This is a genomic window from Candidatus Symbiopectobacterium sp. NZEC127, from assembly GCF_025962675.1.
GTDB lineage: Bacteria > Pseudomonadota > Gammaproteobacteria > Enterobacterales > Enterobacteriaceae > Symbiopectobacterium.
Window position 1 is genome coordinate 57,672 of the sequence record NZ_JAGFPG010000008.1, and the last position, 57,671, is coordinate 115,342.

Genomic DNA, 57,671 nt, shown 5'->3' on the forward strand with positions numbered 1-57,671 from the left:
CACAGCGCCATGGCGACGGCGACCGCGTTGCGTTTGTGCCCTCAGCTTAAGCTTCTGCCGGGGCGTATGGAGGTGTACAAAGCTACCTCGCGCCTGATTCGCGATATCTTTTCCCGCTACACCACGCTGATAGAACCCCTTTCGCTGGATGAAGCCTATCTGGATGTGACAGACAGCCCACTGTGCAACGGCTCAGCGACGCTGATTGCTCAGGACATTCGCCAGACGATCGCCAATGAGTTACAGCTCACGGCATCCGCGGGCGTGGCTCCCATCAAGTTTCTTGCCAAGGTGGCATCGGAACAGAATAAACCTAACGGCCAGTTCGTGATTACCCCCAACAACATGGAAGCCTTTCTGCTGGCGTTGCCGCTGGAAAAAATCCCCGGCGTGGGTAAGGTGACGGCAAAGCGGCTGGAAGAGAAGGGGTTGCACACGTGCGCGGATGTGCGGCAGTACGATTTGGCCGAATTACTGCGCCAGTTTGGCAAATTTGGCCGTGTGTTATGGGAGCGCTGCCATGGCATTGATGAGCGCGCGGTTTCTCCCGATCGTTTACGTAAATCCGTGGGGGTGGAAAAGACGCTGGCCGCCGATATCCACCACTGGCATGAATGTGAGGGGCTGGTAGAACAACTCTATCAGGAGCTGGAATTGCGCCTGCGGCGGGTGAAGCCGGATCTGCATATCGCCCGTCAGGGCGTAAAGCTGAAGTTTGATGATTTTTGCCAGACCACGCAGGAACACGTGTGGCCCGAACTGAATAAGCAGGATTTGCTGCGTCTGGCACGGCAAACCTGGGAAGAACGGCGTCAGACGCGAGGCGTCAGGCTGGTTGGGTTGCACGTTACGTTGCTTGATCCGCAAATGGAACGCCAACTGCTGCTGAATTTGGAGTAACGGGGCGTGAAGTCAACAACGCGCCGGTAGCCGTAAATGCCCCGGCGCGCCGTGCTTAGGCTTTTTCTGGGATGGCTGCCAGCAGTGCTGTCAGCAGTTGCCAGTAGCGGCCTACGCTTGCGATATGTACCTGCTCATCGGGTGAATGCGGTCCGGTGATGGTGGGCCCAATAGAAACCATGTCCATGTTCGGGTAGGGTTTTTTAAACAACCCGCACTCCAGCCCGGCGTGAATAACCATGACGTTCGGCGTGGTGTCGAACAGCTTCTGGTAAGTTTCACGCACCAACTGCATCACCGGTGAATGGGCATCCGGCTTCCAGCCCGGGTAGCCGCCTTTCGGCGCGGTGTGAGCGCCCGCTAACTGACCTAACGCCGTCAACGTTCCGACCACGGCATCTTTACCGCTGTCAATCAGCGAACGGATCAAGCAGACGATTTCTGCCTGTTCAGCGTTCATGGTGACTACGCCCAGATTGAGCGAAGTTTCTACCACACCTTTGACTTCATCACTCATACGGATGACGCCATTCGGGGTGGAATTCAGCAATGCCAGCAGGCGATCGCGGGATTCGGCGGTGAGCGGCAGGGCATCGCTGGTGGTTTCTTCCAGCACCAGCGTCAGGTTTTTCTCCACGGCGGCCAGTTCGTGTTGCAGCGTTGCCAGGTATTGCTCTGCCAGCGTTTTCAGCGCGGTGACGTTGCCCGCCGGAACGGCAAGCGTGGCAAACGCTTCACGCGGAATGGCGTTACGCAGGGTGCCGCCGTTTAAATCCAGCACGCGAATATCCGTTTTCGCGGCATGCTGGAACAGAAAACGCGCCAGCAGCTTATTGGCGTTACCCAGCCCCAAATGAATATCGCAGCCGGAGTGGCCGCCTTTTAACCCTTTCAGCGTCAGTTTGAACGTGGAAAGGCCTGCGGGCAGCGCTTCACGCGTCAGCGGCAGACGGGTGATAAAATCGATCCCGCCGGCACAGCCCATGTACACTTCACCTTCTTCTTCTGAATCGGTGTTGATCAGAATGTCGCCCTGCAACCAGTTGGGCTGCAAGCCAAAAGCGCCATCCATACCGGATTCTTCCGTCATGGTCAGCAGCACTTCCAGCGGACCATGTTTCACGCGATCGTCAGCCAGCACCGCCAGTGCCGAGGCCATGCCAATACCGTTATCGGCGCCCAGCGTGGTGCCGCGCGCTTTGATCCAGTCACCATCCACATAAGGTTGGATAGGGTCAGTGGTAAAATCGTGTACGGTGTCGTTGTTTTTCTGCGGCACCATATCCAAGTGCGCCTGCAATACCACCGCTTTGCGGTTTTCCAGCCCCGGCGTCGCGGCTTTACGCAGCAGGATATTGCCCACGGCGTCGCGCTCGGCGTGAATATTACGCCCTTCTACCCAGGCTAAAATGTGCTGTGCCAACGCCTCTTCATGGTACGAAGGATGGGGAATGGAACAGATGGTGGCAAAAATATCCCACAAAGGCTGGGGAGCAAGTTGAGACAGTTCAGACACGATTAGCGTCTCCTCGTTAGCAGACCCGTCTGCGCATCAGGTGCGTAAGGACTGCAAGTTAAACGTTTCGGGGTGTGCCGCCGCAATCGGCACGTCAGCGACAGAATATCACTTTCCTTCTCTATTGATGCATCTTCAATTTGTATTATCGATGGCCCCGGTATTTTGTGCTTTAAAAAATGAAAAAATCAGAATATCTCATTGATGCTTTGCGCTAAGTAACCGGTATGGCCGTTATTTTCCGCTTTGTGCTAGGGTGTCTTTACCCGGCACTTCGAGGGCAAAAGCAAGAGGTATACAGCGATTACGTGGATAAATACTGGTTTTTATGCTGGCGGCTATCTATAATCTCGCGCAACCTTTTTCCCCCCTCAGACTCGAATTAAGCCAATTTAACGTTGGTCAGGATAGATTTTTATGAGCGAAAAGTACGTCGTCACCTGGGATATGTTGCAAATTCATGCCCGTAAACTGGCGCAGCGTTTGCTGCCAGCCGAACAATGGAAAGGCATTATTGCCGTTAGCCGTGGCGGGTTGGTTCCCGGTGCACTGCTGGCGCGTGAATTAGGCATCCGTCATGTGGATACCGTGTGTATCTCCAGCTATGACCACGACAACCAGCGTGCGCTGACTGTCCTGAAACGTGCCGAGGGAGACGGTGAAGGCTTTATCGTGATCGACGATCTGGTGGATACCGGGGGAACGGCGAAAGCGATTCGCGATATGTATCCGAAGGCGCATTTTATCACCATCTTCGCCAAGCCAGCCGGACGTCCGCTGGTTGATGACTACGTGGTTGATATCCCGCAGGACACCTGGATTGAGCAACCGTGGGACATGGGCGTGGTGTTCATACCGCCCTTGGTCGGACAGTAACAGGCGGGACGGCAATCGCCTTCCGGCATAGCGTTCAGACGCTAACTAATGTTATGTTAATTGCCCGGCTTCGCGCCGGGCAATTTTTTTAAAGGCTCCAAGAAGCCTGTGCAGCACTTTCATTCCGATGCGCACCTGCCGTGCGTTTTCGTGTTATCAATCATGCCGTATCTAGGAGACTGCCGTGGTTCAAGCCAATCTCTCTGAGACACTGTTTAAACCCTCGTTCAAACATCAAGAGACATCAACGTTGGTCAGGCGCGCTCGCCACCATGAAGACGTTGAACGCCATTCCGCGCTGGAAGGGCACTATTCAAAACACTGGTATCGCACGCTGAACCGCCTGATGTGGATCTGGCGCGGTGTCGATCCGCGTGAAATCGAAGAAGTGCTGGCGCGAATTACGGTCAGCACGGCGAAACGCAGCAATGAACATTTTCTGGACACCGTGGTGGGCTACCGCAGCGGCAACTGGATTTATGAGTGGGCCAAGCAGGGTGCCGCCTGGCAAGCTAAAGCGATGGAAAGCGAAGAGACCCAGCACGATGGTCATTATTGGCTGAATGCGGCCAATCTCTACAGCATTGCGGCTTATCCCTATATCAAAGGGGACGAACTGGCCGAGCAGGCACAAACGCTGGCTAACCGCGCCTATGAAGAAGCGGCGAACTACCTGCCGTATCAGTTGAAAGCGCTGGATTTTCCCATTGAAGGCGGTGGCAACCTGCGCGGCTTTTTGCACTTGCCTGAGCAGGGCTCGGCACCGTTCCCGACCGTGCTGATGTGTGGCACGCTGGATATGCTGCAAAGCGACTATTATCGCCTGTTCCGCGACTATCTGGCTCCGGCGGGCATGGCCATGCTGACCATTGATGTGCCGTCGGTAGGTTTTTCGTCGCGCTGGAAGCTCAGTGAAGACAGCAGTTTCCTGCACCGACAAGTACTGCGTGCGCTGCCAGATATTCCCTGGGTCGATCACTGCCGCGTGGGTGCCTTTGGTTTTCGTTTCGGTGCCAATATCGCGGTGCGGCTGGCCTATCTGGAGCCGGGCCGGTTGTGCGGTGTCGCAACCCTTGGCCCCATCGTGCACCATTTGCTGTGTGATACGCAGCGCCAACATCAGGTGCCGGATATGTATATGGACGTGTTGGCCAGCCGCCTTGGCATGGCGAATGCCAGCGATGCGGCGCTGAAAACGGAACTGGGACGCTACTCGCTCAAAACGCAAGGGCTGCTGGGCCACCGTTGCCCGACGCCGATGCTGGCGGGCTATTGGGATAACGACCTGCTGTGCCCGAAAGAAGAGGCGAGCCTGATCGTCAATTCGTCCACCAACGGTAAATTGTTGCCCATCAAGGCGGCACCGATATACCGCAATTTTCATCAGGCATTGGGTCATATCAGCGATTGGTTAAAGGGCGCGCTGAACGCCTAAGCATCGGACTCACAAAGAAAGAACAACCTGAAGCGTAGCGGTTTAATTTATTGTTGCCATCTGTTAAAAGATAAGCTTCAACCTGAGGAGTAAACCGATGACATTACCGAGTGGACACCCGAAAGCCCGGCTCATGAAAAGTTTTGCCTCATTGGGGCCCTATCTACGCGAGAATCAGTGCGGCAACGAGCGTTTTTTCTTTGATTGCCTGGCGGTATGCGTTAGTGTGAAACCTGTGCCGGAAAAACGGGAATTCTGGGGATGGTGGCTCCAGTTGGAAGCCCAGGAACAGACGCTCGTTTATTCCTACCATACTGGCTTGTACGATAAAACAGGCCGTTGGCAAGAAGAGAACATTAAGGATACCGAAGTGCTGACGAAAGTGCAGGAGACGCAACGGCAGTTTCATACGCGTCTGGAAAAGTTATTACACTCTTTGGAACCCGCCTTGACGCTCACCGAGCGACCGTGAAGCCTCTCTTTTGAGTCTGCGCCGCGTTACCGTTTGCGGGAGCGGGGCAGATTCGCGTAATCTCTGTTGCCATTATGAACGTGCTCTGTGGCAACGTTTTCACTACTTCGTGTTTTGACCAACATTAACGGCAGATTAATCATGAGTGGCAGCCAGACTTTGGTTGTGAAATTGGGTACCAGCGTGTTGACCGGCGGATCGCGCCGCTTGAACCGTGCCCATATTGTTGAATTGGTTCGCCAGTGTGCGCAGCAGCACGCGGCCGGACACCGTATTGTGATTGTCACGTCTGGGGCGATTGCCGCTGGGCGCGAGCATTTGGGCTATCCGGAATTGCCTGCCACCATCGCCACCAAGCAACTGTTGGCAGCGGTCGGGCAGAGCCGTTTGATTCAGTTGTGGGAACAACTGTTTTCTATTTACGGCATCCATATTGGTCAAATGTTGCTGACGCGCGCGGATCTGGAAGACAGAGAACGTTTCCTCAACGCCCGCGACACGCTGCGTGCTTTGCTCGATAACCGTATTGTTCCGGTGATTAATGAGAACGATGCGGTAGCCACCGCAGAAATCAAGGTTGGCGACAACGACAACCTGTCGGCGCTCGCGGCGATATTGGCAGATGCGGACAAGCTGCTGCTGCTGACCGATCAGGCTGGCCTGTTTACTGCCGATCCGCGTTCCAACCCGGAGGCCGAACTGATCCGGGAAGTGGAAGGCATTACCGACGAACTGCGCCTGATTGCCGGTGGCAGCGTATCCGGCCTTGGCACGGGCGGTATGTCGACCAAATTGCAGGCCGCCGACGTGGCCTGTCGTGCCGGGATTGATGTGATCATTGCCGCAGGCAACCGCGCCGATGTAATTGGCGACGTGATTGGCAATGTGTCGGTCGGCACCCGTTTCCACGCCGTGGAAGCACCGCTGGAAAGCCGTAAACACTGGATTTTTGGCGCACCGCCGGCGGGTGAAATCACCATTGATGACGGTGCGCTTTCCGCGATCGTTGAGCGTGGCAGCTCTCTGCTGCCAAAAGGCATTCGCGAGGTGAAGGGCAACTTTTCTCGCGGTGAGGTCATCCGCGTTTGTACGCTTTCCGGACGCGATGTGGCGCACGCGGTAACCCGTTATAACAGTGATGCGCTGCGCATGATCGCTGGGCATCACTCGCAGCAGATTGCCGATATCCTCGGGTATGAATATGGCCCGGTGGCCGTTCATCGCGACGACATGATTATCACTTAAGGAGCACGCCATGCTGGAAAAAATGGGCAAAGCGGCTAAACAAGCCTCCTATCACCTGTCGGTGCTAAGTACAGTGCAGAAGAACCAGGCGCTGAACGTGATTGCTGACCTGCTGGAAGCGGAAAGCGCAGAGATTCTGGCCGCTAACGCACTGGATCTGGCGGATGCACGGCAAAACGGCATGAGTGCCGCATTACAAGACCGGTTGCTGCTCACGCCGCAACGTTTGAGCGCTATTGCTGACGATGTGCGCCAGGTCTGCCGCCTGAATGACCCGGTGGGTGAAGTGATCGATGGTCGCATGCTGGATAATGGGTTGAAACTGGAACGCCGTCGTGTGCCGTTGGGCGTGGTGGGCGTTATCTATGAAGCGCGCCCGAATGTCACGGTGGATGTCGCTAGCCTGTGCCTGAAAACCGGTAATGCGGTGATTCTGCGCGGCGGTAAAGAGACTTATCGCACCAATGCGGCCACGGTGAGCGTGATTCAACGCGCACTGGCACAGAGCGGGCTGCCTGCTGCTGCGGTTCAGGCGATTGAAAGCCCGGACAGAGAGTTGGTCAATCAACTGCTTAAACTGAATCGCTACGTGGATATGCTAATCCCGCGCGGTGGTGCCGGGTTGCATAAACTGTGTCGCGAACAATCGACCATTCCGGTTATCACGGGTGGGATTGGCGTGTGCCATATTTTTGCCGATGAGAGCATTGATTTCGCCAAAGCGCTGACCGTGATTGAAAGCGCCAAGGTACAGCGCCCGAGCGCGTGCAACAGCCTGGAAACGCTATTGATTCACCGCGCCATTGCCGCGCAGTTCCTGCCTGCACTGAGCGAGAAAATGGCACTGGCGGGGGTGACGCTGCACGCCAGCCCGGAAGCCCTGAGCACGCTGCAAAGCGGGCCTGCCAACGTGGTTGCGGTGGAAGCCAAGGACTACGATGACGAATGGCTTTCTAACGACCTCAACGTGGCGCTGGTGGACGATATGGATGCGGCTATTGCCCATATTCGTGAACACGGCACGCAGCACTCCGATGCCATTTTGACGCGTTCCATCAGCAATGCGGAACGCTTTGTACGCGAAGTAGATTCCTCGGCGGTGTACGTCAATGCCAGCACCCGATTTACCGACGGCGGACAGTTTGGTTTGGGCGCTGAAGTGGCGGTGAGCACGCAGAAACTGCACGCACGCGGCCCGATGGGGCTGGAAGCCTTGACCACCTACAAATGGATTGGTTACGGCGAAGATTTAATCCGCGCCTGACCGTCCCCTTAAGCCTGAAAGTTATAGGATTCTCCGTTATTAGCAGTGAAGATAATGAGAGAATCCTGTTATTCATCCGGTCGTTTACAAAACCAGCAAACGAACGGCAAAACTATTGACTTGCTGCGGTGATTTCACTACTTTGTCACCCCGTAGTCCACCGTCAGTGCTCACTGACGTGTCTCAGGGCCGATATAGCTCAGTTGGTAGAGCAGCGCATTCGTAATGCGAAGGTCGTAGGTTCGACTCCTATTATCGGCACCATTTTTATATCTTATTGATTTTAATGAAATAATCTGTATCACTGTGGCAGTGGTATTCATCTTGTCTATCTTGTCGTTCCCGCACGAAGCCGTCTCAACATGAGACCGCGTCAGATTCACGCTTCAACAGAAACAAATCACACCGGAAAAGCGTGAGCGATTGCCACTGGTCTAGTGGGTGTTTGGCCGCGATGCCTGAGTGGGTATCAAGAGTGCCAAAACGTTGGATAGAGCAATAAGGTCAAATGATAAAATAAAACGCTGTATTGAAGCTCTCTTTGGTAATATATTTCTTCATATCATGTTGATACATTGGTCGATAGATTTTTTATGAAAATGTCAGCCTCTCTCCAGAATAGGCATTCATCCAGCAACAAACTCCATCTCATCCCTTTCACCGAACAACATTTTTCCATATTGATGGGGTGGTTTTTTAGTGAAAAAGACATTGTTCAATGGGGAGGGCCAGATTTATCTTACCCTCTCGATGATGCACAAGTTAATTTGATGTTGATTAAAACCAATGCCACTCCGCCAGACTATTTTTGTTGGATGGTTGAAGATGATGCCGGCGAATTATGCGGTCATTGCCAACTGGTGTGTGACTGGCGGAATGGAATAGCAAAAATTTGTAGAGTTGTCATTTCGCCTCAACATCGGGGGCGTGGTTTTTCACTTCCAATGGTTAGCATGGTTTTAGAAAAAGCATTCTCATATGCTGAAATAGAGCGCGTAGAGCTCAATGTTTATGCCTGGAATGACATAGCCATCAAAACCTATTCCCGCATTGGATTTATTGGTGAGGGTGTTCGCCGATCCTCTGTGAAAGTGGGCGATGAACGCTGGGATACCGCCATCATGAGTATGTTACGTGATGAGTGGGTAGCGCCTTCAGTTAGCGCTATTAAGTAGGGTAGATTGTATTATTTTTAATAAATGGTTAATGTGTGAAATAGTGCGATAACTAATATCTAATGTTGTAAATGTGGAGTATTGATGCGCCAACCTAAACAAGTGTTAGTCGTTCCTTATGCAATTTATGAGGGTGAATTGTATTTGTATCTTCTGAAAAGAAAAGATATGGATTATTGGCAATGGGTAGCTGGAGGGGTAGAGGAAAATGAAACCCTATTAAGTGCAGCGATACGAGAATCATCTGAAGAGTTGGGGATCATACTTAAAACATCAGATCTTATACCGCTTGAATCTCTGTGTTCTATCCCAAGATGTTATTTCAACAGTGATAAGGAATGGGGGGATGATTTCTATACCGTTACAGAATATTCCTTTGCTGTTCGGTTATCTATGAATTCTCAATTGAATTTGAGTGATGAACATAGCGAGGCGAGTATAATAAAGTATTCGCAGTTGAGTAAATATCACACATGGGATAGTAATAGAACGGCAGCATGGGAGCTAAATGAACGGTTTTTGAAGGGCACTCTTTGAATGATGGTGCGTTTTTCATACGCGGTAGAAATATCCTGATGCCATGTTTTGGTTCTGAATCAAGTTGGATTTTGTGGTAGGTTCAACTGAGAGTAGTGCTATTTCTCTTCGACAATGATGCATGGGGTTACACATGGAAAATAAAGGAAAAATTTTTCGTCAACTACATGAGCTTGATGATGTTTTCGTTATTCCTAACCCCTGGGATATCGGCACTGCCCGGATACTCGAAACCATGGGATTTAAAGCGCTTGCGACAACCAGCGCGGGGCTTGCTTTTTCGTTAGGGGTTCAGGAAGGGACGGTTCCGTGGGAGCAGACTCTTTTGCACTGTCAGTCTCTGGTTAATGCCACCGCTTTGCCGGTATCCGCAGATCTTGAAAAGGGGATGGGGGATGACCCGGAAAGTGCCGCACAGACTGTCGAAATTGCCGCGGGAATCGGTTTGGCGGGGTGTTCTCTGGAAGATCATACCGGCTTAGCCAGCAAGCCTATTTATAATTTTAGTCTGGCAGTGGAAAGAATTGAAGCAGCGGCTAAAGCACGAGATGCGCTGGCGACTGATTTTGTCATAACGGCCCGTGCCGAAAATTTCATGTGGGGAATTACCGATCTGGATGAAACGATCCTGAGGTTGCAGGCATTTGAAAAAGCCGGGGCTGATGTTCTTTATGCTCCGGGTCTCAGAGATATCACAATGATCAAAACGGTATGTCAGGCGCTGACAAAGCCGGTCAATATTGTGATGGGGCTGCCCGGAGAAGTATTTAGCATTGCTGAATTGGCCGATGCAGGTGTAAAGCGAATTAGTGTTGGTGCATCCATGGCGCGGTTTGCCTATGGCATGTTTGTACACGCGGCTCAAGAAATCATGTCAAAGGGCACGTTTACTTATTCAAAAGATGCTATGGGATTTTCGGAGCTGGCATCGTATTTCGAAAGGAAATAATCCAGGCGAAGTGCCTGCAAGGCACTATGACGATATAGTCTGCGCGTTATCGCAACATTGGCAGCCGGGCGTAGGCACCCGAGTTATTTCAAGGCGATGTCAGACGCACCATACGTCTTTTTTACATCTAGGCCTTCGCGCATTCGAGGATACTAGCCCCACTGCTACTACCCCGATATCATCACCTCCGCTCTTCACTGTCCTGCTTCTATCCATGTACTGCGCAGATTACTGTGCATTATCGCCGCGAGGTGTGGGCTATGTTTGATACCACGCCTCTTACCCTGGAAGAAAGGGTCGATCACTGCCGCACGCCATGTTTAGAACATATCGTACATAAAATGTAGATATTGTTTCTCTTTCGCTATAAACAGCAAACAATAGCAATGAATTGCTCATGTTTTAACCCGCCAGCTGCGGCGGTGATAATTATAACTCTATGGTTTTATGGCGGTTTTAATTAAAAACAAGATGTCAGAGACATGTTGTTAATAACAGTGTTGACACTGCTGAAAAAGCATGTAAATTGTATTTTAACAGCAGACGAAATTAAGTTGCTGTTTATTTGAGAAGTGTTTTTACGTTCTTTAATAATTATGCGATAAAGGCCATGAAGTGTATTTTTTATGGGTTTACCACATCGAGAATGGGTAATATTCTCGTTTGGTAATGCATTAAGGCCACGTAGTCAGTATCTACAATCGCAGGGTGTGAACGAAAGCGCGATGATGTAAGGCCATGTTTTTGTTATTTTTAGTTGCGAGTGTGTCTGGTTGGTTAGGTGTTGAATATCGCAACCGCAGTAAGGCCACGCATCAAATACTTTATATCGCGATGGGAGATGTACTTATTTAGCCTGCCATGGCTTCGTAGGTTGATGGAGCAGGCAGAACGTTCAACCGGTAACTATATGGGAGGAATTTGCTATCTTTTCAGTACCCAATATTATCGTCGTAACGTGTACATCAAGGTTGTACAAATAGCAGTACTAAGCATCTAAGTGTATTAATGTTAAACCTTAAGTTAAGTGTAACCTAAAAGCCCTGGCGAATGTCGCTAGGGCTTTTTTATTTATGCTCAGCCCGGTCAGAGGAGTCATAAGCTGATCACCATCCGCTAGCGTCCTACACCATTAATCTGCTATCACGCCAGTCAAGGTGCTATAAATCTATCGTTTCCGCGTTGTTGCAAAACTGACAGCCGAGCGTAGGAACTCAGGTTACTTCAGGGGATACTTGACGCACCATGCCTATTTTCTATGCTGTGGTTTGTTATCCATTCCCTTCGGTATTATTTTTTTGGGCCAGGCTTTAATGATGTCTTCCAGTTGTTTGCTATGATTTTTTGCTTTATTGATAATTTCTGGTTCGGTATACCCCAGTACTGTTGATATACCGTATAAAATGACGGGAGCAAGGTAATGCATTTGCGTATATTCGACGGATTTTTTTATAGGCGTCAACAAATTTTCAATTAATGCAGTGTTTTCATCGTGTTTGAAGTTTTGCTCAGGTTGACCTACGGTAAGGCTTGGTAATAGACTCTTCCCTTTGAGTTTATCTCCTTTTGAGCCATAGGCGAATTGATAAGTAAAAACCTGATCGAACCAACTCTTTAAAATGGCCGGTGTGTTATACCAATACATAGGGTACTGTAAAATGATCAAGTCATGACGCAGCAAAGCGGCTTGTTCTTCTTGTATATTAATCTTGTGATCCGGGTTTAATTGGAAAATGTCCCGTACTTCCAAATCTGGAAGCTTATGCTGTAATTCTCTCGTGATGGTTTTGTTCGCTATCGAATGCTCTATGTCAGGATGAGCCAATATGACTAATGCCATGAGATTCCCTTAATGGTTATGAGTAACTATCAAAATGATAGCTTGCGTGGTAAGTTTACTGAGTACTCGCATATTGACAATAACTATCAGGAACGATAGTAGGGGGGCTCGGCAATGAGAATCACGAAAAATGCAGCTTGTCAGGTCTTATTGAACGGTAAGGAATATCCTTGCCCGGTCAGTATGGTGATGGATTTGATAGGGGGAAAATGGAAAGGTGTTATTCTTTATTATTTGAAGGACAGAAGTAAAAGATTCAGCGAACTCCGCAAGAATATCCCTCATATCACTGAAATGACATTAAGTTTACAGTTAAAAAAGCTTGAAAAAGATGGGCTTGTGGTAAGACAGGTTTTTGGTGAGAAACCACCACTCAAAGTAGTTTATGAACTCTCTGAATTTGGGCAGTCATTTAAACCTGTGCTTGAGGCTATTTCTCAGTGGTCGGACAATGAAATCACAGTAGTTGATTGAGCTATCGCGCCAAAATTTGCGCTGTATGCTCTGCATTTTTGGAATAGAGACCCAATTTCCGGCTAAATGTAGCGGAATCAGGGGGTAACGGTGGCACTTTCTCGCACGCTCTCATCTCACGCCTCCCGAACAGGCAGTGTTCAGTACAATAGCATGGATGAGATCGGTGCTAAATTGCTCTCAATCTCGTCACCCGTTGTTGCAAAGCGACTCGCTTAGCGATTCTCTTCAATGTAACGCGCCAAATCCGCCGGGGTTTTCAGCACGGTTGCGACTTCGGTGGGGGGAATCATGCAGCCGTAAACGTCCTGCACTTCCAGTACCAGATCTACCGCCAGAATCGAGTCAAGAATATCAGACTCAATCAGCTCATCATTAAAGCCCACTTTGCGGGATAAGACCTTTTCAAACAACGCGAGAATTTCTTGTTCCATCATTTTTTCCTGGTGTAATTAGTTGGTGCGAGCGTGAGAGTCCAGCAACTTACGATCAATTTTGCCGTTAGGATTCAGCGGCAGTGCGTCTTTAATGATAATTTGAGAAGGCACCATGTAATGTGGGATCACCTTCGACAGCGAGGTTTTAATCGCTTCCGGGGCCAAGTGCGTTACGCAGAATGCGGCAATACGCAAAACGCCACCGCCTGATTTCATCAGCGGCAGAACCACTGCTTCGCTGATATCGGACATCGCCAGCAGTCGATTTTCGATTTCGTTGATTTCGATGCGATAGCCATTGAGTTTGATCTGGCTGTCATTGCGGCCCTGGCAGTAAAGCAGTCCATCCACGTTTTCGTAGCCCAGGTCGCCGGTTCTGTAACCACGGAACATTTCGCTTTCCCGGCGCAGCAATTTCTCGGCATTCTCTTTCGCCAGCCCGAGGTAGCCACGCATCACGTTTTTGCCCCAAATAATCAGCTCACCGTCAGAGGTAATTTCCATTCTGGAGTCCGGCATCATCACGCCAATCGGCAGCAGATCGTTTTCGCTGTGCAGGATGTCATCGGTGATGTCGATAACCGTGGTCGCGATGGTGGCTTCCGTTGGACCGTAAGAGTTGAGGATTTTGGCGTGCGGGAAGCGGCGACGCAGTTGTTTTACCAGCGCTTTGTTTAACACTTCGCCGATGAACACAAACACGCTCAGATCGGGCAAATAGTCACTGCTAAACTGGGGCGAAAGCAGTCGTTGATAGGCAAAAGAGGGGGTGGAAACCCACACGGAAACGCCGTTGCTTTTCAGGCGATCCAGCCAGTTTTCTGCGGCAATATCCTCTTTCGCATTCAGCACGATATGCCCGCCGGTGGCCAGGTTTGCCAGCAGTGGAATCAGCGAGAGATCGAAGCTGAACACCGCATGGTTCATCAGCACTGGCACTTGCGGCAGCGCAAAATCCTGACGCACCCACTTCATAAAATGCCACAGGCTTTCACGCCCAATTTGCACACCTTTTGGCTTGCCGGTACTGCCAGAGGTGAACATGATATAGGCGAGATCCTGCTCAACCAGTGCCTGTTCGGTGACGCCCGTGGCAATAAATTGCCGGGTCGCTACGTCATAATAGTAAGGCGCGCTTGCCAGTTGGCAAATCTCTTTGAGCCGTTCCTGCGGGTAGATGCAGTCCACCGGGATATACGGAATGTTGTGCAGCAGGCAACTGTAGATAGCAGCGGCGAACTCAGCCTGTTGATGTCCGTAGAGTACAATCGGCGGGCCAGCAGACTGCTGGCAGTGGTGGTAGCGTTTCGCCCAGTCGGTGACAGCAACAGAGAGTTGTTGCCAGGTCAGGGCTTCATCACTGCCGCTGATCGCCGGTTGCTGTGGGTTCGCGGGGTCGAGTAATGCCGCACGCAGAAAATCTTGCAGTTCTAGAAGCTCGCTGTGTTGGTTCATAGGGGTGACATTCCGCTAAAGATATAGAGGGAGGCCGCGGCGCTTGCTAGCGTCAAAATTCGACCCGTAAACTCACTAACCGGATGGTCTAACCAATTGCTCAGCACCGGGCTGCGTTTCGCCGACCATTGCAGCATATTGTGAGCAACAGAAATGGCGCCAAACAATGCGCCGCTGATGACATAGTGTCGTTCCAGCCCGTTCCACGCCCCCATACAAAACAGGGTGCAGAAAATACCGATATTCTGCGCCAGCGTTTTGTTCTGACGGAAAAAGTCGAGCTTCATCAGATTCATATAAATCGGCATAAAGACCACATCCCTCAGCCATTCAGACAGGCTGATGTGGAAACGTCGCCAAAAATCCTGCGGATTCTTTGCCAGAAAAGGCATATTGAAGTTTGCCGGGATATTCAGGCCAAATAAGCGTCCGGCCCCGATAGCCATATTGCTGTAGCCGGCAAAGTCAAAGTAGAGATAGGCACTGTAGGACAGAGACATGACTACGCCCACGCTTAGCGTAAACGGTTGATGGCTCCACGGCTGAACCACCAGATTATCAATTAGCGTGGCTAATAGGTATTTCTGGATAATGCCGGTAAAAATTTGCTCCATGGCCAGTAAAAGCTGTTCACGGGTCAATGAGAACACCGGTTTATTAATGTCATTAATCCATGTGCGCCAGCGGTACATCGGGCCCGCCAGGATAATAAACGGCATAAACAGGTAGCAGAAATAATGCAGAAAACGTTGACCATCTTTTTTGCTGCGATAAAGCAGCACGTCAACGGCGCGGAAAGTCATGAATGACAAACCAATCATGTTCCAGTGGTTGTTGAGATCTAATTTCACTAAAAACATGGGAAGTAGTGTCAGACTGACGGCCTGCCAGGTTTTTAACCAGCCTTTTTCTTTTAATGTGACAAGGAGATAAAACCCAAGAAAAACCGCCACGGGAACGAGGTAATCCCCCTGGAAAATATACGCCCAGCCAAATGCCGCCAGCACGGAAAAAGCGGACAAATAGGTCAGCCGATAATGCAATACGCGGTTAACCAGCGCAAACAGTAGAGCTGATGAAAACAGAAGGAAAAAGAACGTTCCGGAGCTGTACATCATTTACCCTTCAGAATTTTTGGTATTCGAAATGCACTTTCAAATCCATGCTGTCATCAACAGAGGTCCACGCAACAACGGTGACCGCCAGAAAGAAATAAAGGAAAAAAAGGCGAATGGCAGTTTTCATCGTTTAAAACTCTCAGCAATAAAGCGGTCTATGGCAACCCACGCCAGTTCAGTGGGATGCAGACGATCCCAGTTCCAGCCGTTCTGATAGGGCTGGGCATACATATCAAAATAGGGAACCCGATGTTGCTCCAGCATGGTTCGGATCTGTTGATCGACGACCTGGAATTTCTCGGAGTTTTTAATCGCCCACGGATTGATGGGGTCAACCACCACCACAAACTGGGCGTTGCGCGCTTTCAGCAGTTTGACGGTTGCCCGCAAAGCTTCCAGCTGCGAGGGGATTGCTGGCGCGTTGTCCCACTCATCCGGCGTGTTATCGTCGGCAAAAATCGACTTATCCATCCACATCGTGTCTGCGCTTTGCTGGCGTGATTTGTTAAGCTCGCGCGCGTGGGCCAGCGCCATGTCCCAATCCGGATTGACGAGGTTGACGGGTTGTTCCGGCCAGGGTTTTGCAGGTTGTGGAATAATGTTCAGCATTGCCAGCCACTCGTTTTTTACCATCTCGCAGAAATTAGCAAAGAGATAACTCACTTCCTGCCAGATAATTTCCGGATACCAGCCGTAGATTTCCATCTGGCTGAAGGTTAAGTGGCTGATATCTTCTTTATCAATATTGCGTAAGTATTTGACCAGCAAAGGGCGCGCCAACATATCTTTCATCAGGGGATTAAACACCACTGAGGGGAAGTTGTTGGCAAAAATGGCTGGAGGAATACCTTCAGAATAAAAAGTATCGGGTGCTAACATCAGAACAATCTTGCTGTTTGCGTTAATGTCATTTTTAAAACGCGAGAGCAGTAAAAAATGCGTGATGCTATCAACGTAACTATCACCATAAGCCACTAAAGGACGATGCAACTGGTTGTTGAAGTAATTATAAACGGCGTAATGTTCATCTTCGGAAGTAGAAACTTCAGAGGCGCCGAGAAAGAAAATCGCATTTCCCTGTAAAGCATGGGAAATAGTCGCCATGTTTTGCTTGCGTTCCTTTGGCGTTCCTTCCATTGATTTAATCAGCGGTTGGAATGTCAGTTCCGGATCAAAGGTCCTCACCAGCGGGGGAACGCTAAGGAACAGGACAGCCAGGATCGCCATCAGGATATGTAGGCAGAGAGTATTTTTGATTTTCATTATAGAATTTATAATTACATGATATTCATTTGTTTAAAGTTTGTTGATTTATAGCTTTACAGGGCATCAGTTCCTGCGTTTTTTGCATTATATACCAGGCTTATCGGCGATGATGAGCGTTGCTGTGTAACGGTATGTACAGTGTTTGTCCTGCTCACATAATTGGATTAAATGGCACGAATAATGGGCCTTCATCACTGTTGTTTGTTGGACAACATGCCGTGCGCCGTTGTGATGTTTGAAAATCCTTCTCAGGTATTCCCCCCTCCGAAGAGGGGGGATTGTTTTATTTACGGATAACCCCCGTCATTTTAGTTAAGTTAAACCAGTGCCCCGCTTCGGCGGCCATCATGTCGCGATCGCGAATGGCGTAGGGGTGTGAGCAAGCCAGCCATGCTTGCCAGGCCTGCTCGCAACGGGCGCTCTCGGTGCACTCCGCTATCTGCAAATAGGCGCTTTGCTGCCAGAGTTGCCGCCACCAGTCGACGGTAAAGAAGTTCATGCCGGACTGCCAAAAGGGGGCCAGTTCAGGAGGAACTCCGCGATCGAAAGGCCTTTTTAAACCTGGAATAACGATAGCGACGCGGCCACCCGGTTTGATCCACGGTGCAAGATGGCTGTCGAAAAAGGTCGAGCTGGCACCAAAGTAGTGGTAGGCATCAATATTAAGTAGCGCGTCGAAGTGGTTTTCGGGAAATGGCTTTACAGCGGGAAGGTCGGCAACATCCATATGTAATGGGGTTATCAGGTTGGACAATCCGTGTTCACTGAAACGGCGTGCGTTATCTTCGGCAGTAATCCATAAATCCATTGCGACCACCTCAACACCGTATTGGCTTGCCAGATAGAGGGATGTCAGGCCGGTGCCGCAGGCTAAATCGAGCACTCGCATTCCGGGTTTTAAGGCCAGAGCAGCGCTGACCTCATCTGCCAGCAGTAGCGCGCTGGGTCCCATCAAGTTGGCATTGATAAACTCAGGCGAAAACAGCGGGTTCATGATCTTCTCCTTAGCGGTTGTCTGATTGGGCGCGGACGTTTCTCAGCCCGCTGGTATTAATGCGATACGGCTGGCCCTGCACAGACTTGATCAGCTTTTTGGTTTTGAGTTTTTTGAAGACGGCGAGCGTGCAGTCACTCAGCAGCAAGCCTTCGCGGCTGTAACATTCGACGGCGGTGATGCGACCGGACGTGTCGCGGACGTGCGCAATGCGTCCTCCTTTGGCGAGAACGTGCAGCGTCCGTTGTTCCTGACGGGATAAATTCATGCTGGAAACCTGTTAATCATCATAGGCAAAACGTGCAAACACCTTGTGGTGCCCGCATTCGATTTCAGCGCAGTGATAATCAGCCCGGCCTAGATAGGGTCGGCAAACTGATTATCGGATGATTACATTCTCCAGCATCAAAGCCTCGGTGAGAGTTGATAGGATATTACAGGGTAAAGGATAGCACGCACATTTTGTGAGGGAATAAGCAACCCTGAAAAGTGTGATTTGAAAAAGCATTATCGCTACTTTTCCCGGTTGTCAGCGAAAAGAGGCCCGGCGCATCGCCATCATATTTTTGACTGCTTACCGGGCATTTCTGCATCCCGATGCGCTTTTACGTAGTCCAGAAAAGCCCGTAGCGGGCTCGGCATATATTGTCGATTCGGGTAGTAAAGTTGCAGGCTGGGGAATTCGGGTAGCCATTCCTCCAGCACTGGCACCAACGTGCCGTTTGCCAGATGTGCTTTCACCTGATCGTAATAGAGATAACCCAATCCTGCGCCGCACAATACGGCTTCGAGCGTTGAGTCCATGTCATCCAGTATGATGCTACCGACAGGCGCAATCTCCAGCTTGCCCTCCGGGCCTTCAAATTCCCAGTTATAGATACGACCGCTTTGTAAACGAAAAATAATGCTGTGGTGATTTACCAGATCGTGTGGATGTGCCGGGGCAGGGTGGCGCTCAAAGTAGCCGGGCGTGGCGACCACAACCCGTTTGATTTTTGGGCCGATAGGGACGGTGATCATGTCCTTTTCAACGGTAGTATTCAGACGGATACCGGCATCAAACGATTGCTGAACGATATCGACGAGTTTGTCGTCAGTGGTAATCTCCACCATGATATCGGGATATTGTCGGCTAAACCCGGCGATCATCGGGATCAGCACCAGACGTGAGGCCAGTCGCGAGGTGTTGATTCTCAGCGTGCCCATCGGCGTGTCGCGAAAGCAATTGATCTCATCGAGCAGGGTATCGAACTCGTCAAAGACCGGACGCAGACGCTCAAAGAGATTAACCCCCGCCTCGGTTAATGCCACGCTGCGCGTGGTGCGGTTAAACAGCCGAACTTTTAACCGCTGCTCCAGTTGCTTAACGGCATGACTAATGGCTGAGGGGGAAAGCCCTAACTCGTTGCCCGCTCCCCGAAAACTTTTGTGACGCGCGACACTAATGAATGCCGTGAAGTCGGAAAAGTTAAGCTGCATTAGTGAAAATCCTTCATTAACCCATCTCAAATACTATGTTTTACAGAATTATCCCCCCTGCGTAAAGTAGTGGCCACTCCTTCATGAGATAGGGTTAATAGCATGAAAAAAAACAATATGTATATTATCTGGTCCCATCCGCGCCGTGATTCTTTAACCGCGCAGGTGGTACAAGAGATACAGGGTGAAGCGGTGAGTCAGGGATTTAACGTTTCCACGCTCGATCTCTACCGCAGCGGGTTTGATCCGGTGCTCAGGGAGGAAGATGAGCCGGATTGGAGCAATCCGCAGAAAGCCTATTCGCCAGAAGTACATCGCCTGTTTGGTGAACTGGAAGATAAAGACACGTTGGTATTGGTGTTTCCGGTGTGGTGGTACGGTTTTCCCGCCATGCTTAAAGGTTATCTGGAACGCGTATGGAATTACGGTTTGGCCTACGGAGAAGACAGTGCGCTGAAGCACAAAAAAATTCGTTGGCTGGCGCTGGTTGGCGGTTCTCAAGCTGGGTTTATCAAATTTGGCTGGGAAAAGAACATGACCGACTACATCAAGGGCGGTATGGGGTATTTGGGCGTTGAGGACGCAAAAATCGATTTTCTCTATAACACCATTGGCCTGGAAGAGGGGATTGACGATCGCGAAGGCCATTATCAGCAACTGTTCACTCAGGCGCGTGGCCTTGTTGGTTCTGTGCTGGAGTAATCGTGTTCAGGCACGAAAGTGCCTGACGTTCTTCCGTCGTCACCCAAGGTTATCCCTTGAGGTCGGGTGGGCGCTTTATCCGCCCCTTCACGCCAACCATTGCCATTTTCGCGCCTGATTCACTGCCTGAATGCGGCCATTTACCTGAAGTTTTTCATAGAGCTGTTTCAGGTGCCATTTTACCGTTTCCGCCGAAATGCCCAGTGCGCGGGCGATCTCTTTGTTTGAAAAGCCATCTGCGATCAGTTGTAACGTCTGGTGCTCCCGTTCGGTTAATCGTGGGGCCACCGGCGAGGTGTTTCCCGGCTGAGAGGGGGCCAGCGTGGTCCATAATGCGGCTATTGCGTGGGTGAACGGCTCATCGGACGTCTGCTGTTGCTGCGCATGGCGCAATAGCGATAGCAGTTCCGGCCCTGCATCCAACAGGCTGCGATGCAGATGTTGTTTTACCGCGCGCAGAATCGCCGGTTTACACACCGCTATTGCTTGTTCTGTTTCTCCGGTACGCCACAGCACGCCCGACAACCACAGTCTTAAACGTGTGGCGGCAAGCCATTCACCACAGTGCTCTTGCTCGAGCATGACGGCGTGAAGCACCTCTGCTGCCATCCTCAGATCGCCCGTGGCAATCAGTAAGCGAGCCCGACTCTGTTCACGAAACCAACGCAGGGCATCATTTTGTTCTCCGGCCATTTCATCGGTCAGACGCTGTAACTGATCAAGCAACTGTACCGCTTCTGCGTTATCTCCAGACTGGAGCTGGAAAGTGATGCGCTGTGCTAACAGGGAAACCCGTGCGTGCCGCCATCCTCGCTGGATCGTCAGGTTTTCAGCGTGCAACAACAGTGCGTTAGCCTCTTCCTCCCGGGCAGTTAATTGAGCCTGTTGTGCCAACACGAGGTAGCAGCGGCTGAAACCATCGGGGGGGCAAACGTCGTCAATCATTTGCAGGCGCGGCGTCAGCAGCGCATTGATACGTGCTATATCCCCTTGTTCCCAGGCGATCTCTGCCAGCAGTGGGGCCAGTGTGGCACTGCTGCTGGAGTGGGGACCGGTTAACGGTTCTGCGAGCTGCAATGCTTGTGACGCGTGGCGCTCTGCTTCCCGTAGATTGCCCTGCCGCAGCAGCCCTTGCGCGATGACATACGCGCGATACACCTCAACGAAAAGATTGCGGCTCGCCGTTTTGGTGTCGGGTATTAGCGCTTGTACCTCCAGCGCCTGCTGCGGGCGGGCATTTGCCAAATGGCAATAGCTCAGAATATTGCACACCAGACCATCCACCCAGATATCCCCGCAGGGAACCTCGCGCAGTAGCGGTTCAACCAGCGTCATGCTGTAGGCAATGTTTTCTGCGAAGGCTTCGCAGATGGCCCGCACCACGCGTAATCTTACCCAGGTGGTGTGGTCCAACGCGTCTGGATGGTTAGCCACAAATGTTTCGATGGCATCAAGCAGATGGCGGGCATCGTTAAACTGAAAATGATGTGATAACGCCCATGCCAGATTGATTTGCAGCGCGATACGTGAAGGTTCGACATTGGCCGGTAAGTAGCGAATCCAGCGCACCAGCGTATCAATGTCCCCCTCCTCTGCCAGCGATTGCGCACCGGCTTCGGCATGGGGCGTTCCCGGTTTCCCCGCCGCCAGCGCGTGGCGTATCGCTTCCGCCCAGAGTTGTTGCGCTGCAAACCAGTTACCGGCTCGCTCATGTAATCGGTGGATAGCATTACCCATGCGATGTTGCAGGCGGCTTTGTAGCGCATCGCGCATCAGCGGATGGTAACGAAACCAGAATCCGGCTTCATCCAGAGTGGAAAGAAACAGGTTATGTTGCGCTATCCAGGTGAGCATTGCCTCGCCATTGTGGTATCCGGTGACCGCATCGCACAGATCGGGATGGAGACGATTAAGCATCGAGGTTTGCAGTAGAAAATCCAACACATCAGGCGGGAGCGGGGCAAAAATCACTTCCTCCATATAGCGGCTCATCGACCGTGAATTGGCATTCAGATATCTCAACCCGTGGTGAGCGGGCGTAGTGTCACCCAGAGACAAGGCAGCCATCTTTATGCCAGCAATCCAGCCTTCGGTCAGGGCGATCGCCTGCTGTATCTCCTGCGGTTTCAACGGTGTAGTGGTTGACTGCGCAAAGTAGCTGCTGGCTTCGTCGAGGCTGAAACGCAGTTCATCGTGGTAAATCTCAACCAGTTGGTCTTGCACCTGAAGTCGGCCAAGCGCCACGGGCAGTTGGCTGCGGCTGCCAATAATTACGTGAAGGGACGCCGGTGCATGGTTAACAAGATAATTCAGCCCGGCGTGAATATCCGGGTGACTGATGCTCTGGTAATCGTCAAGGATGAGGTAGAGCGGATGTGGGCAACCGTGTAATTGATTGACTAACTCCGCCACCAACAGTGAAAAATCGACGGGGAAATCGCCCTGGAAATAGCGTTGAAACGCCGTACTCCAGCCGTGATACCGCGGCCGCAGCGCCTCCAGCAGATAGCGGGAAAACATCAGCGGGGTATTGTCATCGTCTTCAAGGCTGAGCCACGCCAGCGCATCCCCCTGCCGCTGGCGATGCTGATACCACTGGGTTAACAGCGTTGTTTTGCCAAACCCCGCAGCGGCACAGACTAACGTCAGGCTGCTGGAGGCTGCACTATCAAGGCGTTGCAGCAAACGATCGCGCTGTAATAACGTTCCCGGCGATCGCGGTGGTGTGAACTTGGTGAGAATAAGCGGCAGCTTGCGTGTGAAGCGAAAAGGTTCTTGGTTAACCAATGTTGCAGAGGATGTCTGCATCGGGGGCAAAAACGCCATACTGCCGCTACCTCATTATATCGTCAGTGACCTGAGTGTACCGAAGGACAACCCGTAGAACCACGTTTACTGATTGATAATCGGGGCTCTCTTCTCTTTTTCTCCCTCATTGCCCCCCCAACAGGGGGGGTAGGCCATGCTTATGCGTGCCTATAAAGTAAATCATCTAGTGCATTGTTAATCACGACGAGGTGAATACAGAGTATGGCTATCGAAAATAAAGTCGCGTTAGTAACCGGTGCTGGACAGGGTATCGGACGAGGTATTGCCCTGCGTCTGGCTAAAGATGGCGCATCCGTAATGCTGGTGGATGTCAGTGCTACGGGGATTGAGGCCGTAGCCGCCGAGATAGCGGCATTAGGGCGTAAGGCGGCGACCTTTGTCGCTGATATTTCCGATCGCGCTCAGGTGTATGCGGCTATCGATCAGGCTGAACGCCAACTGGGTGGCTTCGATATTATCGTCAACAATGCAGGCATTGCTCAGGTGCAGCCATTGTCCGATGTGACGCCGGAAGAGGTCGATCGCATTATGCGCATCAACGTTCAGGGCACGCTGTGGGGCATTCAGGCTGCGGCGAAAAAATTCATTGAGCGCCAGCAGAAAGGTAAAATCATCAATGCATGTTCCATTGCAGGGCACGATGGTTTTGCGATGTTAGGTATCTATTCTGCGACAAAATTTGCCGTGCGTGCGCTGACTCAGGCCGCTGCAAAGGAATATGCCAGCCGCGGCATTACGGTAAACGCGTATTGCCCGGGGATTGTCGGCACGGGAATGTGGACAGAAATCGATAAGCGTTTCTCAGAAATCACCGGTGCCCCTATTGGTGAAACCTACAAAAAATATGTTGATGGTATTGCGCTGGGTCGCGCTGAGACGCCGGATGATGTCGCCAGTCTGGTCTCCTATCTGGCAGGGCCAGATTCAGACTATGTCACCGGTCAGGCCATTCTGATTGATGGTGGCATTGTTTACCGTTAAGTCAGGTTTACCGCTACGTTATGTCACCCGAGTCGCCGTGTGTTCAATGCGGCTCGGGAAATTCCCTTCTTTGTTGGCATTTTCTAAATCCACAAACCTCGATTCCATAAACATTCGCTTTTTACTGATTGGCACTTATGATGATGCCTTTGCGGTTTAGGCAAACGGCCAGCGATACGCGTTGTCTTTGGCGTAGGGTCGTCAGTGAAAGGGAAGGTATATGGAGACAACGCATCAGTCTCTGGTGGAATGGTTGCCGGGTTTTTTTCAACAATGGTCAGAAAACGCATTAACGTTCAATGAGCCAACAACGACTGAAAAGATAGACATCGATGTGGGTCAGCTCATGACCTTCTTTAGTCGCTTATCAACGCCGCTTCAGGCGGTGCAGCCTCGCGTATTGTCTTTTGATCCCTGGGATGTTGCGGGGTTAAAGCGCAAAGAAGTGCGCAATTCAGCGGTGCTTGCCTGGTTGCTGAATCCGCAAGGCTCACACGGTTTTGGTACTGTTCCTTTATATGCCTTGCTGGCCTCAATACGCACAGCAGAGAATCAGACTTTTCCTGCTGCGTTTACACGCTTTTGCCGCGTGCGGGTTGAATCCAATCCTAACGGTGACAGTAAAAATCGGGTTGATATTGAGATCGATGCCGATAATTTCTTCGTTTTGATTGAAGTGAAGATCGATGCTTTCGAGCAGAAAGAACAAATCGAGCGTTACTGTCTGGAGGCTGAAAAGCGTGCGACGAAAAAACGTCGTTGGGGCGTGGTGTTTTTAACGCCGCAGGGCAGACAACCCAAGAGCATGCGTGCGAATAATCCACACGTTATTTCTTGCCTGTCGTGGAACGACCTTGCGACACGTTTTGAAGAACCGATGCGGGCGGATTACCGCAAAACAGGTGCTGTGCACGATAGCGCATCCATGAGGCAGATGGCCGCGCATTCTGCTTTTTGTTTTCTTGAACGTATGCGTAAATTTTAATCAAAGGGAAGCTCAATGACATCAACGACTAAGGAAGAACGGTTGGCCGGAACCCTCATTTTATCGCAGTTCAAAATGTTTAATGAGGCCGTTGTGGTTTTCGAAACGCAAATAGAACCTGCTTTTTGGCAAGGATTTGACCAATGTATTCAGCGTTTCATCAAGGATAATGGCTGGGAAGGCGAAGTCGGTATCGTGCAAAAAGGATTCAGTTGGTTGGCACCTACAGCATGGAAATCAGAAGACGACGATTGGAAATATTGGTTTGAAACGCATATCGCCGGGGGCGATGGCGCTGATTATCGTTTGGCGACTATCGCTGGGTTGGGGACAGAAGGGGCCGAGTTCGGTTTTTGTTTCGAAATAAGACCGCGCCGTTTTGGTGGTGCCAAAAAACTGGGTGCCTATTTAAATGCCCGTGATCCTCAATGCCGCGAGCAACTGATTGGTATGGATTTTGAAGATTTAACCAAAGGAAATTACTATTTGCCCGTTACCGTGGATATCAATCTGGTGACCGAGTGTTGGCAAGAATACGGTGAGTTTCCCGACGATCATGAGGTGTTTAATAATCTCAGTGCCGCTTTGGACACATTGAGAGAAGCCATTTTTATTTTTGATGAGATGTTTTCCGCTTTTGCTGAATCTGATGAGTAATGCCTGGTGTCGGGTAATGGTTCATCTTGGCGCTTCCCGATACGCTCCGGCCTGCATATAACCGATACGATCGCTCATCATCACCGCTTCTTGCTCGCTGTGCGTGACCATCAGGGCCGTTTGTCCTGATGATTTGAGAATGTCGCGCACATCTTGCCCCAGTCGTTGGCGTGTCTCGGCATCCAGGCTGGAAAACGGCTCATCCAGCAGCAGAATGCTGGGCTCTGGCGCCAGCGCGCGTGCCAGTGCGATACGCTGCTGCTGGCCGCCGGACAACTCATGAGGATAACGTTCTGACAACGCGCTTAACCCGATGAGTTCCAGCAGTTCACGCAGACGGGACTGTATGACGGCGCTTGGCTGCTTGCGTAACCCAAAAGCGATATTCTTCGCCGCCGTCAGATGAGGAAACAGGGCATATTCCTGAAACACCATGCCGACGTGGCGTTTTTCCGGCGGCAGGTGAATACCCGGCCCGGCAACGCAGGTGCCAGAAACCTGAATACGGCCTGCGCTCAGCGGTTCAAATCCGGCAATCGCTCGCAATACGGTGGTTTTTCCGCTGCCGGACGCGCCCAACAGGCAAGTGAGTTCACCCGCCTGAACCGTTAGCGAAAAGCCGTTAAGGACATGATGTTGCTGGTTTCCATGTCCGTAGGCAACATGGATGGCTTCCAAAAACAGTGTGGCGTCAGACATGGCGCGACGATTCTCCTTGATAAGAGGCGTTGTTTTGTTGCGGTTGGTTGGGCTTGCGCGCCGTGCTGAACTGGCTGTGCGCCAGCAGAATCACCGGCAGCGTGCCTGCCAACACAATCAGCAACGCGGCAATCGCCCCTTCTTCGTAAGTGCCGCGTGCCGCTTCGGCGTACAGTACGGTTGCCAACGTTTCGAAATTGACCGGTCGCAGCAGTAACGTTGCCGGTAACTCTTTCATCGCATCCGCAAACACCAGCAACGCGCTGGTGACCAACGCCGGACGTAATAACGGCAGATGCACTCGAAAAAATGTTCCGGTGGTGTTCTCACCTAACAGGCGTGACGCTTGTTCAAGCGCGGGAGACAGGCGCGTCAGGCCCGCATCTGTGGCACCGATGGCGATAGTCTGGAAACGAATCGCGCAGCAGATAACCAACAGAATGCCACTCGAGAGCAACGGTAACCCCTGATAATCCAGCAGGCTTGCCAGCCATTTATCTACCGCCAGCCCGGGTGTCAGTAATCCTATTGCCAGTACGGTGCCCGGCACCGCATACCCGAGAGAGGCAACACGCAGCAATGCGCGGCGAAAGCCACCGTGTTGTGAGCGGATGGCGGAATGGCGAGCAAACCAGGCGACAATCATGCCAGTGATCAACACCGTGAGCGTGACGCCGAGCGCCAGCAGCAGTGAGTTTTGCAGGGACAGCCACAGTCCGTGGGAAAGGGGCGTCTCCTGATGCAGGCGCTTGGCACTCTCCCAGGCGAGAAACAGTGCCGGGGCGATAAAGCCGAGTACCACGGGTAAGGCCGTTAAGGTTAAGACCAGCATCCCCTTTACGCCCGATAAGCGGATTGGCGTTACCGTGCGCTGTGAGCGGCTGCTGCCGTAGCGCTGGCGACGTCGACCATAATATTCCAGCGTCAGCAGTAGCATCACGCCCATCAACATTAACACGGCAATTTGTGCCGCAGCCGGTAAATCAGAGCGCGTTACCCAAGTGGTATAAATGGCGACCGTTAGCGTGTTGACGCCAAGAAATTCGGATGCACCGATATCATTGAGCGTTTCCAACAGGGCCAAACTGACACCCACGGCGAGTGCCGGTCGCGCCATCGGCAGCGCGACGTGCAAGAAGGCGCCGGTCGCACTCCTGCCCAATGTGCGTGCCGCTTCCAGCAAATGGGCGGGCTGGCTGATAAACATGGCGCGCATGGTGAGGTAAACATAGGGGTAGAGCACGATGCCCAACAGGATAATGGCACCGGTCATGGAACGAATATCTGGCAAGCGAAACTGGCGTGGGCTGTCGTAGCCGAGCAGGGCACGCAGCGCCGTCTGAACCGGGCCGATAGGGTGCAGCAGATCCAGCCAGGCGAAGGCCACGATATAGGTTGGCATGGCCAGTGGCAAAAGCAGTGCCCAACTGAGGATGCGCCGCCCCGGGAACTCATACAGGGTCACCAGCCAGGCACAGCCTGCGCCGATGACGGTCACCAGCAACGCAACACCCACCAGCAGGATCGCCGTGTTGCGCGTCGCGACAGGCAGCACGTAGTGAAACAGGTGCGCCCAGTGACTGAAATCAGCATCGGCCGCCAGCCAGAGCAGAGAAATGATTGGCATCAGCACGCCGAGTGCAATGGCACAGGTGGTGATGCCGAGTGGAGAGAACGGCGCGCGCAGCGTATCGAACACGCTGCGCGTCACCCGTGTATCTCGATGCTTATTGATCAAAGCCAACTTTATCGACCAACTGGCTGGCTTGTTTACGGTATTTCACGATATCGGTTAACGGCAGGGGATCGACGTTCAGTTCACCAATGGTGTCACGAATAATCGGGTCCAGCTCAACGCCCTTGCGAACCGGATATTCATAGTTGGCCTTGGCATACAGTTGCTGGGCCGGTGCCGACACCAAATATTCCAGCAATTTCACTGCCTGCGCCTTATTCGGTGCATAACGGCTGACCGCCGCGCCGCTGATATTGACATGAGTGCCGCCCTGCTCGAAGGTCGGTTTCACCACTTTGATGGCATCGCCCCATTGGCGCGCATCTGTACCCTCTTTGGCGTTCTTCATGTGGCCGACATAATAGGTGTTGGCCAGACCGATATCACAGATGCCGCCAAGAATATCGCGAGCCACATCACGGTCACCGCCGGTGGCTTTGCGTGCCAGATTGGCTTTAACGCCGCGCAACCATTGTTCCGTTTTGGCTTCACCGTGGTGCGCGATCATGGCCGCAATTAACGCCGTGTTGTACGGGTGCTGCCCGGCACGGATACACACTTTGCCTTTCCATTGCGGATCGGCCAGCGATTCATAGGTGAAGCTGTTGAGCGGCAGCGATTTTTCCGCATACAGCACGCGACCGCGCATGGATAAGCTGAACCATTGATCGTCGGTACCGCGCAGATTGGCAGGAATGGCGGCTTCCAGCGCTGCCGATTTCACCGGCTGTGTCACGCCGGCTTCGACCAGATCCACCAGATTACCAATATCGACGGTCATCAGCAGGTCCGCCGGGGAGTTTTGCCCCTCGGCTTTTACTCTCTCGAGCATGCCATCTTTGATGAAAACCGTATTCACCTTCACGCCACTGTCTTTGGTAAAGGTGTCCAGCAACGGCTGGATAAGGCCCGGCTCGCGCGTGGTATACAACGTTAATGACTCTTCGGCCAGGGCGGGGGCGGCGTAAGCGGCCAGCAGCGCTGAAGCCAGCACCAGACGACGTATACCGCGACGGGCAGAGGAAAGCAGGATAGCCATATCGTTATCTTCTCCAGAGTAAAAACCTTAGTATTGATAGGGAATTATCACGTGGTGAAACATTTTCTAATGGGAATCAAAATATAGATGATAATCAGTCTCGTTTTCAACTCATTAATGCGCAATGCGCGGCAGGATGCGTAGAGTCTTGATGCATGACAAGGCGCAACCGGTATCACTCTTTTTATAATCTCGCCCGTTTCTCTTCTCACTGGTGCGAATTATGTCTTTCCAACTCAATCTGAACTGGCCCGAATTTTTAGCCAATTACTGGCAAAAAAAGCCGGTTGTATTAAAACGCGCGTTCCCTGATTTCGTCGATCCGATCACCCCCGACGAACTGGCTGGTCTGGCGATGGAACCTGAGGTGGATAGCCGACTGGTGAGCCATAAAAATGGCCAGTGGCAAGCCAGCAATGGGCCGTTTGAGCATTTTGATGACCTGGGGGAAACCGATTGGTCGTTGCTGGCTCAGGCGGTCAACCATTGGCATGCGCCGTCAGCGGAGCTTGTTCGCCCGTTTCGCGTTCTGCCGGACTGGCGTCTGGACGATCTGATGATCTCTTTCTCCGTGCCGGGTGGCGGCGTTGGGCCGCATATCGATCAGTACGACGTCTTTATCATTCAGGGAATGGGCCGTCGCCGCTGGCGCGTGGGCGATAAACTCCCGTTGAAACAGCATTGCCCGCATCCGGCGCTGCTGCACTGTGAGCCGTTTACGCCGATCATTGATGTCGAAATGGAGATTGGCGACATCCTGTATATTCCGCCTGGCTTCCCTCATGACGGTTTTACCTTTGAGACCACACTCAATTATTCCGTTGGTTTCCGTGGACCGAATAGCCGGGATTTGATCAGCAGTTTTGCCGACTATGCGCTGGAAAACGATCTTGGCAGTGAGCACTACAGCGATCCGGATTTAACGCTGCGTGAACATCCTGAGCGCGTTGAAGCGCACGAGCTTGAACGTTTACGCACCATGATGATCGAGATGATCAACCAACCGGAAGATTTTAATAACTGGTTTGGCCGTTTTATCTCCACGCCGCGCCACGAGTTGGATGTTGCACCGGTGGAACCGCCTTTCGAACAAAGCGAAGTGGTCAACGCTCTGCTCGACGGTGAAGTGTTAACACGTCTCAACGGTTTGCGGGTGTTGCGCGTGGGCGATAGCGTGTTTATCAACAGCGAAAAACTGGAAATGCCCGATGCTCAGGCGGACGCGTTGTGTCATTACACTGAAATCACCCGTGAAACCCTGGGCGATGGGCTGCAGAATCCAGCGGTAGTCGCTGAACTGACGGCGCTGATTAATCAGGGATACTGGTACTTCGAAGAGTAGTCACCACGTTTGAACCCTTGCACTGCGCTGTCAGGCAAGGGTTCTATCAATCAATAACCGCTGCAAAAAGCGGACCCGGCGTGCCCTGGACAGGAAGAACAGGCCAGTATTTTGCATGACAGATAACGGCTGTTTTTCATTCGCGACAAAGGAGCTTTCGATGAAAACTGTGGTTGTTTTTCGACATGTGCCTTTTGAAGATCTGGGCACACTGGGCGATACCCTTCATGAATGTGGTTTTCAATTTCACTATATTGATACCCTTGTAACCTCTTTGGCGACGTTCGATCCTCTGCACGCCGATGTGTTGATTGTGTTGGGTGGCCCGATCAGCGCCAATGATGAAACGAGTTACCCCTTTTTGTGCCAGGAGTTGGCGATTATTCGGCAACGGCTGGCGCAGCAGCGCCCCGTGCTGGGTATCTGCCTGGGGGCACAGTTGATGGCGCGCGCACTCGGCGCGCGTGTGGCACCGATGGGGGTGAAAGAGATTGGTTATGGGCCGATTCAATTGGCGTCAGTAGCGCAAGCCTCTGTGTTGGCTCCGCTATCGGGTGTTCCTGTTTTGCACTGGCACGGCGATCGCTTTGAGATTCCTGATTCAGCGATACGACTGGCGGGCAGCGCTGTATGCGATAATCAAGCCTTCAGTGTGGGTAAACATGCACTTGGCCTTCAGTTCCATCCAGAGGTGAGCCAAACCGGACTGGAAGGGTGGTTGGTTGGGCATGCCTGTGAGTTGGAATTAGCCGGGCTCTCATTGGGCGAACTGCGCCAGCAGGCGGCGCACGCTTCCGCGTCGTTGGCGCTGGCGGCACAACAGGTGATGACGCGCTGGCTGGATCAGCTGTATACCTAAAATTTCCATTGCCGAACATCTCGCTGGTGAAAAGTTCATTAATGAACAGCCAGCGGGAATATCATCTTTTTCAACCTCTCATTTTTATCGCATTATCCCTTCTGCCAATAAAAAAATAACTGTAATAAATTCAGCCGATAGACTTAGAACGGTCGCCACTTTTAGTGCTTTTTCTCCTTTATTTCTCTGAGTGGCCCCGGTTTTGCAATTTCTTCCTGGCATACCCAGTGACACTTACTCAATGCTTTTATTTATGGGAGAGAAATAATGACGCGTAAATTGGCTATTTATGGTAAAGGGGGGATCGGTAAATCGACCACCACACAAAATACGGCTGCCGCTTTGGCTTATTTCCATGGGAAAAAGGTCTTTATTCACGGTTGCGATCCTAAAGCGGATTCGACCCGCCTTATATTAGGGGGCAAACCGCAAGAAACATTAATGGATATGCTGCGCGATCAAGGTGCCGAGAAAATTACCAATGAGATGGTGGTGAAAACCGGCGTGTTTGATATTCGCTGCGTGGAATCAGGTGGTCCAGAGCCTGGCGTTGGCTGTGCAGGACGCGGTGTTATCACCGCTATCGATCTGATGGAAGATAACAAGGCGTATAGCGACGATCTGGATTTTATCTTCTTTGATGTTCTGGGGGATGTGGTGTGCGGTGGGTTTGCCATGCCGATTCGCGATGGCAAGGCACAAGAAGTGTATATCGTCGCTTCCGGTGAAATGATGGCCATTTATGCCGCCAATAATATTTGCAAAGGGTTGGTGAAGTACGCCAAACAGAGCGGTGTTCGGCTGGGTGGCATTATTTGTAATAGCCGGAATGTGGACGGTGAAAAGGAGTTTATCGAGGAGTTCACCGCGGCCATTGGTACCAAAATGATTCATTTTGTTCCGCGTGACAATATTGTTCAGAAGGCCGAGTTTAATAAGAAAACGGTTACGGAATTTGATTCAGCAGCGAATCAGGCACAGGAATACCGAGAGTTGGGGCGCAAAATTATCGAGAATGATGACTTTGTCATACCGACACCGTTGTCCATGGATCAATTGGAAAAAATGGTGGTGAAATACGGGATGATGGATTAATTCCGCGCACTGCCCTATTTCCTTGTTCGCCGCCGTTATTCTGCCTTGCCCTTATGGGAGAGAAATTATGCCGTACCATGAGTTTGAATGCAGTAAATGCATTCCTGAACGTAAACAACATGCCGTGTTGAAAGGCGAGGGTGAAGATATCACTTCTGCATTGCCACAGGGATATCTCAATACCATTCCGGGCACCATTTCAGAACGCGGTTGTGCCTACTGTGGCGCCAAGCATGTGATTGGCACTCCGATGAAAGATGTTATTCACATCAGTCACGGCCCGGTAGGGTGCACCTATGATACCTGGCAGACCAAGCGCTATATCAGTGATAACGATAACTTCCAACTGAAGTATACCTTCGCGACCGACATGAAAGAAAAACACATCGTGTTTGGCGCAGAGAAGGTGCTGAAAAAGAACATCATTGAAGCCTTTGATGCGCATCCCACGATCAAACGCATGACTATCTATCAAACCTGCGCTTCTGCGCTGATCGGCGATGATATTTCGGCAATCGCGCAGGAGGTGATGGATGAGCGCCCCGATGTCGATATTTTTGTCTGCAACTCACCTGGGTTTGCCGGGCCAAGTCAGTCTGGCGGTCATCACAAGATTAATATCGCCTGGATCAACCAAAAAGTGGGCACGGTTGAGCCCACCATTACCAGTGATTATGTCATCAACTATGTGGGTGAATATAACATTCAGGGCGATCAAGAGGTGATGGCGGATTATTTCAAACGCATGGGGATTCAGGTGCTTTCTACCTTTACCGGTAATGGTTCCTATGATGACCTGCGGGCGATGCACAAAGCGCACCTGAATGTGCTGGAGTGCGCCCGTTCAGCGGAATACATCTGTAATGAGTTACGGGTGCGTTACGGCATACCTCGTTTGGATATTGATGGTTTTGGTTTTGGCCCACTCTCTGATTCGCTGCGCAAGATTGGTTTGTTTTTTGGCATTGAAGACAGAGCACAAGCCATTATCGACGAAGAGGTAGCCCGCTGGAAACCCGAACTGGAGTGGTATAAGGCGCGCTTGCAAGGGAAGAAAGTCTGCCTGTGGCCTGGAGGTTCCAAGCTGTGGCACTGGGCGCACGTTATCCATGAAGAGATGGGCGTGGAAGTGGTCTCGGTATACACCAAATTTGGTCATCAGGGCGATATGGAAAAAGGGATTGCCCGCTGTGAAGCCGGGGCGTTGGCGATTGATGATCCCAATGAACTGGAGTCACTGGAAGCCATGTATACCCTGAAGCCGGATGTGATCTTTACCGGAAAACGGCCCGGTGAAGTGGCGAAGAAAATCCGGGTGCCCTACCTCAATGCTCATGCTTATCACAACGGTCCTTACAAAGGGTTTGAAGGCTGGGTGCGCTTTGCGCGGGATATCTACAACGCCATTTATTCGCCAATTCATCAGCTCTCGATGCTGGATATCAGCGAACATACGATCCCTGCCGATCGCGGTTTTGCTACGGCACGCATTATCTCGGATAGCGCGTTGAGTGAAGACATCCGCCAGGATCCCAACTTGCGGGAGTATACCGGCGGCTTTGACAGCGTGACTAAATTACGTCAGCGCGAATATCCCGATTTTTCCCAAGACAGGCCGCAGCGACAGGAGGCGGTATGACCCAGGAACAACAGGTTGAAGCGCTGGTGGATTACATCATGAAGCACTGTCTGTGGCAGTTTCATTCCCGCAACTGGGATCGGGAAAAGCAGAACGCCGGTGTGTTAGGTAAAACCCGGCAATTGCTGTGCGGTGAAGCGGTGGATCTGTCAACGCCCGCCGATCGCTGCTACTGGGTGGATGCGGTGGTACTGGCCGATACCTGGCGCAAGCGCTTTGATTGGCTGGCGGAAATGCCCGCTGACGCTACTGCCACGCTGATGCACGCGTTACATCAGCGGCTTGATTATTTAACCATTACCGGTTCGTTGAATGCCGAACTGACCGACCAGCGCTATTAATGAGGTTAGCCATGTCCTGTGAACTGAAAGCGAAAGATCGCACCGGGGTTATCAACCCCATTTTTACCTGCCAACCGGCAGGAGCACAGTATGTGAGTATCGGCATCAAGGATTGTATCGGTATTGTGCATGGCGGCCAGGGATGCGTGATGTTTGTCCGTTTGCTGATTTCTCAGCATCTGAAAGAGAGCTTCGAAATAGCGTCATCATCGGTACATGAAGACGGAGCGGTGTTTGGTGCACTGGATCGCGTAGAGCAAGCGGTCGACGTTTTACTGATGCGTTATCCCCATGTCAAGGTCATCCCGATTATCACCACCTGTTCCACTGAGGTGATTGGTGATGATGTGGACGGCGTGGTACGCAAGCTCAACGATGGGTTGCTCAAAGAGAAATTCGCCGGTCGCGAAGTGCATCTGATTCCTATCCATACGCCAAGTTTTGTCGGCAGCATGATCAGCGGGTACGACCTGGCGGTACGCGATATCGTTAAGTATTTTGCCCGAAAAGGGCAGCCTAACGGCAAGCTCAATCTGATTACCGGTTGGGCGAACCCCGGTGATGTGACGGCGTTGAAGCATCTGCTCTCAGAGATGAAGATTGATGCCACCGTGCTGTTCGAGATTGAAGATTTCGACTCGCCCTTGATGCCGTCCGGCAATACTGTTTCTCACGGCAATACCACCATCGCCGATTTGACCGACACGGCCAATGCCAGCGCGACGCTGGCACTCAACCGCTATGAAGGGGGCAAAGCGGCGAATTATCTGGAAGATAAGTTCCAGATCCCGACCATTATCGGTCCGACGCCGATTGGCATTCGCAACACGGACACGCTGTTGCATAACCTGAAAACCCTGACGGGGAAACCCATTCCGCCTTCACTGGTGCGGGAGCGTGGGATCGCCCTGGATGCCCTGACAGACCTGGTGCATATGTTTCTTGCCGACAAACGGGTGGCGATTTACGGCAACCCCGATTTGGTGATCGGGTTGGCGGAGTTCTGTCTCGATCTGGAAATGAAGCCAGTGCTGCTGCTGCTGGGCGATGACAATGCCGGGTATGTCAACGATCCCCGCATTCACGCGCTGCGCGATGGGGTATCCCATGATATGGAGATCATTACCAATGCGGATCTGTGGGAGATGGAGCAGCGTATTACCCAAAACGATCTGCAACTGGACCTGATCCTCGGGCATTCCAAAGGCCGTTTCACCGCGATTGATAACCAGATACCCATGGTCAGAGTCGGCTTCCCTACCTATGACCGGGCGGGCCACTACCGCCATCCGGTTGTTGGGTACGCCGGTGCCATCTGGTTGGCGGAGCAAATGGCAAACAGCCTGTTTACCGACATGGAATACAAAAAGAACAAGGAGTGGTTGCTCAACGTCTGGTAAGTCGGCGGTTTCCATTCTTGCGACATGTCATCAGGCACCGGGAATCGGTGCCCTGTTCGGGAGGAAATGATGTCAGAATTGCTGTTTGAAAGCGATGAACAACGGTTTATTCGCTGTTATGAGCATGCGCGTGGCTATCACCGCCGCGCCCTGTTGCTGGCACCACAATCATCGTCTGTCAGTCTGGTGTTTAATGTGGCATCGCTGGCGGTGGAGTGCTACCTGATTGCCCTGTGTGCGCTGCATAACATCATGCCGATGAATCACAACTACCGTAGCCTGCTGACCAGTGCCTCGGAGAAAGTGACGTTTACCTCGGCGTTAAGGGAGGATATTGCCGCGCTCGATGCCCTTTTCGGTATTTGTTCTATTGATGATTACTACCATGGCATGCCGGACGAACAGGATAAAGCACGGATGCTTTCCGTGTGTGAGGCATTGGATGCGCTGATTGTCGCGGAACAAAAACGCTTACCGGCACTTGGTCACTTGCGGGAGAACAGAGGATGAATACGCCTGTTAATCCGGCTCTGGCCGATTTCCCCCATCACGACATGCGGCGAGATGAACGTGAGATCACCGATCCCACCATAATGGATGCCATTTTGCGCGAAGAGCGCGTGATGTACATCGCGCTGGCTAATAATGATGTGCCCTTTCTGGTGCCGGTTTTCTACGTCTGGGATGGCACCGCCCTCTACTTTCACTCTGCGCGCAGTGGCAGCAAGATTGAATTGATTAAACGTAACAATACCCTGTGTTTCGCTATTTCTCATTATGGTGGCGTGGTAGAGGATGCGCTGGCCTGTAACTTTGAGGCGCGGCATCGCACGGTGATTGGGATGGGGAAAGCGCAATTCATCAACGATAACCAGGAAAAAATTCCTATCTTGCAGCGATTAATGGCGGGTTTCACCGATCGGCACTGTGCGTTCCCTGACGCCAATCTGCAAGCCACGCTGGTGATACGCATCGACATCGACTCCATGAAGGGGAAGCAGCATGGTTTTTGATACCGACATGACGCACCCCCTCTACATTGCCGCATATCTCGACCATCAAGGAATGATAACGGCGTTCGGGCACCCCGGCGTGGCGACACTGTTTGTCCAGTCAGGTTCTGGCTGGCAATGCTGTCGTGAAGTTCCTTGCCCGTCAACCGCATCAATGTCATTGGCGGCTTTGCGCCAGCAAACCGTGACGCTGCTGGAGGCGTTACCCGAGTGTCGTCACATTGTGGCGCGGGAGATTCAGGGTGTGTTGCTGGCCTGGCTTGATGGCAGAGGGATTACCCTGTGGCGAGGCAGCGGCAAACCGGCCCCGCTTCTCGATCGTATCGCGGAGCGTATCCACGCCTCCTCGCCAGTGACGCCACTCCACCCTGAGATGTATTTTCAGCCGGGCAAACAGAGCGGCGATTTTCATTTCAATCTGATTGAGGCACTGGCAAACAGCGGCGAGGGGCACACCTCACGGCGGTTGTTACTGCCTTTCCTGCAACAAAAGCAATTTCGACGTCTGGATGTCATTTGCGACCATTTACCGAAATGGTTTGCCACGCTTGATGCGCGTGAATTCAGCATTGTGAGTGAGCCACGTGCAGATGGAACGTTTTGTGTCGTGGTGATGCCACTGCATGTCTGAAAACGTTCGTTGACGTACCAAATCGAACAGGAATGTTCTCAATGGAACATCTCGCCTATTTTCTGGCATTGAGGTGATTTTTTTCTACTTTATTATCAATGAATTATAAAAAATATCGTTTTGCCTGTATTGGCGCTGATTTTGCAGGTTTTTACCGGGACTGTGCGTAAGGGCCTGCGACATAGGATACCAATGCTTCTGACCTGCTGTGGTTCACTCTGTTACGTAAGAATGGGGACTTGTCGGGAGAGATATGATGCGCCTGCAAAGAAAACGTGGTGTAACGGACATGCAGTCACCCTTGAAGACACCGCTGTCTTTCAGCTGTAAATTGGGTGAATGCCGTTCAGAACTGATGCCGCTGTTGTCTGAAGTCAGCAAAGTGGTGAGCACCGAGGGCGATCTTTCCAAAACCCTCAAACTGGTTCTGCAATTGATGCAAAAACACATGCAGGTGATTCGCGCGATGATCACGCTGTACGACACCAGCAGCGATCGCATTTATATCCATGAAAGTTACGGACTCTCTCCACAAGAAGTGGAGAAGGGCGTCTACATGCCGGGGGAAGGGATCACCGGACAAGTGATTGAAACGCGTCAACCAGTCATTGTGCCGCATGTGGCAGACGATCCTTTATTTCTCAATAAAACCGGCAGTTTTGACAAGACCCGCGACGGGGCGTTTTCATTTATTTGTGTGCCGATCATTCGCAGTTCCAAAGTGATGGGAACCATCGGCATCGAACGGATCTATAACAATCAGCAACTGCGCTACCTGGATTTGGAAGTGCTGAAAGTGATTGCGGCAATTATCGCGCAGGCCGTTGAATTGCATCTGCTTGAACAAGCGCATCAGAAAGTACTGTTAGCGGCATCTTTGCACCACCACACCACAGATACACTGCGGCCTGCCAATATTATTGGCAATTCGCGGGCCATGCAGTCGGTGTACCGGTTGATTCGCAAGGTCAGCCCGGCGCGTACTACGGTGCTGATTCTGGGTGAGAGCGGCGTTGGCAAAGAGCGGGTATCGGCTGCGATTCACCATAGTAGCCTGTGTGCAACCGGCCCTTTTATCACCTTCAATTGTGCATCATTGCCGGAAAGTGTGCTGGAAAGTGAACTGTTTGGGCATGAAAAAGGCGCATTCACCGGTGCGATATCGCGCCGTGCTGGGCGTTTTGAAGAAGCCAATGGCGGAACCATTTTTCTAGATGAAGTCGGGGAGTTGTCGTTATCGGCGCAGGCCAAACTGCTACGTGTGATTCAGGAGCGTAGTTTTGAGCGCGTGGGCAGTAATGACACGCTTCATGTCAATGTGCGTATTCTGGCTGCCACACACCGTGATTTGAGTGAAATGGTGAATAAAGGGTTGTTTCGTGAGGACCTTTACTACCGTCTTAACGTGTTTCCCATCACTATTCCGCCGTTGCGTGAACGCGGTAATGACATTCTGATTCTGGCGGATTACTTCAATGCCCGTTTTGCCCGAGATCAGGGCGTGGAAGTGCCTACCATCGCCACGCCTGCACTGAATATGCTGCTTAACTACGACTGGCCGGGAAACGTCCGGGAGTTGGAGAATGTGATGGAGCGGGCGGTATTGTTATCCGATGAGGGGGTTATTCATAGCTACCATCTTCCGTTGTCATTGCAGCCGATTCTGGAACACCTTGTGGCGGAAGAGGGGTTGGAGGCACGGGTCTCCCAGATTGAGTACGATTTGATTGTTGAAGCGCTCTCAATGTTTCAGGGAAACATCTCCCGAGCGGCGGAACACCTTAATATCACACGTCGTGCATTAGGGCTGCGGCTGGATAAATATCGCCTCAACTATAAGCATTATCGTAACAGGGCGTGAGTGCCGCGTGCCGCAGTAGTGGCAGAACAATCCCTGGTTGCGCCCTGCTAGGCTCTGCCGTTCCACTGCGGCACGATACTGATTGCACCCAGTATTAAGGCGCATTGGGGTAACACATTCCCGACCCCCAAAAACCAGTGCTTGCGCGCCGTTTTTACTTGCCATCAACTAATTTTTTTTTACTCTCTATTTTCTATAGAGGGCTTTTTTTTCTTCCAAGCTATGTCATTCAAAACTCTATCGAAATCTGATATGCCTTTCGCATTCATTTTCTGCTTTCCACTGACATCAGCATTGAAGTATTTTTCTTTTACGTTACTAATATCTATAGGAAAAAATGACTCTGATGCCGCGTCCCACAGAATATTTAGAGAATGGAGGTCTTGATGTATGATGCCGAGGCTGTTCAACCTCTCGATCATATCGACAAATTTCACATCGGCATCATGCGGTAATGTTCCTCGCGGTACAGAATGCAGTGTTTGGCCGGGAATTCTATACATTCTGACACAGGAGTTCCCTTTATCATTGACAAAGTGCATGGCAGCCTCTTCACCATAATATCGCTGAAACATCTCGGTCTCATGTTTGGATATTTTTTCTGCCACGAGATGACTCGGTGATTTATATAATTTGATAAGATATCTACTGTCATCCGCATCAACAAAAACCTCTCCAAACACACCCTCGCCTATTTTATCTCCTAAATTAAAACCAGTTTTATTGTTGGGTAAACCTAACTTCGTCTCACCCGCAAGCCGAGACGATGAAGAAACATTATCCAATGGTGTGTTTTTCTTGAACATTTTTGACCACAAAGGCGGTTTCCCAGTGTTTTTAATCTCCAATGCAAATGAATAATCACTGAAGAGCCCACTTTTAGTAAAGTTATACTCAGAAAGTAATTTTTGTGCAGACGATTCGGTGTAACCATCAACGTCCTTGAGTACATTGAGTGCTGTTTTTCTTTCTTTACCGCTCAATCCAACTTTTAATATATTATCCAACCTCTCGTTAATATTTTCTTTGTAAAACTTATTTTTCTTAAATCGAAGTGTCATCGTCGGGATATCCACTGCATCAAGCAGAAGAAAACGGTTACTATCCACCTTTTTTACATGAATGAAATGGTTGTTGATATTCAAATAACTATTATTATTTTCGTCCCATCGCAACCCATTCTTATCCGGAGAAGAAAGATTCGTTACATCGATATTATGAATAAACATATCTGAAGTAATCTGCTTTTCCAGCGAACTTGACACATGAACAGACGTTGGGCGCTCAAATACCCAGCGACCGCCGTCCCATGACACTAAATAGTGTTCTTTATCAGGGTGATTCATATTATGAACCTCATAATGAACGCCTCGTCCGGGAGAAACAACTTCTCTCACTGGCACAATTTCTCCATTCATTTCAATATACCGTCCCCAAGTATAATGTGAGGTGTCGTCAATTTTCTCTGCGCGATAAATCTTTCCCGAACCATAATACTGTGCGTTATTATTGGTGTAGGGAATGTAGTTGAAGTCCCTGTCTGGCTCAATGCGGAGCGTGTTAATGATATTTTCCTGTTCGCGGGTAAACACCGGGTGCTGATTATGCGTACTCATGTGCCAGGTTTTGGATAATGGTTCAAGGTATACCGGGACATACTCGTGAGAGCCTGAGGCTTTTCGCAGTACGATCTCAAACTTTCCCTCTCCATTTTTTTTCAGGTCGTAGTATTCTCCGTACAGCGGTATCTGCTTTTTCCCTTCCCTCACTTCAACATTAAGATGGGTGGCATCGAAGGTGTCCGCATATCGCCACGCGAGCGTGTCCTCATCGACAATCACCTTTCTCTGCAATAACTCAGGTTTTGCGGCATAAGGATGGTATGTCATAAATTCATTGGGTTTATCCGTCGGTTTCAGAAAAATCGTTTGGCCTTCGGTATGGATAGCGGTATTACCCGGTTGAAGCTCAAGTAAAATTTCTTTCTTTATCCCATTTTTCGGATTTCGGACATAATAAGCCGCCCTGTTCTGGCCCGGCGTCGTATGCCGCAATTCAGTCGGTCTCATTTTACGGGCAACACCACGGGATTTGAACGCGATACTATCAACATCGAGAGATGTCGCGATCTCAGCAATATTTAGTCGAAGAAAGCGTTCAGCACAAATCTCATCACCTTGATTTTTATAGTACTCACGGCGTTTTGCATTCGCAATGAGCTTACCAATTAACGGTTTTATCCCCAGCGTCAGCAGATCCGCCACAATATTTAATCCATCGGCTGCACCCCGCGCTTCGGGCGACGGGCCACCTTCTGTATCATCATAAATCATTCGAAAGGGGTTCTCTGCTCTCTGGGCTTGAAATAAAAGCAGTTTTCCTTCGTTCTCGCCTTTAGCGTTAAGTATTTCTTCCTCAAAGGCGCAGTGTTCTTTTATATGTTCTGCGGTTCGAGGATCGAACTCAGGCATCAATGCTCGCTTCATTCGCGCTGTGCTATCAATCAGTGGAGTAATAAAGAGAGGACCGATTTTTGCCCACTGTTTCAATGACAGCTCAAAATCCTGACCTTCTTCGGTGGTTAATTGTCCATCAGACACCAGATAGTGCTTAATGGCCGCAATCAGCGCATTCTTCTTTTGATCATCAGAGAGAATGTGGCTGTTTTCAATAAAATAATTAGGTTTGTCAAGCGATGTGTCATTATCTATCATGGAAAATGGATTCTCTTTATAAGCAACAGAGGCAGAATCAGAACGGTGTAAAAAATTAAATAACAGCATGAGTTGAAGGGTTGTTGCCATTTCGCCTCTTCGTCCGAAAAACGACGTTGAGGACGGGTTCAGTATTCTCGGTGAATTTTCAATATGGCTAATTTCGGAAATGAAACCATGAACATTTACAGAGGGATTTGAATTAATTGATTCTAAAGATTTCTCATGCTTATTCTGGCACGTTTGATCGTGATAGCATGCTGTGGATAAATGATGCTGTATGACTGAAATAGACATTCTTTGACTCCATTCAAAAAGAATGGACTATAGGCATCGTATTTACGCCATCGTTATTAAAAAATAATCTCAATTAAGGATTATCGCAATTTTCGCTCTTCCTTTGAGGGAGTGTTTATTATTCAAACACATTGTAGATATGAACAATTCTATTATGTTCACCGATAAAAAAGCCAGCGCGCTCGCGCAGGCTTGTTCTTGGTAAGCGTAGATTAATCTTTACTTTGCGCGTGTATTTCCTGCACCGAAGTTACCTTCTTGGTCGTATCTGCATTGAGCGCCACACAACATACCGTCTGCGTTTTCAGTCAACAATAAACAGTTTTGCCCCTTTGGGGGATGTAGAGCGATGCGCTTCTGCCTGGTCCGCCACTTGATAGCTGACACCCGGCGTTAGGGTAAAGGTTCTGCCGTCATCCAGTTCGGTAATCAGCTCGCCTTCGAGGCAAAGAAGAACGTGCCCTTTTTTACACCAGTGATCCGCAATATATCCCGCAGAGTACTCCACCATTCTTACACGAATATCGCCGAAATGCTGTGTCCGCCATAATGCATGGCCGACGTCGCCGCTGTGGGTTGTTGGTTCAATCAGTGACCAATCGGTGATACCAAACGGAATATTTGCCATGTGCATCTGGAGGTTACCTCGTTACGATTTGCGTGCAAGACCCTCATTGTTAGCAGATGTCATTACCCTGCTTCAAGTGAAGTCTCCATTACCTTTTCTTATCGCATGCGTATCACTGTGTAAGTGGGTGACCGGGGGCGTCCCGTTGATCGTCATCCAGGGCGGCCACCACCCGGTTTCGCCCTTGGTTTTTGGCGGCGTAAAGGGCGGTATCCGCATGGTGAATCAGTCCGCTGGCAATCATATGCAGCGGCCTGTCTTCCGGACTGGTCTGATCGTTGTTCAGCGTCGCCACGCCGATGCTGATTGTGAGATAGCCCGTGGCGCTGGCGCTGTGCGGTAACCGCAACGCATGAATGTTTTCTCGTAGGCGCTCGGCAACGGTTAACGCTCCCGCTTTGTCGGTATGCGGTAAAATCACCAGAAACTCTTCGCCACCGTAGCGGCTAACGTTATCGTCGCTGCGCAATCGGGAAGAGAGCAGCGTTTTTGCTACCGTGCGCAGGCAGTCATCTCCTGCCTGATGGCCAAACGTATCATTATAGTGTTTAAAAAAGTCGATATCGGCGAGACACACCGAGAGCGGAATGCGTTTCTGGAGGGTGTGGGTAATTTCTTCAATTAGGTATTCGTCCATCTTGCGGCGGTTGAACAGCCCGGTAAGGTGGTCGTGTTGCGCATATTGTTGCAGCACTTTATTGGCATCGGCGAGCTTTTGCTCTGCCTGACTGCGGCGGGTGATATCAACCCAGGTGACGGAAAGCCCCACCACGTTCTCGCTGGCATCCCGCACCGGTACTGGCTGGGTGTAATAGCAGCGATCGAGCCAGGTGACCTCACGGCTAGGGATGTCCCACCCTTTATCGGCCAGCGTGAAATCGGTTTCAAATTGGGACCAACAATCGGGCATCACTGTGGATACCTGGAGTTCCGATGCAGGTTCGTCGGCGTGATTCAGCAAACGCATCATGGCCTTGTTGGACATCACAAGACAACCCGCGCGATTGATCATGCAGAGGGCAACCGGCGTGGTGTCATAGATGGTTTCCAACTGCAAAACCCGTTCTCCCAGCGTTGAGATATTGCGGTCAACGCCGCGATAACCGCGTAGCTCACCGTCGGGACCAAACAGCGGAATGCCGCTGGTTTCCAACACCACAATACGGCCATCAGCCCGACGATTGCGATTGACCAACCCCGAGAACGGTCTTTTGGCCGCAACAATTTCACCGAACGTTTGCCCAACGCGTTCGGCTTCACCCGGCGGCATAAAATCAAACGGTGTTTTGCCTATAACCTGTTGCGGTGTAAATCCCAGTAGTTCGGTGACCACTTCAGAGACCCAGGTATAACGGCCCTGTGCGTCAACTTCCCATACCCAATCAGAGTTGTGATTGAGCAATTCAAAGAGATGGTTTACATCGACCTCATTGAAGCCCAATGGTTTTTCTTCATCATTTTTCATTATTATCGGTACGTCCAAAATGTATGCAGGCAATTGGCGCAATAGAATAAGAATACACGTTACGGAGAGCAGAAAGTATCTGGTATTGATGAAATGGATTTAGAAATATTACCGAGCCAACCGGCACTGAGACCCAGTGGACTGCATTGAGGCAAGGTCGGCTCGCTCCTCGACAATATTGATAATGACAATATTACTGCGTTACGGTAAACCTACTGCGATGCTCCTGCCGTCGGGGACAGAGCAGACAATTGTTAACAGGACAGGAGAAGTATGGACAGTCTTTTTGTATACGGCACGCTGATGCCCGGGTGTGAAAATGCACATTTACTCGAGTCGATAGGTGGTTCCTGGGTGCAGGGTTCCGTGTGCGGTTCGCTGCTTGATGCAGGATGGGGGGCCGGTATGGGGTATCCTGGGATTGTTCTGGATGACACTGGAAACCGCGTTGAGGGGTATCTGTTTTACTCGGCGCGCCTGGCGGAGCATTGGGATGCACTCGATGAATTTGAAGGTGAGGAGTATGCCAGAGTGCCGGTAGACGTCACGACAAAAGACGGAGAGATTGTCACCGCTTTCATCTACACGGTGGTACCCGAAGCACGCTAGTGCGGCGGCGTTATGACTGTCTTTCCACCTATGGCGGTGGGCTTGCTATAAAAAAAGCGTTTTTTACGTACCTCGAGCCCACTGTCATTATCTTTAATTCTGTCAATATTGATTCGAACTATGTCCATTTATCTTTAATTATCTTTATGAAATAAAATATAAAAAAAGCTATTTCCCCCTATAATTTGATGGCGGTGCAGGAAGCGATAAGGCCAGTCATTATTATCTCATCAGGAATGCCATTGGCGAGACTTTATACTGCATCGAACGTTTGGATGCAAAAGAGTTTATCAATGGAAGATATGGGGCAATACCGTCAGCTCAATGCTGGCGAGGAATATCAGTTCTCTCAGTACACTTTATTACTGATACAGAACAATGGGCAAGAATGTCACCTTCGCTTTCGCGACAAAGCCAATACGGCGGTATGCGCGATCCCGGGTGACCAGCGACGTTTGCTTGCCATCGCACCGGCCTTGGTGACCGTGGAGCGCGGTGAATTACAGTGTTTATTTCTTGATTTTACGTTGCTGGCAAAACTGCAAGTGTTTATCGATAAATCAATGAATAAAGAAAGTATTCACTGTCCACGAACGCTGATGGCAAGCATGCCAACGACACTTGGCAACGAGCCTGAGCAGAAGGAGATCGAATATTGGCTACTTCATCAGACGTTGTTGGGGAATGAGGGCCTGACGTGTTTTTCCAATGTATTGAGACAATCTGAATGGTATGCCCTGGTTGAGTTTCTTTTTGATTCTTATCGAAGTAATTCCACCCAGCGTTTGCAGACGCTCTGTGCACGTTACGGGCTCTCCGTTTCTCATTTTCGACGTTTATCGCGGCGCGCATTGGGCAATACGGCAAAATCTGCACTACGTGATTGGCGTCTGGGGCAGGCACTGTTTGAATTGATTAACGGCGATAATAATTTAACGACTATCGCCATGAATCATGGATATGCATCACTTTCACATTTCTCCAATGAGGTGAAAGAAGTGATGGGTGTTTCGCCAAGGAATTTGAAGAAACTATTGCAAGCGAGTTAACGTAATATGAGTACAGCTTTTTCGACAAAAATACGGGCCTCAATAGCCATATTACTGGTTGTGTTAATGCCAATACAGGCATTCGCAGAAACAGTAAATGAGAATAATGACGCCTCTCGCCAGGGAAGCGGATATATGGCCCGGCAGGAGAGTGTGAATGGCATTTTTGATGCCATCTCTGCGGCGATGAGAAAACCCGTCATTTTAAGTAAGCTGGCGGCACGTAAGAAAGTCACCGGTGAGTTTGATCTGAGTCGTCCGCAGGATGTGCTGGTATCGGTATCCGAGCAGCTTGGGCTGATTTGGTACAGTGATGGCCAGGCTATTTATGTCTATGACGCAACGGAAATGCGTAATGCGGTTATCGTTTTACGTAATACTTCATTCAGCGTGGTTGAAAGCTTTTTGAAGAATTCAGGTTTGCACGATCCCCGTTTCCCTCTGCGTTCAGATAATCGCAATGCCACTTTTTATGTATCTGGTCCGCCAATCTATGTCGACCTGATCACCAGTACGGCGAAATATCTCGATCAAAAAAGTGATACGTTTGACGGGCGGGAGAGTATTGCCGTCATTCAGTTACACAACACCTTTGTAGAGGACCGTTCATTTAAATACCGGGATGAAAAAATCGTCATTCCAGGTATTTCGACGGTAATTAATAAAATTATCAGCACCGGTCCGACAGCAGGGAGAAGCATGCAGGTGGTGCCGCGTAAACCGGTGAAAGCCGAGTTGGATACCTCCGATCTGCCGCAGGATTTGCTCGACAGCTATGCTCATGAAGATGCGATGGCCACGTCGAATATTTCACATAATGCCAGTGAAGTGAATGTTATTGCCGAGCCGGGAACCAATAGCCTTTTAGTACGGGGAAGCCCTGAGCAGGTTGAATATATCCGTAACCTGGCGAAAACCCTGGATATCGCCAAGAGGCATATTGAACTTTCCGTTTGGATTGTGGATTTACAAAAAGAAGCATTCGACAACCTTGGCGTTCAGTGGAGCGGTAATCTGAATGTCGGAGGCAATCTGGGTATTTCGCTGAACGGCGGCACCAGTACCATTGACGGCGCCAGTTTTATGGTTACGGCATTGGCGTTGAGTGAGAAGAAAAAAGCCAACATTGTTTCCCGCCCCATGCTGCTGACCCAGGAAAATATTCCGGCCATTTTTGACAACAGCCGAACCTTCTATGCCAGCCTGGTGGGTGAACGTACAGCCCAGTTAGAAAACGTTACCTACGGTACTTTGGTCAGTGTGCTTCCTCGCTTTACCGCGAACGGGGAAATAGAAATGATGCTGAACGTGGAAGATGGTAGCCAGTTTGATACAACCAAAACCAACGATTCCACGTTACCTGAAGTGGGCAGAACCAATATCAGCACCATCGCTCGCGTGCCGAAGGGGAAAAGCTTGCTGATTGGCGGATATACCCATGAGGAAAGAAGCACCGTGGAAGGGAAAATACCGTTGTTAGGTGACATTCCTCTGCTTGGCAAAATGTTCCAATACTCTCGCGACCGAGAATCAAGCATGGTTCGGGTATTCCTGATTCAGCCACGAGAGATTGATGCACCGTTATCACCGGATGCACACACGATGATTAACGATATACGCAACGATCTTGGTAACGATCAGTTGCAAAACTGGATGACCAATTATTTGGACAGCCAAAAATGGCGATAAGCGTTGGGCACGGTAGCTCTACTCTCCAGCTTCAGATGGCTCGGAGAGAGAAGCAGCAGGCAGAAAAAAACAGTTCTGCTGAACAGAACAATGTTTCATCCGGCGATGAAATGCAGGATATGGAAGATCTTTCTCCCGCTGCCAGAGCGCAAAAGTTGCATAACGCGGCGGATGAAATGTCGGCTGTTGCGGGGCGTTTCCGCCAGCGCAGAGAATATGAAAAGAAATCCAGCGCGATGGAGGAAAGCAGCTTCGATCGCGTATTAGATGATGATGCTCAGCCGAAGGTGGGCAAGCTGATTCAAGCCCTGAATGGGAAAGAAGGGGCCGCTGTTATGCGTTTTTTACAACAGGCGCGCGCATTGTTTCCTGATGAGAGCGATCTGGTGATGGTTTTACGCGAGCTTCTATACCGACGAAACCTGGATGAAATACGCCGGAAACGTCTCAAAGCGTTGCTGTCCCAGGTTGAAAAAGAAGCGGATCCCAAGCGTCTAAAAGCCGGAATTAATGTTGCGTTAAAGGCGCGGTTATTAGGCACGACGCTCAAGATGACTCCTGCATTACTGCGCGAGAGCTATCGACGCTTTTTAGCCAATGATGATACGGATCTGATGCAGTACCAAACGTGGATATCGACCTACGGCGTTGAAAAACGCGGGATCCTGACCACGTTTATGGAAGATGCGCTGTTGGCGGATATTGACGCGGCCGATCCCAGTTGTAGTCATTCGGAGTTTTTCTTTCTTCAGGAAAGAATAAAGCAAATCAAGCGTATCCGCTCGAGTGATATTTTGTTTGTGCAGGGGCTACTCACCAATACCGTTATTCGCGATGTGGATGAGAAAGAGGAGACCTGGCTGCTATTGCTCTTTGGCATGATCGAACACACCGATGATGTGGATATGCTGCTTTCGCAAACTGTTGGTCGTCATTTACGTTTTGCTGAGCATAAGAATCGAGCGATAGTTTTACAAATGATCTACTACTATTGCAAAAAATTACCTCATGAAGTTTTTTTTTCAGAGGAAGAAAGAATAAAATTACTGATGTGTTTCGAAGAAAGACTCAATACCGCGTTATATCACGAACGAATTGAACAGCGGAAAGCCGCACCGTGATTTCTATGAATAAGTTGATTAAAATAGGTTGATAGGATGATTGGTTTTTTAAATCGGGTAAGGAACCATCCGGAACTCTTTATTCTTATATTGATTGTTGTGATCATTTCTATGTTGGTGATTCCTCTGCCAACCTACTTGGTCGATTTCCTGATTGGGTTAAACATTGTTTTGTCCATTCTGGTTTTTTTAGCGTCGTTTTATATTGATAAAATACTGAGCTTTTCAACATTCCCCGCCGTATTGTTGATTACGACGCTGTTTCGATTAGCGTTATCCGTGAGTACCAGCCGCCTGATATTAAACGATGCGGATGCGGGTGACATTATTTCCACCTTTGGTGAATTCGTTATCGGGGAAAGCCTGGTCGTTGGATTTGTGATTTTTGCAATCGTCACCATCGTGCAGTTTATGGTGATTACCAAAGGTGCCGAGCGTGTCGCCGAAGTGGCGGCACGTTTCTCTCTGGATGGCATGCCAGGCAAGCAAATGAGCATTGATGCGGATTTGCGTGCGGGCTCCATCGACGCGGAAGATGCCATGTCCCGGCGCAGTGTGGTCGAGCGTGAAAGCCAGCTCTACGGCTCTTTTGATGGCGCAATGAAGTTTATCAAGGGCGATGCGATTGCCGGAATCATTGTCATCTTCATCAACTTCATTGGTGGCATCAGCGTCGGGGTATCCATTAATGGCATGGATATGTCAACCGCGCTCTCTACCTACACGATGTTGACCATCGGTGATGGTCTGGTTGCTCAAATCCCGGCGCTGTTGATCGCCATTGGCGCCGGTTTCATTGTCACCCGTGTTAATGGCGATGGCGACAACATGGGGCGCACCATTGTTGATCAGCTGTTCACCAACCCTTCAGTACTGTTGATAGCCGCGATTATTGCCTTGGGCATCGGCAGCCTGCCGGGATTCCCTTTTTCTGTCTTTATGATTTTGGCATTGCTGCTCGCCGGGCTTTACGGTTATCAACGTTGGAAAAACAACAAGGCACAGGTCGATCTGGAGGCAGCAGCGTCACATCAACGTTATGAAGGGGATGTGTTAGCCGAAGGGGAAAGTTCACTCGGCATCATTAACAATCTGAATAATGTTTCAGCAGAAACGGTGCCCCTGATTCTGGTCGTTAACAAAAGCGATGAACAGATACTGGTAAAGGCGAACATTACTGAACGCTTTCGCAGTCAATTCTTCATTGACTATGGGATAAACCTGCCAGAAATAACGGTGAGAGCGTCCGAACACATAGAGTCTGAAACCGTATCTGTGTTGATCAATGAAATCAGCGCAGAGCGTTTTCAAATAAAATTCAATCAATACCGCGTGGTTAACGGTTCTGAAGAGCTGCTGCAACTTGGGATACCGGTATCTACCATTGAAAACATGCAATGGATTGCCGAAGAACAGCGGGACTCTGTTGCGGCATTAGGGTATCAGCTGCGTAGCGGTATTGATGAAATGTATTACACCTTGGCCGCAGTGTTGATTCGTCACGTTAATGAGTATTTCGGTGTTCAGGAAACAAAGCATATTCTCGATAAAATGGAAGAGAAATACCCTGACCTGATGAAAGAAGTGATGCGTCATGCCACTATTCAGCGAATTTCTGAAGTATTACAGCGCCTTTTGAGTGAACGTATTTCGGTGCGTAATATGCGGTTAATTATGGAAGCCCTTGCCCAATGGGCACCGCGTGAAAAAGAGGTTATTTCCTTAGTAGAGCATGTACGTGGTGCACTCTCACGTTATATTTGCCATAAATTCTCTGTGGGAAATTCGCTGCGCGTGATTATGTTATCTGCGGAGTTTGAAGACCAGATTCGTCAGAGTATTAGAAATACCTCAACGGGAGTGTTCCTGCATCTGGAGCCTGCTGTGGCAGATGAATTGATTGATCGGTTTGCTCTGGCCATGGAGAGTGTCGCGATGTCTTGTAAAGATTTAGTTGTGCTCTCTTCGGTGGATATACGCCGTTTTCTAAAGCGTTTTCTGGAGTCACGCTTTAAAGATCTTGAAGTGATGTCGTTCGGTGAAATAACCGATACGGTGTCAATCAATGTTGTGAAAACCATTTAATAAAGGAATAACTGAAATGTATATTGATATTGTAACGTTGGTTCGCGATGCGCTACTGCACAGTGGAGTGGATGAATCCATTCTGAGTGATTTTGATGGTCATTCAACCATTGCGCTCGATTTTGAAAATTATCCCAGTTTGTTAATCAGTAATGTTGATGGGCAAATATGGATCTGGTCTCAGCTCAGCGAGAACACCCCCGGATTATTGCAGCAAAAATCAGCGCAAATTCAGGAAAAAATTATGGAAGGGTGCCATTTTGCGATGACTGGGCAATTACAGATTTCCATTAACAATGACACCATTGAATTAAAAGGATTGGTACATCCTGACTATCTGGCTGACGGCGTGCGCTTTGCTGATGCAATGGACGAATTCTTCCAACTGCAAGACGCCTTTTTGGGGGTGATTCGCTAATGGCGAACCGGCAGCTCTTACGTCAACAAGCACATCCTTTGCGCCTGTCTGGCTCCATCATTGAAGCGCGGTTGCCCGGCGTGACTGTCGGGGAAGTCTGCGAGGTTCGCCAAGGCTGGAGCCAGCCAGAGATTTTGGCTCGTGCTCAGGTTTTGGGGTTTCATGGTGATACCACACTGCTGAGCTTGATAGGCAATGCGCAAGGTTTGTCGCGAGAGGCGGTAATTTGTCCTACTGGGACAGGGCTGTCGGTAGGACTTAGTCACGACCTGCTGGGTTGTGTGTTGAACCCCTTCGGTGAGGTTGTGGAGCGATTAGCGGGAGAGGAGCGAGGCTTTGCCTGGCAGCGTCGCACCATTGATGCGCCGCCCCCATTGTACCAGGACCGAGTAGGCATTCAGCAGCCGTTTTTAACCGGAATCCGGGCCATTGATGGGCTGATCACCTGTGGTGTGGGCCAGCGCATGGGCATTTTTGCATCGGCTGGGTGCGGGAAAACGACTTTGATGCACATGCTTATCGAGCAATCACAAGCCGATGTTTTTGTGATAGCGCTGGTGGGTGAACGTGGGCGTGAAGTGACGGAATTCATTGAAGCATTGCGCCAGTCCGATCGTCAGAGCCAGTGTGTTTTGGTGTACGCGACTTCAGATTATTCATCGTTGAATCGTTGCAATGCCGCGCAGGTTGCAACCACGGTTGCTGAATATTTTCGCGACGCAGGCATGAATGTTGTGCTGTTCCTGGATTCGATTACGCGTTATGCCAGGGCACTACGCGATGTGGCGCTGGCAACGGGCGAATCACCGGCGCGGCGCGGTTATCCGGCTTCGGTATTTGATGCCTTGCCCAAGCTATTGGAACGCCCGGGAGTCACCCAAACGGGAAGTATCACGGCCTATTACACCATTCTTTTGGAAAGTGATGATGAGCCCGATCCCATTGCGGAAGAGATTCGCTCAATCCTCGATGGGCATATCTACCTGAGTCGCAAATTGGCGGCCAAAAATCACTATCCGGCGATTGATGTGCTGAATAGCGTTAGTCGCGTCGCGAATCGGGTTTGTGACAGTGAACATCTTCACTATGCGGGCGAACTGCGTCGCGTTTTAGCAAAAATTGATGAGCTGCAACTCTTTGTCGATCTGGGCGAATACCAACCGGGTGAGAATGAAGAGAACGATCGCGCGATGAATAAACGCGATCGCTTGTTTGCCTGGCTAAAACAACGTGTCGATGAACACGCTGATTTCAATACGATAACTGATGAGATGAAACGTCATGCTTCGTGAGATGAAAACGCTGGTTGGGCACGTTGCATTAAAAATTCAACGTAATGATGTTTTGCTCAATAGAAAAAAAAGTGAGCACAACACATTAATCACCCAGATAGATAGCTACGAAAAAGAGATCTCTGCCATTGAGATGCTCAGCCGAAGTTTGTATCCCGGAGGCGAAACCAATAAAGCAAAAATCTTCGCGATACAACGGCGACAGGGTGCACTCAAGAGAAAATTGGCGGACATCAAAGTTCAAAAATCTCAAAAAATTCTTGAACAGGAACAATGTGAACAGGAGCGTCTGGCGATATTCGAAAAAAGAAAACAGCTGGACAGAAAGATAAAGAAATATGAATCGCTACAACATCAGGTTCGCAAAAATAAGCGCATCAGAGATGCCAAAATTGAAGATAACGAGATAGAGGAAAGAATATCATGGCGACGTTAACTGGAGTAAAAGCCATTTTTTCTGGGAGCAATCCCGGTATGGAAGAAAATGCGACGCAAAGTTTAGAACACATTGTTTTAAATGCCATAAAGCAAAAAGCAAAACAGGGGAAGAAAGGTCACGAGGAAAGTGCCTTACCCCCTGTGGCGCTTTCTCACGCCTCGCTATGCGCAACACTGCCGGAACTGCATGCCAGCCTGGGCAAATGGAGCGAAACCGGACGAAGAAAAGTCAATCTGCCGATGCAGCCAGAAACGCGCACGGCGGTGAGCAAGGCAACCAATAGCAACGTTACTGAGGCGCAGCTCGCTAAGGGTATACCAACGAGTAAAACAGCAGTACACCATGATTTATCCGCTTTTTCTGCCGGTGTGGGAGAAAAAATGGCGCTAGTCGGTGGGTTGCAGGGGCAGTCTGGCGCCATGGCACTTCAGGAGCGTCGTGATATGCCACTTTCCCACGCGATAGTGAGTCAGGTTCAGGTAGCCGATGCGACTGTTTTGCCCTCTACCGGTGCGCCTTCAGACGCGCCTGGCCCCAGAGCTGAAAGAGAGCATGCACCCTCTGGTATTCCGCTAACCAGCGATGCGCAACACCGCGCCTTCACGGGGGATACTGCGGCACGTGGTGCTGATAACGCGTTCGCAGGGACGGGCCGGCAGACGCTCCCCTCTGAGGCAATGCTCAGAAACCTCGGTAACGCTGCGTTAAATGAGGCCGCGTCAGAGAGCCAATTATTGTACCGCTTTTCGGATTGGGGAGATGGCCATCAGGTCAATGTGCTGTTAGGCGGGCACGCCAAAGCACCGCATGTTTTGCACGTGTCTGATCCGTTGGTTCACCAGCGATTAGCGGATTATGAGGGCCAGGGGCAAGGCGATCCGGAATGGGTGTTTTCTGAGGAAGATGAGCAGCCAAAGAAAGAGCAAAACACCTTTGCCGATGAGGAAAATGCGTGATTGGTCAACATCTACGCGGCTATTCACAGCGCGAGCTAGCCGAGCGTCTCAGCGTGAAAGCTTGGCAAGACCAAGGCTTTGACGTGTGTCAGCGCCTGGTGCCCGGCAATCACCTGCTGCATTTTATCGCAGATAGCGGGTGGGAGGGCATTATCGATCTGGAGAGATGGTTTTGCCACCGAGTGCCTCAAAGCGCGGCACTGTCGAGTGCATCGTGGTCGCCAGCGCAGTTGGAGACCCTGTTCATTAATTGCGTAAAGCCTATTGATGGGTTGCCGCAAGACCTCGCCTACCAACGTCTGGAAAGCAAAGGTCGGGTGGAGACATCATTTGTTCCACCGCAGGCTTACGCCTGCATGACATCGCAAGGGCGCGTATGGCTGCATCGCTTTCCTTCCCATCCACCGGTGGATAAGGGTATCCGCCATTTAAATGCGGACGCCTTGCCTTTATCCATCCAGTTTCAAATTGGCTACAGCCATATTTCAACGGCTCTGCTGAAACGGGTTCAGCGTGGTGATGTGATATTGGTGAATCATGAAGAATGCACAGTTGCCTCATCAAACCATGTTTTGGGGCGCTTTATCAAAATTGAGGAGGGATTTATGTTTGATGAAACGGACGGTACTGCAATGTCAGAAAGTGAAGGCGAATTGTCGTTGTCAGAGCAGATAAACGAGGTCGCGGTTACTCCGGTACGATCGCGTGACGAGATTAAAGTAAAGCTCAATGTGGTATTGCAACAAAGCACCCTCACCGTTGCGGAATTAGAATCCTTTTATCACGGTCAGGTTATTCCCTGTCACCCTGATGCAGAACAGAATATAGCCATTATTGCTAATGGTGTGCCTGTTGCCAAAGGTGAGCTGGTGTGGATTGAGGATCGCTTGGGTATTGAAATAAAAGATATTTATCAAGAGGCTGGTGATGTCTCACGGCAATGATATTTCCCTGATTGCGATACTGGCATTTTCAACGCTTCTTCCTTTTTTGATCGCATGCGGAACGTGTTATATAAAGTTTTCCATCGTTTTTGTTATGGTGCGCAATGCGTTGGGACTTCAGCAAGTCCCTTCAAATATGACATTGAATGGCGTAGCGTTGATTTTATCCTTTTTTGTCATGTTACCCGTGGTGAAAAATGGCTATGAACAATTTCAGCAAGCCAATGTCGATACCAGAGACAGTCAATCGGTTATACACTTTGTTGAAAACGGCCTGGATAGTTATCGGGATTATCTTGAAAAATATTCGGATGCTGAATTGGCTCAGTTTTTTGAGCGAGCTCACCTTCAACGCGGAGATAACCCCGATAGTGAAGCACATGAAGAAGAACGTACTTCTATCCTCGCATTATTGCCCGCTTATGCTTTAAGTGAAATAAAGAGTGCGTTTAAGATCGGTTTTTACCTCTATCTGCCATTCGTTGTTATCGATTTATTGGTATCCAGTATTTTGCTGGCGCTCGGCATGATGATGATGAGTCCTGTGACAATTTCAGTACCCATTAAATTGGTACTCTTTGTTGTGTTAGATGGATGGACGCTATTGTCGAAAGGGTTGGTAACACAATACCTGGAATTGGCGTCATAGACGTGGAGAGTCATCATGGATGAAATAGCGTTCGCAGGCAATAAAGCGCTTTACCTGATTTTGACAATGTCTGTATTACCCATTGCCGTAGCCACAATAGTAGGGCTTCTGGTGGGTCTATTTCAGACGGTAACTCAGCTTCAGGAACAGACATTGCCTTTTGGCGTCAAGTTATTGAGCGTTGCATTGTGTCTGTTTCTTATTTCCGGGTGGTATGGCGATATTATGCTGAATTATGCTCGCGAAGTAATAAGAATTGCACTTGCGTGATAAGCACTATGTTTACTGGACTGTTTTTCGATCTTCACACCTGGCTTTATGAAATGGCTATGGTATCTGCTCGCCTGATGCCTGCGTTTATATTGCTGCCGTTTTTCAACAATAATACGTTGACTGGCGCTATCAGGTTACCCGTTGCCCTGCTCACTGGCAGTGTGTTGTGGCCGCACACGGGAGAAGCAATAGCCGGGTACGATAACATCTGGTTTTTGATTTTAATCGGTAAGGAGTTAGTTGTTGGCCTGATTATCGCTGGTTTTCTGTGTTTACCGTGTTGGGTTATGCACGCGACGGGCAGTTTTATCGACAATCAGCGTGGTGCAACCCTGAGTAGCAGTATTGATCCACTTTCAGGCGTGGATACTTCCGAACTGGCTAACTTCTTCAACCTCTTTGCTGCCGTTATCGTGTTGCAAAGCGGCGGGCTGCTGTTAATGCTGGAGGTTTTCGAGAAAAGTTATCAATTATGGCAACCTTATCAATTGGATATGCCGGCATACCGTACCGTTATCGGCTTCCTTACTTTGGTGGTGAAGAATGGCGTTATTCTTGCGAGCCCTCTAATTATTATCTTTTTGTTGTCTGAGCTTTTCTTGGGGTTGCTGGCACGATTTGCTCCGCAGTTGAATGCCTTTGCGCTGGCACTGACGGTAAAGAGCCTTATTGGATTCTTGCTGTTACTGCTCTATTTCACCCCCATATTGCCCGACCGCATTATTGATTTACGCCTTTATCCTGTTGATCTACTTGGCTGGTGATGTAGTGGTTATCAAGTAAGCGTGAACCTGACGTACAAAGGGAATTTATGTCTGGAAGTAAAACGGAAAAACCGACTGAAAAAAAGAAAAAAGACGCGGCGAAAAAAGGTCAGTCGTTTAAGAGTAAAGATTTGGTCATTGCTTGTCTGATATTGCTGGGCGTGCAATACCTGATTAATTTTTCTGGTGTCTTCGAGTTGATGTCCATGTGGCGACTCGTCATCGAAAATGGCTTCACTCATGATGCACTGGGCTATGCTGAAGCGATGTTTTGGACGGGGCTAAAGTTATTTTTACCTTTCTTATTGCTTTGTATTGCTGCCTCAGTGTTTCCAACGCTATTGCAGACCGGTTTCTTACTTGCCAGTAAAGCGCTAAAACTGAATTTTAATGCGCTGAACCCAGCTAACGGTTTCAAAAAGTTATTTAGTTTGCGTACGATAAAAGATGTCATAAAAACCTTACTTTTCCTGACGAGTTTTATCATAGCCGCTATGATATTTTGGAACAAACACAAACATATGGTTTTTTCTCAGCTCAATGCTGAACCTGTACAAATATTCCTGGTATGGGGAAAACTCTTTGGCGCATTAATCTATCTGTGTTTATCCTGTGCGCTTTTGGTGTTTGTATTGGATGCGCTTGCTGAGTACTTTCTTCATATAAAAGAGCTCAAGATGGACAAGCAAGAGGTTAAACGAGAGTTCAAAGAGCAGGACGGCGATCCGGAAATAAAATCTAAGCGTAAAGAACTGCATGCTGAATTATTGTCTGAACAAGTAAAAACTGACATTGAAAAATCAGCAGTGATTATTGCTAACCCAACGCATATTGCCGTGGGGATCTATCTCAATATGGAGGTGGTAGGTATTCCATTTATCTCTGTACTTGAGAGAAATCAGAGGGCGCTTGCCGTCAGAGCTTACGCCGAGAAGGTGGGAGTTCCTGTTGTTGAAGATATTAAGTTGGCACGACGAATATTTAAAACACACCAACGATACTCTTTTGTCAGTCTTGAGGAGCTGGACAATGTCATTGG

At 50.1% G+C, this 57,671-nt stretch carries 54 protein-coding genes and 1 tRNA gene (2 of these 55 cut by a window edge); 39 read left to right on the plus strand and 16 right to left on the minus strand.

Annotation, left to right across the window (positions count from 1 at the left end; genetic code table 11):
- Nucleotides 1-900, plus strand: the 3' portion of a protein-coding gene (gene dinB / locus J5069_RS21605) for a DNA polymerase IV (RefSeq protein WP_264626189.1). Its footprint begins 159 nt before the window's first position; the window shows 900 of its 1,059 coding nt (coding positions 160-1,059); its start codon lies off the left edge, out of view; it ends in the stop codon at nt 898-900.
- Between the two features lie 55 nt (nt 901-955).
- Here the strand turns inward: dinB and pepD are convergent, their stop codons facing one another.
- A complete protein-coding gene (pepD, locus tag J5069_RS21610; RefSeq protein ID WP_264645777.1) occupies nt 956-2,416 on the minus strand; it encodes a beta-Ala-His dipeptidase in 1,461 nt (486 codons plus the stop codon).
- A 417-nt stretch (nt 2,417-2,833) separates the two neighbouring features.
- Between pepD and gpt the strand changes: the two genes are divergently transcribed.
- From gpt to J5069_RS21655, 9 genes are all read left to right on the plus strand, one after another.
- On the plus strand, nt 2,834-3,292 hold the full coding sequence (gpt, locus tag J5069_RS21615) for a xanthine phosphoribosyltransferase (RefSeq protein WP_264645778.1): 459 nt from the start codon (nt 2,834-2,836) through the stop codon (nt 3,290-3,292).
- Between the two features lie 184 nt (nt 3,293-3,476).
- A complete protein-coding gene (gene frsA, locus J5069_RS21620) occupies nt 3,477-4,727 on the plus strand; it encodes an esterase FrsA (RefSeq protein ID WP_264645779.1) in 1,251 nt (416 codons plus the stop codon).
- 97 nt (nt 4,728-4,824) lie between these two features.
- Nucleotides 4,825-5,199: a sigma factor-binding protein Crl gene (gene crl / locus J5069_RS21625; RefSeq protein WP_264645780.1), complete on the plus strand. Its 375-nt coding sequence runs from the start codon at nt 4,825-4,827 to the stop codon at nt 5,197-5,199.
- Nucleotides 5,200-5,340: 141 nt separating this feature from the next.
- Complete coding sequence (gene proB / locus J5069_RS21630) at nt 5,341-6,444, plus strand: glutamate 5-kinase (RefSeq protein WP_264645781.1); 1,104 nt, start codon at nt 5,341-5,343, stop codon at nt 6,442-6,444.
- 10 nt (nt 6,445-6,454) lie between these two features.
- Complete coding sequence (gene proA / locus J5069_RS21635; protein ID WP_264645782.1) at nt 6,455-7,708, plus strand: glutamate-5-semialdehyde dehydrogenase; 1,254 nt, start codon at nt 6,455-6,457, stop codon at nt 7,706-7,708.
- 188 nt (nt 7,709-7,896) lie between these two features.
- Nucleotides 7,897-7,972 (plus strand) — tRNA-Thr (locus J5069_RS21640).
- A gap of 329 nt (nt 7,973-8,301) precedes the next feature.
- Entirely contained in the window at nt 8,302-8,883 is a 582-nt protein-coding gene (locus tag J5069_RS21645; RefSeq protein ID WP_264645783.1) for a GNAT family N-acetyltransferase, read from the plus strand.
- 84 nt (nt 8,884-8,967) lie between these two features.
- Entirely contained in the window at nt 8,968-9,420 is a 453-nt protein-coding gene (locus J5069_RS21650; RefSeq protein ID WP_264627662.1) for an NUDIX hydrolase, read from the plus strand.
- A 133-nt stretch (nt 9,421-9,553) separates the two neighbouring features.
- Nucleotides 9,554-10,369: an isocitrate lyase/PEP mutase family protein gene (locus tag J5069_RS21655; protein WP_264645784.1), complete on the plus strand. Its 816-nt coding sequence runs from the start codon at nt 9,554-9,556 to the stop codon at nt 10,367-10,369.
- A gap of 1,249 nt (nt 10,370-11,618) precedes the next feature.
- Here the strand turns inward: J5069_RS21655 and J5069_RS21660 are convergent.
- A complete protein-coding gene (locus J5069_RS21660) occupies nt 11,619-12,209 on the minus strand; it encodes an NAD(P)H-dependent oxidoreductase (protein ID WP_264645785.1) in 591 nt (196 codons plus the stop codon).
- A gap of 114 nt (nt 12,210-12,323) precedes the next feature.
- Between J5069_RS21660 and J5069_RS21665 the strand changes: the two genes are divergently transcribed.
- Nucleotides 12,324-12,683: a winged helix-turn-helix transcriptional regulator gene (locus J5069_RS21665; protein WP_264645786.1), complete on the plus strand. Its 360-nt coding sequence runs from the start codon at nt 12,324-12,326 to the stop codon at nt 12,681-12,683.
- 215 nt (nt 12,684-12,898) lie between these two features.
- Here J5069_RS21665 and J5069_RS21670 read toward each other — a convergent pair whose 3' ends face one another.
- The 7 genes from J5069_RS21670 to J5069_RS21700 form a co-directional block, all read right to left on the minus strand.
- A complete protein-coding gene (locus J5069_RS21670; protein WP_008454337.1) occupies nt 12,899-13,117 on the minus strand; it encodes an acyl carrier protein in 219 nt (72 codons plus the stop codon).
- 18 nt (nt 13,118-13,135) lie between these two features.
- Nucleotides 13,136-14,575: an AMP-binding protein gene (locus J5069_RS21675; RefSeq protein WP_264645787.1), complete on the minus strand. Its 1,440-nt coding sequence runs from the start codon at nt 14,573-14,575 to the stop codon at nt 13,136-13,138.
- Nucleotides 14,572-15,690, minus strand: coding sequence for a membrane-bound O-acyltransferase (locus J5069_RS21680; protein WP_264645871.1), 1,119 nt, complete (start codon nt 15,688-15,690; stop codon nt 14,572-14,574). Before J5069_RS21680 ends, J5069_RS21675 begins: the two co-directional genes overlap by 4 nt.
- A gap of 126 nt (nt 15,691-15,816) precedes the next feature.
- Nucleotides 15,817-16,956, minus strand: coding sequence for a D-alanyl-lipoteichoic acid biosynthesis protein DltD (locus J5069_RS21685; protein WP_264645788.1), 1,140 nt, complete (start codon nt 16,954-16,956; stop codon nt 15,817-15,819).
- Between the two features lie 286 nt (nt 16,957-17,242).
- Nucleotides 17,243-17,953, minus strand: a complete 711-nt coding sequence (locus J5069_RS21690; RefSeq protein ID WP_413542269.1) for an SAM-dependent methyltransferase — start codon at nt 17,951-17,953, stop codon at nt 17,243-17,245.
- 10 nt (nt 17,954-17,963) lie between these two features.
- Nucleotides 17,964-18,221 carry a YjhX family toxin gene (locus J5069_RS21695; protein WP_222157948.1) on the minus strand — a complete coding sequence of 86 codons (258 nt, stop codon included), beginning with the start codon at nt 18,219-18,221 and terminating at the stop codon, nt 17,964-17,966.
- Between the two features lie 290 nt (nt 18,222-18,511).
- Nucleotides 18,512-19,432: a LysR family transcriptional regulator gene (locus tag J5069_RS21700; protein ID WP_264645789.1), complete on the minus strand. Its 921-nt coding sequence runs from the start codon at nt 19,430-19,432 to the stop codon at nt 18,512-18,514.
- 102 nt (nt 19,433-19,534) lie between these two features.
- Between J5069_RS21700 and J5069_RS21705 the strand changes: the two genes are divergently transcribed.
- The gene (locus J5069_RS21705) at nt 19,535-20,134 is read left to right on the plus strand and encodes an NAD(P)H oxidoreductase (protein WP_264645790.1); all 600 of its coding nucleotides are present in this window, start codon (nt 19,535-19,537) and stop codon (nt 20,132-20,134) included.
- 87 nt (nt 20,135-20,221) lie between these two features.
- Here the strand turns inward: J5069_RS21705 and J5069_RS21710 are convergent, their stop codons facing one another.
- A complete protein-coding gene (locus tag J5069_RS21710; protein WP_264645791.1) occupies nt 20,222-22,960 on the minus strand; it encodes a LuxR C-terminal-related transcriptional regulator in 2,739 nt (912 codons plus the stop codon).
- Nucleotides 22,961-23,164: 204 nt separating this feature from the next.
- Here J5069_RS21710 and J5069_RS21715 point away from each other — a divergent pair, with 204 nt between their 5' ends.
- The 3 genes from J5069_RS21715 (at nt 23,165) to J5069_RS21725 (ending at nt 25,586) form a co-directional block, all read left to right on the plus strand.
- Nucleotides 23,165-23,944 (plus strand): acetoin reductase, encoded by a 780-nt coding sequence (locus tag J5069_RS21715; protein WP_264645792.1) that lies wholly within the window; start codon nt 23,165-23,167, stop codon nt 23,942-23,944.
- 220 nt (nt 23,945-24,164) lie between these two features.
- On the plus strand, nt 24,165-24,929 hold the full coding sequence (locus J5069_RS21720) for a PD-(D/E)XK nuclease family protein (protein WP_264645793.1): 765 nt from the start codon (nt 24,165-24,167) through the stop codon (nt 24,927-24,929).
- Between the two features lie 15 nt (nt 24,930-24,944).
- A complete protein-coding gene (locus J5069_RS21725) occupies nt 24,945-25,586 on the plus strand; it encodes a hypothetical protein (RefSeq protein ID WP_264645794.1) in 642 nt (213 codons plus the stop codon).
- Between the two features lie 21 nt (nt 25,587-25,607).
- Here the strand turns inward: J5069_RS21725 and J5069_RS21730 are convergent, their stop codons facing one another.
- Genes J5069_RS21730 through J5069_RS21740 form a run of 3 tightly spaced genes read right to left on the minus strand, consistent with a single transcriptional unit; the run spans nt 25,608 to nt 29,059 of the window.
- On the minus strand, nt 25,608-26,285 hold the full coding sequence (locus J5069_RS21730; RefSeq protein WP_264645795.1) for an ABC transporter ATP-binding protein: 678 nt from the start codon (nt 26,283-26,285) through the stop codon (nt 25,608-25,610).
- Nucleotides 26,278-28,029 (minus strand): ABC transporter permease, encoded by a 1,752-nt coding sequence (locus tag J5069_RS21735; protein ID WP_413542270.1) that lies wholly within the window; start codon nt 28,027-28,029, stop codon nt 26,278-26,280. Before J5069_RS21735 ends, J5069_RS21730 begins: the two co-directional genes overlap by 8 nt.
- Entirely contained in the window at nt 28,013-29,059 is a 1,047-nt protein-coding gene (locus tag J5069_RS21740; RefSeq protein WP_413542271.1) for a Fe(3+) ABC transporter substrate-binding protein, read from the minus strand. Before J5069_RS21740 ends, J5069_RS21735 begins: the two co-directional genes overlap by 17 nt.
- Before the next feature lie 223 nt (nt 29,060-29,282).
- Between J5069_RS21740 and J5069_RS21745 the strand changes: the two genes are divergently transcribed.
- The 10 genes from J5069_RS21745 to J5069_RS21790 all read left to right on the plus strand — a co-directional run bounded on the left by J5069_RS21745 (nt 29,283) and on the right by J5069_RS21790 (nt 39,240).
- Nucleotides 29,283-30,401 carry a cupin domain-containing protein gene (locus J5069_RS21745; protein ID WP_264645796.1) on the plus strand — a complete coding sequence of 373 codons (1,119 nt, stop codon included), beginning with the start codon at nt 29,283-29,285 and terminating at the stop codon, nt 30,399-30,401.
- 160 nt (nt 30,402-30,561) lie between these two features.
- A complete protein-coding gene (locus J5069_RS21750; RefSeq protein ID WP_264645797.1) occupies nt 30,562-31,260 on the plus strand; it encodes a glutamine amidotransferase in 699 nt (232 codons plus the stop codon).
- Nucleotides 31,261-31,527: 267 nt separating this feature from the next.
- Complete coding sequence (gene nifH, locus J5069_RS21755; protein ID WP_264627778.1) at nt 31,528-32,355, plus strand: nitrogenase iron protein; 828 nt, start codon at nt 31,528-31,530, stop codon at nt 32,353-32,355.
- A gap of 67 nt (nt 32,356-32,422) precedes the next feature.
- On the plus strand, nt 32,423-33,994 hold the full coding sequence (anfD, locus tag J5069_RS21760) for a nitrogenase iron-iron protein, alpha chain (RefSeq protein WP_264645798.1): 1,572 nt from the start codon (nt 32,423-32,425) through the stop codon (nt 33,992-33,994).
- Entirely contained in the window at nt 33,991-34,335 is a 345-nt protein-coding gene (gene anfG, locus J5069_RS21765; protein ID WP_264645799.1) for a Fe-only nitrogenase subunit delta, read from the plus strand. Before anfD ends, anfG begins: the two co-directional genes overlap by 4 nt.
- An 11-nt stretch (nt 34,336-34,346) precedes the next feature.
- Complete coding sequence (gene anfK, locus J5069_RS21770; protein ID WP_264645800.1) at nt 34,347-35,735, plus strand: Fe-only nitrogenase subunit beta; 1,389 nt, start codon at nt 34,347-34,349, stop codon at nt 35,733-35,735.
- A 66-nt stretch (nt 35,736-35,801) separates the two neighbouring features.
- A complete protein-coding gene (locus J5069_RS21775) occupies nt 35,802-36,245 on the plus strand; it encodes a hypothetical protein (protein WP_264645801.1) in 444 nt (147 codons plus the stop codon).
- Entirely contained in the window at nt 36,242-36,748 is a 507-nt protein-coding gene (locus J5069_RS21780; RefSeq protein WP_264645802.1) for a pyridoxamine 5'-phosphate oxidase family protein, read from the plus strand. The genes J5069_RS21775 and J5069_RS21780 overlap by 4 nt, the downstream gene beginning before the upstream one ends.
- Nucleotides 36,738-37,379, plus strand: a complete 642-nt coding sequence (locus J5069_RS21785) for a Fe-only nitrogenase accessory AnfO family protein (RefSeq protein WP_264645803.1) — start codon at nt 36,738-36,740, stop codon at nt 37,377-37,379. The genes J5069_RS21780 and J5069_RS21785 overlap by 11 nt, the downstream gene beginning before the upstream one ends.
- Before the next feature lie 289 nt (nt 37,380-37,668).
- Nucleotides 37,669-39,240 (plus strand): sigma-54 interaction domain-containing protein, encoded by a 1,572-nt coding sequence (locus tag J5069_RS21790; protein ID WP_264645804.1) that lies wholly within the window; start codon nt 37,669-37,671, stop codon nt 39,238-39,240.
- 179 nt (nt 39,241-39,419) lie between these two features.
- Here J5069_RS21790 and J5069_RS21795 read toward each other — a convergent pair whose 3' ends face one another.
- The 3 genes from J5069_RS21795 to J5069_RS21805 all read right to left on the minus strand — a co-directional run bounded on the left by J5069_RS21795 (nt 39,420) and on the right by J5069_RS21805 (nt 44,344).
- Nucleotides 39,420-42,044, minus strand: coding sequence for a hypothetical protein (locus J5069_RS21795; protein WP_264645805.1), 2,625 nt, complete (start codon nt 42,042-42,044; stop codon nt 39,420-39,422).
- Nucleotides 42,045-42,555: 511 nt separating this feature from the next.
- On the minus strand, nt 42,556-42,885 hold the full coding sequence (locus J5069_RS21800; RefSeq protein WP_264645806.1) for a DHCW motif cupin fold protein: 330 nt from the start codon (nt 42,883-42,885) through the stop codon (nt 42,556-42,558).
- Between the two features lie 106 nt (nt 42,886-42,991).
- Entirely contained in the window at nt 42,992-44,344 is a 1,353-nt protein-coding gene (locus tag J5069_RS21805; RefSeq protein ID WP_264645807.1) for a diguanylate cyclase, read from the minus strand.
- A 273-nt stretch (nt 44,345-44,617) separates the two neighbouring features.
- Here J5069_RS21805 and J5069_RS21810 point away from each other — a divergent pair, with 273 nt between their 5' ends.
- The 14 genes from J5069_RS21810 to J5069_RS21875 all read left to right on the plus strand — a co-directional run.
- On the plus strand, nt 44,618-44,953 hold the full coding sequence (locus J5069_RS21810) for a gamma-glutamylcyclotransferase (RefSeq protein WP_264628980.1): 336 nt from the start codon (nt 44,618-44,620) through the stop codon (nt 44,951-44,953).
- A 293-nt stretch (nt 44,954-45,246) separates the two neighbouring features.
- Nucleotides 45,247-46,002: a helix-turn-helix domain-containing protein gene (locus tag J5069_RS21815; RefSeq protein ID WP_264645808.1), complete on the plus strand. Its 756-nt coding sequence runs from the start codon at nt 45,247-45,249 to the stop codon at nt 46,000-46,002.
- Nucleotides 46,003-46,068: 66 nt separating this feature from the next.
- On the plus strand, nt 46,069-47,691 hold the full coding sequence (gene sctC, locus J5069_RS21820; RefSeq protein WP_413542272.1) for a type III secretion system outer membrane ring subunit SctC: 1,623 nt from the start codon (nt 46,069-46,071) through the stop codon (nt 47,689-47,691).
- Nucleotides 47,682-48,812 carry a type III secretion system gatekeeper subunit SctW gene (sctW, locus tag J5069_RS21825; RefSeq protein WP_264645810.1) on the plus strand — a complete coding sequence of 377 codons (1,131 nt, stop codon included), beginning with the start codon at nt 47,682-47,684 and terminating at the stop codon, nt 48,810-48,812. The genes sctC and sctW overlap by 10 nt, the downstream gene beginning before the upstream one ends.
- 36 nt (nt 48,813-48,848) lie before the next feature.
- On the plus strand, nt 48,849-50,897 hold the full coding sequence (locus tag J5069_RS21830; RefSeq protein WP_264645811.1) for an EscV/YscV/HrcV family type III secretion system export apparatus protein: 2,049 nt from the start codon (nt 48,849-48,851) through the stop codon (nt 50,895-50,897).
- 16 nt (nt 50,898-50,913) lie between these two features.
- Complete coding sequence (gene spaK / locus J5069_RS21835) at nt 50,914-51,315, plus strand: SPI-1 type III secretion system chaperone SpaK (RefSeq protein ID WP_264645812.1); 402 nt, start codon at nt 50,914-50,916, stop codon at nt 51,313-51,315.
- Nucleotides 51,315-52,607: a type III secretion system ATPase SctN gene (gene sctN / locus J5069_RS21840; RefSeq protein WP_264645813.1), complete on the plus strand. Its 1,293-nt coding sequence runs from the start codon at nt 51,315-51,317 to the stop codon at nt 52,605-52,607. The genes spaK and sctN overlap by 1 nt, the downstream gene beginning before the upstream one ends.
- A complete protein-coding gene (locus J5069_RS21845; protein WP_264645814.1) occupies nt 52,597-53,043 on the plus strand; it encodes a hypothetical protein in 447 nt (148 codons plus the stop codon). The genes sctN and J5069_RS21845 overlap by 11 nt, the downstream gene beginning before the upstream one ends.
- Nucleotides 53,031-54,002, plus strand: coding sequence for a hypothetical protein (locus J5069_RS21850; RefSeq protein WP_264645815.1), 972 nt, complete (start codon nt 53,031-53,033; stop codon nt 54,000-54,002). The genes J5069_RS21845 and J5069_RS21850 overlap by 13 nt, the downstream gene beginning before the upstream one ends.
- On the plus strand, nt 53,999-54,946 hold the full coding sequence (locus tag J5069_RS21855; RefSeq protein WP_264645816.1) for a FliM/FliN family flagellar motor switch protein: 948 nt from the start codon (nt 53,999-54,001) through the stop codon (nt 54,944-54,946). Before J5069_RS21850 ends, J5069_RS21855 begins: the two co-directional genes overlap by 4 nt.
- On the plus strand, nt 54,930-55,595 hold the full coding sequence (locus J5069_RS21860) for an EscR/YscR/HrcR family type III secretion system export apparatus protein (protein WP_264645817.1): 666 nt from the start codon (nt 54,930-54,932) through the stop codon (nt 55,593-55,595). Before J5069_RS21855 ends, J5069_RS21860 begins: the two co-directional genes overlap by 17 nt.
- A gap of 15 nt (nt 55,596-55,610) precedes the next feature.
- Complete coding sequence (locus J5069_RS21865) at nt 55,611-55,865, plus strand: EscS/YscS/HrcS family type III secretion system export apparatus protein (protein ID WP_264645818.1); 255 nt, start codon at nt 55,611-55,613, stop codon at nt 55,863-55,865.
- An 8-nt stretch (nt 55,866-55,873) separates the two neighbouring features.
- Entirely contained in the window at nt 55,874-56,632 is a 759-nt protein-coding gene (gene sctT / locus J5069_RS21870; protein WP_264645819.1) for a type III secretion system export apparatus subunit SctT, read from the plus strand.
- A 47-nt stretch (nt 56,633-56,679) separates the two neighbouring features.
- Nucleotides 56,680-57,671: the 5' portion of an EscU/YscU/HrcU family type III secretion system export apparatus switch protein gene (locus J5069_RS21875; RefSeq protein WP_264645820.1), read on the plus strand. The gene runs 64 nt beyond the window's last position; only the first 992 of its 1,056 coding nucleotides appear in the window; the start codon lies at nt 56,680-56,682; the stop codon falls past the right edge of the window.

Excerpts from the sequence above, each read along its gene's own strand:
- J5069_RS21740 (WP_413542271.1), bottom strand. The coding sequence starts at position 29,059 with ATGGCTATCCTGCTTTCCTCTGCCCGTCGCGGTATACGTCGTCTGGTG.
- J5069_RS21805 (WP_264645807.1), bottom strand. The coding sequence starts at position 44,344 with ATGAAAAATGATGAAGAAAAACCATTGGGCTTCAATGAGGTCGATGTA.
- J5069_RS21775 (WP_264645801.1), top strand. The coding sequence starts at position 35,802 with ATGATGTCAGAATTGCTGTTTGAAAGCGATGAACAACGGTTTATTCGC.
- J5069_RS21815 (WP_264645808.1), top strand. The coding sequence starts at position 45,247 with ATGGAAGATATGGGGCAATACCGTCAGCTCAATGCTGGCGAGGAATAT.
- sctN (WP_264645813.1), top strand. The coding sequence starts at position 51,315 with ATGGCGAACCGGCAGCTCTTACGTCAACAAGCACATCCTTTGCGCCTG.
- J5069_RS21750 (WP_264645797.1), top strand. The coding sequence starts at position 30,562 with ATGAAAACTGTGGTTGTTTTTCGACATGTGCCTTTTGAAGATCTGGGC.
- J5069_RS21705 (WP_264645790.1), top strand. The coding sequence starts at position 19,535 with ATGAAAAAAAACAATATGTATATTATCTGGTCCCATCCGCGCCGTGAT.
- J5069_RS21725 (WP_264645794.1), top strand. The coding sequence starts at position 24,945 with ATGACATCAACGACTAAGGAAGAACGGTTGGCCGGAACCCTCATTTTA.
- sctC (WP_413542272.1), top strand. The coding sequence starts at position 46,069 with ATGCCAATACAGGCATTCGCAGAAACAGTAAATGAGAATAATGACGCC.
- J5069_RS21685 (WP_264645788.1), bottom strand. The coding sequence starts at position 16,956 with ATGAAAATCAAAAATACTCTCTGCCTACATATCCTGATGGCGATCCTG.
- J5069_RS21730 (WP_264645795.1), bottom strand. The coding sequence starts at position 26,285 with ATGTCTGACGCCACACTGTTTTTGGAAGCCATCCATGTTGCCTACGGA.
- nifH (WP_264627778.1), top strand. The coding sequence starts at position 31,528 with ATGACGCGTAAATTGGCTATTTATGGTAAAGGGGGGATCGGTAAATCG.
- J5069_RS21850 (WP_264645815.1), top strand. The coding sequence starts at position 53,031 with ATGGCGACGTTAACTGGAGTAAAAGCCATTTTTTCTGGGAGCAATCCC.
- J5069_RS21665 (WP_264645786.1), top strand. The coding sequence starts at position 12,324 with ATGAGAATCACGAAAAATGCAGCTTGTCAGGTCTTATTGAACGGTAAG.
- J5069_RS21660 (WP_264645785.1), bottom strand. The coding sequence starts at position 12,209 with ATGGCATTAGTCATATTGGCTCATCCTGACATAGAGCATTCGATAGCG.
- J5069_RS21720 (WP_264645793.1), top strand. The coding sequence starts at position 24,165 with ATGGAGACAACGCATCAGTCTCTGGTGGAATGGTTGCCGGGTTTTTTT.
- J5069_RS21830 (WP_264645811.1), top strand. The coding sequence starts at position 48,849 with ATGATTGGTTTTTTAAATCGGGTAAGGAACCATCCGGAACTCTTTATT.
- J5069_RS21745 (WP_264645796.1), top strand. The coding sequence starts at position 29,283 with ATGTCTTTCCAACTCAATCTGAACTGGCCCGAATTTTTAGCCAATTAC.
- J5069_RS21695 (WP_222157948.1), bottom strand. The coding sequence starts at position 18,221 with ATGAATTTATCCCGTCAGGAACAACGGACGCTGCACGTTCTCGCCAAA.
- J5069_RS21645 (WP_264645783.1), top strand. The coding sequence starts at position 8,302 with ATGAAAATGTCAGCCTCTCTCCAGAATAGGCATTCATCCAGCAACAAA.
- J5069_RS21800 (WP_264645806.1), bottom strand. The coding sequence starts at position 42,885 with ATGCACATGGCAAATATTCCGTTTGGTATCACCGATTGGTCACTGATT.
- anfK (WP_264645800.1), top strand. The coding sequence starts at position 34,347 with ATGTCCTGTGAACTGAAAGCGAAAGATCGCACCGGGGTTATCAACCCC.
- gpt (WP_264645778.1), top strand. The coding sequence starts at position 2,834 with ATGAGCGAAAAGTACGTCGTCACCTGGGATATGTTGCAAATTCATGCC.
- J5069_RS21690 (WP_413542269.1), bottom strand. The coding sequence starts at position 17,953 with ATGAACCCGCTGTTTTCGCCTGAGTTTATCAATGCCAACTTGATGGGA.
- J5069_RS21670 (WP_008454337.1), bottom strand. The coding sequence starts at position 13,117 with ATGGAACAAGAAATTCTCGCGTTGTTTGAAAAGGTCTTATCCCGCAAA.
- anfD (WP_264645798.1), top strand. The coding sequence starts at position 32,423 with ATGCCGTACCATGAGTTTGAATGCAGTAAATGCATTCCTGAACGTAAA.
- crl (WP_264645780.1), top strand. The coding sequence starts at position 4,825 with ATGACATTACCGAGTGGACACCCGAAAGCCCGGCTCATGAAAAGTTTT.
- sctT (WP_264645819.1), top strand. The coding sequence starts at position 55,874 with ATGTTTACTGGACTGTTTTTCGATCTTCACACCTGGCTTTATGAAATG.
- J5069_RS21655 (WP_264645784.1), top strand. The coding sequence starts at position 9,554 with ATGGAAAATAAAGGAAAAATTTTTCGTCAACTACATGAGCTTGATGAT.
- sctW (WP_264645810.1), top strand. The coding sequence starts at position 47,682 with ATGGCGATAAGCGTTGGGCACGGTAGCTCTACTCTCCAGCTTCAGATG.
- proB (WP_264645781.1), top strand. The coding sequence starts at position 5,341 with ATGAGTGGCAGCCAGACTTTGGTTGTGAAATTGGGTACCAGCGTGTTG.
- spaK (WP_264645812.1), top strand. The coding sequence starts at position 50,914 with ATGTATATTGATATTGTAACGTTGGTTCGCGATGCGCTACTGCACAGT.
- J5069_RS21785 (WP_264645803.1), top strand. The coding sequence starts at position 36,738 with ATGGTTTTTGATACCGACATGACGCACCCCCTCTACATTGCCGCATAT.
- J5069_RS21710 (WP_264645791.1), bottom strand. The coding sequence starts at position 22,960 with ATGGCGTTTTTGCCCCCGATGCAGACATCCTCTGCAACATTGGTTAAC.
- J5069_RS21700 (WP_264645789.1), bottom strand. The coding sequence starts at position 19,432 with ATGCAGCTTAACTTTTCCGACTTCACGGCATTCATTAGTGTCGCGCGT.
- J5069_RS21810 (WP_264628980.1), top strand. The coding sequence starts at position 44,618 with ATGGACAGTCTTTTTGTATACGGCACGCTGATGCCCGGGTGTGAAAAT.
- J5069_RS21680 (WP_264645871.1), bottom strand. The coding sequence starts at position 15,690 with ATGTACAGCTCCGGAACGTTCTTTTTCCTTCTGTTTTCATCAGCTCTA.
- J5069_RS21650 (WP_264627662.1), top strand. The coding sequence starts at position 8,968 with ATGCGCCAACCTAAACAAGTGTTAGTCGTTCCTTATGCAATTTATGAG.
- J5069_RS21790 (WP_264645804.1), top strand. The coding sequence starts at position 37,669 with ATGCAGTCACCCTTGAAGACACCGCTGTCTTTCAGCTGTAAATTGGGT.
- J5069_RS21860 (WP_264645817.1), top strand. The coding sequence starts at position 54,930 with ATGTCTCACGGCAATGATATTTCCCTGATTGCGATACTGGCATTTTCA.
- J5069_RS21845 (WP_264645814.1), top strand. The coding sequence starts at position 52,597 with ATGCTTCGTGAGATGAAAACGCTGGTTGGGCACGTTGCATTAAAAATT.
- J5069_RS21715 (WP_264645792.1), top strand. The coding sequence starts at position 23,165 with ATGGCTATCGAAAATAAAGTCGCGTTAGTAACCGGTGCTGGACAGGGT.
- J5069_RS21865 (WP_264645818.1), top strand. The coding sequence starts at position 55,611 with ATGGATGAAATAGCGTTCGCAGGCAATAAAGCGCTTTACCTGATTTTG.
- anfG (WP_264645799.1), top strand. The coding sequence starts at position 33,991 with ATGACCCAGGAACAACAGGTTGAAGCGCTGGTGGATTACATCATGAAG.
- proA (WP_264645782.1), top strand. The coding sequence starts at position 6,455 with ATGCTGGAAAAAATGGGCAAAGCGGCTAAACAAGCCTCCTATCACCTG.
- J5069_RS21675 (WP_264645787.1), bottom strand. The coding sequence starts at position 14,575 with ATGAACCAACACAGCGAGCTTCTAGAACTGCAAGATTTTCTGCGTGCG.
- J5069_RS21780 (WP_264645802.1), top strand. The coding sequence starts at position 36,242 with ATGAATACGCCTGTTAATCCGGCTCTGGCCGATTTCCCCCATCACGAC.
- J5069_RS21795 (WP_264645805.1), bottom strand. The coding sequence starts at position 42,044 with ATGGCAACAACCCTTCAACTCATGCTGTTATTTAATTTTTTACACCGT.